Below are 57671 nucleotides of genomic sequence, written 5' to 3' on the forward strand. Positions count from 1 at the left end.
AGGGTTTATTTGAGATGCTTATTTTTAAGAGTATGCTTTTATTTTAGGAATGTTTTGATCCGATGAGTCGAAAGCTCAGGTTGTGCTCACTCTTAAGTTGATGGGCATGGGGCCATCATATCACTTGTGAATATGTCGTCTCTTGTTCACATTTTCCTTTTTATGATGCGAATAGCTTTTTCTTTACGCGAATGTACGCAGAACGCTCCTACGCTCTTGCAATAAAAGCAAAAACAGATTATCCAGGTGGCATGTATTTAAGTATTGATGATCCAAAGCGCTCCTTACGCTATATAACAAACAATGGAGAAAAATTAATTTTGATTGGCGGAGAGAGTCATAAAACAGGACAAGGAATAAATACGATGCTTCATTATGAAGCACTCTATTCTTTTGCTGAAGCAACTTTTGGAATAGACGAAGTTCCTTATAGATGGTCAGCACAAGATTTAATCACTCTAGATAAGCTTCCTTATATCGGACATATTAACGAAAGAAATCCAAATATATTTGTTGCAACTGGATATCGCAAATGGGGAATGACAACTGGAACTGCTGCCGCTCACCTACTGAAGGACTCCATCCTAAAAGTTCACAGTCCCTATAAAGAACTGTATGCACCATCACGCTTCCATGCAAATCCAGATATAAAAACGTTCCTCTCCCAAAACATTGATGTTGCGAAACATTTAATTGAAGGAAAGATTGAAACCGCATTACGTAAGCCAGAAGATCTCGAAGTTGGTGAAGGATCTGTCGTACATGTTAACGGTAAACGAGCAGGTGCTTATAAAGACAAAGAAGGAAAATTACATATCGTCGATACAACTTGTACACATCTCGGCTGTGAAGTTGAATGGAATAATGGTGATTGTACTTGGGATTGCCCTTGCCACGGTTCTCGTTTTTCTATTGAGGGGGACGTTATTGAAGGCCCAGCAGATCAACCGTTAAAACGAGTTGATAATGAGTAAACAAATAAAGAAGTTCAACAAAATTACTGTTGAACTTCTTTATTTGTTATAAACCCTTTTCAGATAAAATTCGACACAAGGAGGAAAATATTAACATTAAATAAAATAATATATTCATCTACAAATTAAAAGGGGTGAATATTATGCAACCTTCAGCTCCACCTCATCTAGAATCTACAGAAACTATCTTTCCAAGCTCTATTACAAAACTTGTTGTTTTTATTTGTTGGCTAGCCATTTTAGCTGATGGATATGATTTAGGTATTTACGGTGCCGTTCTACCAAAGCTCCTAGAAGACAAAAGCTGGGCGCTATCACCAGCGCATGCTGGTACAATTGCAAGCTATGCTTTATTTGGGATGTTTATTGGAGCTATTCTAGTTGGAACGATTACAGATCTAATTGGGCGTAAATGGACGCTTATATGCTGTTTAGCACTTTTTTCTATCACAATGGGTTTAGCGGCTATCGCTCCTTCTCCTGAGTTATTTGGATTATCTCGATTTGTAGGAGGAATCGGATTAGGCGGTGTTATCCCAACAGCTTCAGCACTTACTGTTGAATATTCACCAAAAAAAAGGCAATCTTTTATTTATGCTCTTATGTTTACTGGCTATCCTTTAGGTATCGTGTTAGGTGCTATTTTGTCCATGCTTATGTTAGCAGATTTCGGATGGAGAATTATGTTTGGTATCGGAATGATTCCACTACTCCTCATTCCTTTCATTATTCGCTATTTACCCGAGTCCATTCAATTTTTATTATCACGTAATCGCCAAGAAGAAGTGAACCAAATTCTTAATCGTTTTCAAATTGAATTTCATGTAAAAGATAAAACTCATCAAGACCCATCTACTATACGAAAGAAAAATGGATTTTTTACTTTATTCTCAAAAGAATACATAAAAGCAACGCTACTTTTTTGGATCACTTATATAATGGGAATGTTTTTAATATATGGTTTAAACACTTGGTTACCACAGATGATGCGCCAGGCAGGATATCCTCTTGGGTCTAGTCTGTCATTTCTACTTATGCTAAATATTACCGCAGCTATCGGCGCATTATTCGCTGGAGCAATTGCTGATCGTATAGGAGCAAAAATTGTTATTAGCATCTCTTATCTTATGGCAGCCATATGTATCGGACTATTAACAATCAAACCATCTGTTACAATCATTTATCTTTTAATTGGCCTTGCTGGTATTGGATCAGTCGGTATTACTCAAATATTAAATGCATATGTAACACAATACTTCCCATCACATATCCGAGCTACCTCCTTAGGCTGGGGACTGGGGCTTGGCCGAGTTGGTGCAATTGCTGGTCCTATTCTCGTCGGTATTATTATGACAATGCAATATGACTTAGCATGGAATTTTTACTTATTCTCCTTTGCAGGTCTTATCGCAGCTATATCTGTTTTCTTCATTCCTACAAAATAAAAAGAGCACAAACTTACTTGTGCTCTTTTTCATATGCTTCAAACAGCATGTCTCGAAATAATGTATTTAAAATCTCAATATCGATCCCTGATCCCTTTTCAATTCCTTTTACATATTGCCCATAGTAATGAATTTGTTCTTCTAAAAATTGATTTAGCACCTTAATTTTCAATCCAACATCTAATTCAGTACCTGCTTTTTTCTTTATTAACAACTTTTCAATCTCATCTAATACACTACGTTCTAATGGTAATTCTGTAATCAATCGATCAAATTCTACAGGTGGTAAAGTTGCTTTCTCTTCTAGCCACTTACAAGCTAAAATAGGGCGTAATACATAAAAGTACTTTTTCAACTTTACATTCTCACCTTGCAAAAATTCACGATAATTTTTCCACGCCATATGTAAATAATGATATATCGTTGCTTTTGGATCAAAATTCTTCTCACTCATCTGTTGAAGTAGTTCTGGAAAATTAGAGTTTTTCGAATAAAAAATTGGTGATCGAATCCACTCAAGTAAAGCTGGGTTCGACTTCGCGAATAGTTGCAACGCCTTTTTAATATCCCAACCACTTATATCTAAATCATCACTAATTGGATATTCAATTACATCTCGTTTGTCATGAATTGATAAATACCATTCTACCGGATGTATATAAACAAACCTAACATCATAATCGCTATCTTTCGATGGAAACCCCCAAGCACGACTCCCTGATTCCACCGCAAATAAAATTTTTACATCATTCTCTTTTTCAATTCTTTCTAACTCCAACTCGATTTTCTCTCTCATTTCATAACATCTCCATTTTTTGATTATTTCCCTGGAAATTCGACAATACACTATTAATTTTACTACATACTAAAAAAACTGTCAGAAATTACTGACAGCCTAATGAAACGTCTATTGTTGCTTTTCAATTACAGTAGCAGCAATTCGTTCGAACTCTTTTTGAATCTCCTCTTTATATGCATCTACTATTGAAAAATCCATAGCAGCAATATAAATTCGTTCTAATTTATCACGAATCGATTTTGCTTTCGCTAAGAAAGACATCGCCTCATTCATTTTTGCTTTATATTGAATGGAAACATCACGAATTTCCTTCGCATATTTCTCATCCGTCCCTGGCGTAACAATAAGGGCATACATATCAATAATTTCATCACCCTCGCGACTTGGAAAATATTCATGTGGTGCGGTGCTATCAAAAATTGCAAAACCTAATTCTCTTACGATAACCATATCAAGACTATTCGGGTCAAATCCGCAATGATATACTTCAACTTCAAACCCTTTTTCTTCAGCTGCCTTAGCTAACTTTTTGAGCATCGTCGATTTTCCAGAGCCTGGGCGCCCTTTTATAAAATAACGATGTGGTAACCCTTCTGTTAAATTAGGAACAAAATCAACTGCTCCTTTCGGTGTAGCAGCTCCTAAAAAACGATGTTTTACAAGCGATTGTCTCCCGCTTTTATCTGCAAATAATTTCTGGATTAGCTGATTGGTTAGTTCATTTGCTTTATTAAAATCTATATTATCAATATATATCTTCTCCCACTCATCATGTATAACCAATGCCTCTTTAAAACGTGCGTAAGCAGACTGAAAAGCTTTGCTTGCTTCTGAAACAAATCTTTCAATTTCTAACTTCTGCTTTCTTAGTTTATCTGAGTCCCAAGCAATTCCTAAATTTATATACTCTTCAACAACTCCTGGCATTTTTGGCTCAATAACATGCGGCGATGTCCCATCAACAATTCCTACTTTTAATTGTGGGATAATTACACCATCAACCGATTTATTATCAGAAGAACAATGTAAAAATTCAATATCATATCCTTTTTCAATCCATTCACGACCTATTGCCTTTATTAAAGAAGATTTTCCCGTTCCTGGGCCACCCTTTAAGATAAATAATCTGTCTAATCCTTTTAAATTCTCTTCGTATAAATTGTGAAATCCCCTAGCTGTATTACCACCAGCATAATAATTTAATACATTTCCTGTCACTGCACTCACTCCTTCGCAGCATTCTATTTACATAAGCTACAATATGCGAGCAGCTTTATTTGGGTGAATACCTATTTTGTATTGCACGCAAAAAGGAAATGAATTACAATTTAACTATCAGAAAGTTCCGATTTTAAAAACTGAATACTTCTTTATCAAGAGAGGCAGAGGGACCGGCCCTTTGAAGCCCAGCAACCTCAGTTTATACAAACTGAATAGGTGCTAATTCCTGCAAAATGCAATGCATTTTGGAAGATAAAACTCAACTAGCATGTAAGGCTCATCTTTCTTGATACTGAAGGATGAGCTTTTTATTATTTGAAAAACATATATTGGAGGTATGTAAAATGAAAGTAATTGATTTATCACAAACATTTGAAAATAATATGTCTCAATTTCCTGGAACACCTAAAATACAACTAGAAGCTGTTACAAGTGTTGAAGAATCAGGATATCAAGTTACAGATTTTCATTCTGTCGTTCATGTTGGCACGCATTGTGATGCTCCTGCGCATTTTATTTCAGGCGCAACGACCATCGATCAATTACCGCTGGATCAATTTGTAGGTGAAGCTGTTCTTATAGATGTAACACATATTCAAGAGCGAAAATTACCTAAGACAGTATTGCATAATACTGACATAAAAGAAGGTGATATTGTTATTTTTCATTCTAATCTATCCACAAAATGGAATACAGAAGCTTATGAGAAGGAAGCATTTTATCTTTCTGAAGAATTAGCTAAAGAACTAGTGCGATTAAAAGTAAAATCTATCGGTTTAGATTTCATTTCTCCTGATGAAGTCACAACAGAAACATCACCGATTCATCACATATTACTAGGGAATGATATTTACTTAATTGAAAACTTAACAAATCTAGATGCTATCGAAGCAAAACGTTTCTTTTTCTCAGCAGCACCTTTAAAAATTAAAAATAGTAACGGTGCTTTCGCAAGAGCATTTGCTGTTATTTTTTAAACACAGCCTATAAAAAAAGCAAAGGCCACTACTGGTCTTTGCTTCTATATTTTCTATTTAAATTAAGAAAGAATTGTTCCACACGAGGACGCACCCAAGCTAAACAATCTATCTCTTTCTTCTTTGTGCAAGCTATCTCTTCTCCATCTACCATTTCAACAAGTTCTAGTTCTAACAGTTGCCTCGTGAATGCTAACATATTCACTTCTTCGGATGGATACTCTTCTTTTAATTTCTCCTCAATTTCCCCCAATAAAAAACCGTCACGCATCATTGCCAATGCATCAATCCAAAGTGGCGGCATTTCATATTTTTCTCCTGTAATTGTATCTTTTACAATATAATTCTTTTGCTCTTTTCGAAATTGAATCGTGTGTAAACATACAGTCGAATTTAATGTTAATTCCATCATACCACCTCTTTCATAATATCTGCATAGAAAAAAGGATGCGTGTGCACCCCTTCTTATCTTTTCATAACACTACTGAACCGCTACATGAGCAATCAATCTCATGTCGATATTTTCCTCCATTATAAACGAAGTATTTTATAAAAAAAACCCTTCTTGAAACATTTTATAAAATGTTTATATTTACACAACAAGAACACTTTTCTGAAAAATCTTTTCTCCCAATACATTAAAAGGTCGGCAAAAAAATTTCTACTTTCGTTCCTACTCCTACACTACTTTGGATCGTGATACTCCCTTGATGTTCCTTAATAATTTTATATGTAATCATTAATCCAAGTCCTGTACCAGTCTCCTTTGTTGTGTAAAACGCCTTGCCGATTTTTTCTAACTTCTCATTCTCTATACCAAATCCTTGGTCTTCAACAGAAATACACAAATGTCCTTGCGTTTTTTGATATGCACGGATATGAATTTCTCCACCCTCTGGCATTGATTCTATTCCATTTTTAATGATATTTAATAACACTTGTTTTAATTGCTTATCATCACCGTTTATAGCCGGTAAATTCCCATCTACTTGTAAATGACATTTAACTCTATATTGCGTTGCATAACTTTCCATTAGATGCACAACATATAGAAGGATGTCTCGTATATTACACCTTTCATAATTTGTTGGCTTTGGTTTTCCTAACAACATCAATTCACTAACAAATCCATTGACTCTTTCAATTTCTTGTAGCATAATGTCGTAGCTCATCGTATCAGTTGGGTTTCTTTCTTTTTGCATTTGCGTAAACCCTTTTAACGCTGTTAACGGATTTCGAATTTCATGGGCAATTGTTGTAGACATAGTCCCAATCACAGCTAAATTTTCCGTCTCTTTCATATTGTTCATCATTTCAACCACTGTTCTTACATAAGATTGAAATCGTTTTAATAAAGAATGTGAAATAATGAAATAAAATACACATAAAACAAGTGGAATTATCACTTTTAAATCTTGTAATAGCAATGTGAAAAATACGTACTTTCCAATTACACTAAAGGACACTAAATAAAAGTATTTTTTATTCACGAAAACTGGGGCAAATAAAATTAATAACATTTCTACCATACTGCCATGTTCAAAAGGTCTATCCGTTCGCAAATAAATCATTAAATTATTCATAAGATTGATAAACATGTACCCAAATAAAAATAAATATTTTACAGAATATACATACCCTCTTTTTTGAAGATATATAGAAATAGGAAATAATGCTATTACAAATATAGGCACACCTATCCCAAGACTACCTTCTGGCCAACCTACCGCTGTTCCACTAATATTCATAGCAGGATATACAAAATAATATATAGCGTCATATAAAAAGAATATAATATAAAATAATAATATAAATACCTTTAAGGCTCTTCTTTCTTCATAAATCAAGCTCTTGTATTTATTCATATAAAAACTCCCCTTGATCGATACAAAAAACTTTCATTGTTATCTCCTTAAAGTATAAGTATGAAATTGCTTTCAGGGCAATATTTAACCTTATAATAATGAAAGGAAGGAGATCTCTCCTTCCTTTTGGTAACAACTTACATCCATCTTACCCTGTCATGTAACAATCCATCCGTAAAATTATTATGCCCCATTACAAAATCCTTCATATATAAATTTAAATACTCACCGTACTTACTTTCTGTATTTAATAACAACTCCTCGACGTAATAAGCACCTTGTTCGAATTGATCTAAAAGTAAACTGGACAAGCCCGCATAAATCCCGCACCCTACCTGAAAATACGTTGCATTCGTTTTATATTTACGAAAAACTTGGCTACTATTCATCACATTATACATATATGTCTCACTATTTTCATAAACGAGTAACACACCGACCAAGTCCTCTCCAGCAACCTCTTCTTCCGCTGGATTAAACACTTTACGATTCCAGTTCCATAAATCTTCTACTTGATCTAAGTTCTGTCTAATTATATTTGTTGTATACTCATTAATTCGATAAAGAAAACCAACTTCCATATTGAAGTTTTTCCCTAAAATTAATACTTCCTCATGTGGCATTAAACAACCATAGAATTCTTTTTCTCCTAACTTCACTTTATACTCTGAAGAATATACATCTTCATAAAAGTAAAGAGGACGATGATGACTCATATACATCGGATAACTCCAGATTGCTTCATCTAAAAATCGCTCTACTGCCCATGAAGCATAAAGTGTATGTGGCTTTATAAGTGCTGTATCATTCAAAAATGATGTGTCATGTTCTACAATATAACATGCTCTTGGCCTTTCATTTGGTCGTTCCTTCATAAGCTCAACAACCATCCATTGAACAACACCTGGATTCATACCTGAACCTATAATCGCTTTTGTATTTGTAAATTTCTCTTTCTCCTTCTCAAACCTTGTATATCTTTCCGTAAGCTGAAAACCGATTAAGCTATCGTCCTGATCTACTGCCTCATTTTCCAAGGCTGAATTAATATAACAAATTCCTAGTTCATTACAGCAGCTTAATACTCTAATTGTATCTGCCCCTGAAACATCAATCACAACACTCGTTCTTTTTTCTTTTAAATGTTTTTTAAATTCCACTACATTTTGAAGGTTTATTTCATATAAATATAATTGATCTTTCAAATTCGAAAACAACTCATCGTAATAATTCCTATCTTTTTGTTTTATATCCACCAAATGAAATTTAGCATTCTTTAATACTTCATAAATTGGATCTTTTTCATTTGCTATCGCTTGATTTAAAATTGCTAAAACTGCTTTTGCTGCTCCACCAGCACTACCAAGCAATGTAATTGATAACGAATTCGGAAACTGCTCCACAAACAAAACCCCTTTAATAAATTAGTTGAGCAGCTCCTCCTCAAAAAATAAATTGAATATATAATAAGATAGCTCGTACACAATGTTTATAAGTTAGTGCAAAGTTACCTTTTAAAAAATCACACTATACTATGCTTATATTCAATTCATTTTCCCCTCATCTCCAAATTAAACTAAAACAAATAGGCTCGACCTTTTCTTCTGCATATAAAAGAAAAAGCCAGCCCTTTCAACTAGCTTACGGACAATGGACAGATTTTACATGTTGAATATTTACATACATTTTCGCATCGCGTGCTTTTGATATTTCAATATGACCTTCATCAATTTTCGCCATTTTTCCAATTTTATTGGACTCCTCACCTAAATCGAACACCATAATTTTCCCAGCCATTTTAATAAGCTGTTCTTCAAACGTTCGAGCTAACGTAATATTTAACGGATTCACGGGGAGTTCATTTTTATTGAGGGCATAAGGCACTTGATTTTCTTTATACGGAATTAACCATTTCAAGTGTTTTAAAGATATATATACAGTTTTATAAACTGGACTATAAAAAACAATATAATCGTTCATCACACTTGTAACATAACCATGTATTGGAGCATTTCCGGCTACATAAATTTCCGTAAAAATCCCTTTAGATGTACTTAATACTTTCCTCAAAGAAATTGAAGGAGACTCTCTCTTAATTACAGAATCCACATCTGGTTTTGAGATTTCTTCATCATTTGATCTTAAAAACTTATAATATTGTACATGATATAAAGATATATATACGTAGTCTTGTCCATTGTAAAGAACAACGATATCATTTCCTACATCAATTAATACACCTTTAAATCTTTTTTCACCGATTAATTTAACATATATATTTTCTCCAATACTTTTGTTTAACTCATTCATCTATATCCTCCTTCCTACGAATTTCTTCTTATCTGTCTTCCATTTCTAAAAAAATAATCAGGGCAAAGTTCTGTTTTAATAGTAAGTAATTCCTTTTCATACTATCGAAATAAGAAATTGTTCTTCTCTTTCCCTCATAATGCCCCTCTTATTTATTAAACATTATTCATCTTCATTCTTTTTACATTTAACTACTTGACTCACACTCTTAATATGAGACTTAATTACATAAATAACTTCATCGCCGTTTACTAGTGTAATACAGCCATGGTGTACCTCACTTAATAAACCTTCCACACACTCTGGACCGCCACGATTAATTTTTACCCACTTATACTTCAAGTCTTTTAATATATCTAAAAAAGTATCCTCATCAGAGCAGAAACATGAACTATAGCAATCGCCACATTTACTTTCTTTCACTTTCTTCACTAGACTCTTCACATGTTTCAACTGATAATATACTAATTCACCATGAGGTAACTGTAACGTTAGATAATCTTTTCCTAACGATACGAGCTCACCAACTCGACTTTCTGGTCCACGAAGGTTTACTTTTACAGTCTCACCAACTAAACATTTAATTTGGTCACAGCATAATACATTCTCCAATTTCGTATCCCCCTTTCTTATTATCTTCCTCTACTTGATTGTCTTTGTGCACGAGCACGACCTGAATTATCGCTACTTTCCTTACTATCGTCGCTCTCATCGCTCTCTCCGCATGCTAAAGCATTATAGTTAACACTTTTAATATGCTTTATTGCAATTAATATAATTTCTTCTTTTACGATTAATGTTACGAAGTCACAAGAAACATCTTGCAAAATGCCTTCCACTTTCTCTGGACCGCCGCGATTAATTTTCACCCAGCAATATTTGAAACTTTCAAGTAGTGCTTCAAAATCTTCTGCACAGGCGCAATCTTCCCACTCACAATCACTTGATCCACATTCTTTCGCATTTTTTGTAATACTTTTTAGATGTTTAAGTTGATAGTAATAAAGCTCACCTTTTTCATTCTTCAATACGAAGTAGTCCTGACATACTGATATTATTGTTCCTTTTTGAGATTCTGGACCACCCCTGTTTACTCTCACAAAAGATCCAATTAAGTCTTTCAGAAAATCACAATGAAATAAACTCACGAGAAAACCCCTTCCATTAATTTATAAGCTTTTGCACTGATAGTATATGTATCTGTACAGGTTACGTTCTCTATGTTTGTCCTAGCTAGAAAAAAATATGCTTTTAACATGGTAGACTACTACCTATCAAAATTTGAAGAAAGGCTAAGAACTCCTTATGTTTTTGATATCTTCAAACAAAAAATCCCTTATGAAGATACATTTCTGCATATCTTCATAAGGGATTTCCCATAGTTTAATCTTCGTCTTTAACATCCATATCTTCTGGAATTGGTTCGTTCAATATTTCTTCCACTAATTGCTTATATTTCTCCATTTGTTCTAAATGCGTATTGAATTGTTCTTTATTTACTAAATATTGCTCTCCATCGAATAGCGCACGAATTTTCTTTTGCTGAATTAACTCTTCAATATACGATTTTGGTAAATTCAAATACTCCGCAGTCTCTTCTATTGTTATATACAATGCGTTCATTCCTTTATTATTTTTTCATCTATACTGTATCTTACTTTACTTTATTTTTGTAAACAAATAAAAAAGATTTTGTAAATGCAGTTCAAAAAGCAGGTAGATGCATTCCATATATTGTATAGTATTATATAGTAAGAATTTTTTAAATATAGAATGGTATTACCCATTTACACAAAGGAGAGTTAACATATGGCTACTCGTCACATCATTACAATGTTAGAAAAAACACTACAAGTTGAAACAGAAAACACAATTTCTCATTTGAATGTATCTTTATCTGATCGTTTTCTTTCTCAAAGCACAGCAATACATGAAAACAATTGTTATCATACAATTGGTGAATGGTACAAAAATCATTTCTTATTCCAACAAGATGATTTCCTTTGGGCTAAATATGCCTTCTATGACGCATATTGTGAAGCCATCCAAAAACAAGGTCATCTTACAAAACGCGTCCGTCAAATATTAGAATCATTGGCTCGAAAACACGGAAAACAGTATATTGCTTCTATACTAAATATGCCATTTCCTAATAAACGCGCTAAAGGGACAGCGTAATTTAGCCATGTTCTGTTTAAGCAAAACATAGCTAAATTGTTTTCTAGGATGCTTTACCAATAAAATGTTCATATCATATGAACTGATGAAACCGGTGTCATTATAATGATAGAAAATATAGTAAACAGGAAAACCCCCACGTACATCTCTCATTCACTTGAATAGAGAAATACGTGGGGGTATACTTGTTCCTTATTATTTCATCATCTGCTTAATCAGTTCGCGATTTCTCTTCTTAAATACTTCATTATGAGAAGAAACCATTCCGTACTCACTTGCATCTGGTTGGATAAATTGTTTTGCTTTATTCACAGCATTTCCAGCATCTTGGAATGCACCTGCAATTAAGTGTAGTTTCCCTTCGTGCTTTAAAATATCTCCAGCAGCATATAATCCATCTACTGAAGACTCACTATTTGCATTACCTGCAATATAACAATTATCTATAATTGCAACGTCTAACTCACTATTTTCTAATAATGTAATGTCGCGTTCATATCCATGATTAATAATAACTTCATCAATAGGTAAATGAGAAACCTCACCTGTTTCATGATTTGTTAATTCTACATATTCAATCGCTTCATGATTATCACCGGCAATTAATTTTGTAATCGATGTATTAAAGAAACACTCCGCTGAGCTGTTCATAAGTTGTTTTACTTGTGCTTCATGACCAGATAATTCTTCTTTTCTATAAGTTACATACACTTTTTTCGCAATTGGTTCCAATTCATTTGCCCAATCAACAGCAGAATTGCCTCCACCGGAAATAATAACTGTTTTACCTTTAAAACGCTTTAAAGATTTAACTGTATAATTTAAATTCGATACTTCAAATCGCTCAGCACCTTCAATAGATAACTTTTGCGGTTTCAATATACCACTTCCTGTTGCGACGATAACTGTTTTTGAAAAGTGTTCTTCGCCAGTACTTGTTTTTAATGTAAAAGTACCATCTTGATTACGAATAATCGATTCTACTTTTGTATCTAATACAACTTCCGGCTTAAATGTTAACCCTTGCTGTACAAGTTGTTCAATTAACTTATCACCTGTAACTGGCAATAGTCCTCCTACATCCCAAATCATTTTTTCCGGATACACATGTATTTTTCCACCTAAATGTGGTTGAAATTCTATTATTTTCGTTCTCATTTCTCTGAGTCCACTATAAAAAGCTGAATAAAGCCCTGCAGGTCCTCCGCCTATCACGGTTACATCAAACAATTCTTCTCGATTCATTCGTGCTCACTCCTCAGCTATTAATCGTTGATTATCATTCTCAATAAAATATAACCTGTTTCCGCAAAATTTACAATCAAAATTACTATTGACAATACACCTATATAAAATTATATTATTTAAAGAATCAATAGTGATAATCATTATCATTTTGTTAATAATTAGCAAATTTGAGATTACATCTTCTTTCATTAATATGGTTATTACTATATTATAAAATCTCATATTCAAGATTTTTAATAAATTATTTTGCATTACCACTACTATTTCAAAAAGATTGCAGTTAAACAAATTATTGTATACACATATCATCTATGTTAAAGGAGAAAGACGATGAAAAAGTTATTTATTTCACTAACAGTCCTTTTCGTTCTTGTTATGAGCGCTTGTAGCAATAGCTCTACAGACAAAAAGAACGATGCAAAAGGTAGCAAATCAGAAACAACTACATACCAATCTGAAGATGGTAAAAAAGTAGAAGTTCCTGCAAATCCAAAACGCGTTGTTGTATTATCATCATTCGCTGGTAACGTAATGTCATTAGGTGTAAATCTTGTTGGGGTAGATTCATGGTCTAAACAAAACCCACGTTTTGATAGCAAACTTAAAGATGTTGCTGAAGTATCTGATGAAAATGTTGAAAAAATCGCTGAACTAAATCCAGATTTAATCATCGGTTTATCAAATGTTAAAAATGTCGATAAGTTAAAGAAAATCGCGCCTACTGTAACATACACTTACGGAAAAGTTGATTACTTAACACAGCATTTAGAAATCGGTAAGTTATTAAATAAAGAAAAAGAAGCAAAAACTTGGGTTGATGACTTCAAGAAACGTGCACAAGAAGCTGGTAAAGAAATTAAAGCAAAAATCGGTGAAGATGCAACAGTTTCTGTTGTAGAAAACTTCAACAAACAGCTTTATGTATACGGCGAGAACTGGGGCCGCGGAACAGAAATCCTGTACCAAGAAATGAAATTAAAAATGCCTGAAAAAGTAAAAGAAAAAACATTAAAAGAAGGTTACTACGCATTATCTACTGAGGTATTACCTGAATTTGCTGGTGATTACTTAATCGTAAGTAAAAACAAAGATACTGATAACTCATTCCAAGAGACAGAATCATATAAAAACATCCCAGCAGTAAAAAATAATCGCGTATATGAAGCAAACATGATGGAATTCTATTTCAATGATCCACTTACATTAGATTTCCAACTAGACTTCTTCAAGAAGAGCTTTCTTGGTAAATAATACAAACATGAGGAATTCTTAATTTAAGAATTCCTCTTCCTTTATTCTATGAACAGAAAAGATGTGAAACGAATGACAAAAGATCATGACAATCCACGTTCTATAGCTTTTACATACAAACTAATTTTAAGCTTAATTGCATTCTTTCTTATTTTTATGGTTGCAATGGTATTAGGTGCTGCAGATACTTCGATAAAAGATGTATGGTTAGCACTCACTTCCTCCGCTAAAGGAGACAAAATATCTATTATTCGAGAAATACGTTTACCACGTGAAGTTGCTGCTATTTTTGTAGGAGCTGGATTAGCCGTTTCTGGGGCAATTATGCAAGGATTAACACGAAATCCACTTGCGGATCCTGGATTATTAGGGCTATCTGGTGGAGCAAATGCTGCGCTTGCACTGACACTTGCTTTCAACCCTTCCATCAGCTATCTTTACTTAACATTAGCTTGCTTTATCGGTGCGGCAATTGGCGCAATTATGGTATTTGGAATTGGTATGGTGAAAAAAGGCGGCCTTTCTCCTCTTCGAATTGTATTAGCAGGCGCTGCAGTTTCAGCATTTCTACTCGCAATTTCAGAAGGAATCGGCATTTACTTTAAAATTTCACAAGATGTATCACTTTGGACTGCTGGGGGCGTAATTGGAACAACTTGGAGCCAATTAAAAATTATTATTCCAGTCATTTCAATTAGTATCTTTATCGCTATCTTACTAGCAAAAAAATTGACAGTTCTTAGTTTCAGTGAGGAAGTGGCTATTGGACTAGGTCAAAAAATTATTGTTATTAAAACTATTTTATTTATCATTATTATCTTACTTGCAGGTGCATCTGTAGCGCTTGTTGGAAATATGGCATTTATCGGCTTAATGGTACCTCACATGGTACGCCCAATTGTCGGTCCAGATTACCGATTTGTTATACCGATGTCAGCAATTGCTGGAGCTTCCTTTATGCTACTTGCAGATACAATCGGACGTACTATTAACGCTCCATACGAAACACCAGTTGCGGCAATTGTTGCGATTGTAGGGTTACCATTCTTCCTATTCATTGTACGTAAAGGAGGAAAAACATTCTCATGATGCAATCTATTTTAAGAAAACAGCGTCTCATTATACTCGCTTTACTTATAGTAATCATCACAACCATTGTAGTTGGAATGGGACTTGGTTCAGCGTCTTTATCTTATGATCGACTACTCCCAACATTAATGGGGCAAGGGACTTTTAAAGAGGAGTTTGTTTTATACTCTTTAAGACTACCTAGAATTGTCATTACATTATTAGCTGGTATGGCTCTCGCCTTATCAGGGGCTATTCTGCAAGGAATTACCCGAAATGATTTAGCTGAACCTGGTATTCTTGGTATTAACTCTGGGGCCGGTGTTGCTGTCGCTATTTTCTTTTTATACTTTCCAATAGATGTAGGTTCATTTCTTTACTTACTACCTGTAGTTGGATTTATCGGAGCATTTCTGACAGCTGTTCTAATTTACGTATTTTCATATAGTAAATCAACTGGACTTCAACCAATCCGATTAACATTAACCGGTATCGGTTTTGCATTTGCACTATCTGGAACGATGATTGTCCTTATTTCATCCGCGGATCGTATGAAAGTAGACTTTATTTCAAAATGGATTGCCGGAAATATTTGGGGAGATGACTGGATCTTCGTTTTAGCAATGCTCCCATGGTTAATCGTATTCATTCCGTTTATTTTCTATAAAGCAAATCGATTAAACATTTTAGCATTAAACGAACCAGTCGCAATTGGCGTTGGAATTGAAATTGAAAAAGAACGCAGGTACTTATTAGTTGCAGCCGTTGCACTTGCAGCTGCAGCTGTTTCCGTAACAGGAGGAATTAGCTTTATCGGATTAATGGCTCCTCATATTGCGAAATCTTTAGTAGGTCCAAGACATCAAATTTTCATGCCTATCGCCCTTTTAATCGGCGGATGGCTATTATTATTAGCAGATACAATCGGACGAAATATCGTTGATCCTAATGGCATTCCAGCAGGTATTGTCGTTGCTTTAATTGGGGCTCCTTACTTTATGTATTTGTTGCTTAAAAAAGCGTAAAAGACACCCTCAAGATCTTTTCTTGAGGGTGTCTTTGTTTCATTCTACTGCTGCCCATACCCTTCAAACTTCTTCGCCAAATTCTCCATCTCATCTTCTGGCAATAGCTTTGGTTCCCCAATGCTTTTCGTTTGATAATAAATTTGAGCACAAAACTCAATCTCTTCTGCAACAGTAAACGCCATTTTTATATTATTTGCACCAGCAATTAAACCGTGATTTGCAAGTAGCACAGCTCGGCGATCAATCATGCCTTCAAAAGCAGCATCCGCTAATTGCTTCGTACCAAATGTTTCATACGGCGCACAGCGGACATTCGGGCCTGCAAAAGCAATTAAATATGACACAGCCGGAAGCTCCCATCCTAATGACGCAATCGTCTTCGCGTAAGGAGAATGTGTATGCACAAGCGCATTTATATCTTCACGCTTCCTATAGTAAATAAGGTGCATATCTAATTCACTTGATGGTTTTCTCTCTCCTTCTACTACTTCACCATCTAGGTTTAATATAACTACATCTTCAGGCTTTGTTTCATAATACTCTAAACCACTTGGGCTAATCGCAACAAGACCTTGTTCACGATTAAAGATACTAATATTACCACCCGTCCCCTTTGTTAAACCACTAGAAATCATTTTCTTTCCATACGCTACAATTTCTTCTCTTTCTTTTTGTAATAACATATACATCCCCCTAAGTATGAAGCTTATGATGACTGACTTTTACATTTATCTACTTATTGAAATAGCTTTTTTAAATTCTCCGTAAACGGTGCCTTTACAATCCCTTTTTCTGTAACAATCGCTGTTACATTTTCATGTGGAGTAACATCAAATGCTGGATTATATACTTTACTTTCTTTCGGAGCAGAATATTGTCCGAAGCGATTAATCACTTCCGAAGCATCTCTTTCCTCGATGGGAATTTCTTTTCCTGTCGGTGTTTTTAAGTCGATTGTCGGTGTTGGCGCTGCTACATAAAACGGAATGTTGTAGTACTTAGCTAAAATAGATACGCCTAATGTGCCAATTTTATTTGCTATATCACCGTTCGCTGCCACACGATCGCATCCAACGATTACTGCATCAATCTTCCCTTGTGACATGACCATAGCTGCCATATTATCCGTAATAACAGTAACATCAATTCCCGCTCGCTGTAGTTCTAATGCCGTTAACGTTGACCCTTGTAATCTTGGACGTGTTTCATCCGAAAAGATTTTTAAGTCCCATCCTTTTTCTTTCGCTAAGTACATTGGAGCCGTCGCAGTACCATACTTAGTCGTCGCTAACGCACCAGCATTACAATGTGTTAATACTCCCATTCCATCATGGAATAATGTTAATGCATGTTCTCCAATTTGACGGTTAATTTCTTCATCTTCTCTATGAATCTCTTTTGCCTCTTCTAGTAATCTATTTTTCAGCTGTGAGATTGATAAATGAATATTATCTGTCGCTACACTTTCCATTCTTTCAAGTGCCCAAAATAAATTTACGGCAGTCGGTCTTGATGTCGCCAAGTATGTACATACCTTTCTTACTTCATCCATAAATCCTTCTTCCGTACCTTCAGCAAATTCCTTTATCCCTAAATACACTCCATAAGCTGCTGAAACACCAATCGCTGGTGCACCTCGTACTTTCATTACTTGAATGGCATCCCACACACTTTCAGCTGTTTTAAAAGATTCATAAACAATTTCATTCGGTAATAACGTTTGATCTAACAAAACTAAAGCATCATCTTTCCACTGAATTGGTATTAATTGCTCTTCCATCATATTCTCCCCTTACTCCGCGTAGTGCATTGACTGTTCTTTTAACGTTTCTACAAAACTTGTACCCGTTCTATATTGATTCGCTCGTAAAATAAAACTCTTCGCTACTTTAAGACAAATTCGCTCCGCTCTAGCACGTGCTTCCTCATTCTCAATACAAGTAATATCTTTTACTTTCGCTAATCCAACAATACGGCGGATTAATTCAAGACCTGTCACTGCAGCTGTATCCTCTAATACAGATTGTAAATAGGCTTCGTTAAAGCCTTCTTCCTTCGCCATAATCTCGGTCACATGAATATCCCAAGCATCTAAAAACTTCTTCTTAAATAAATCAATTACCTCTACCATCGTAGTTTGTAACCAATCCATATACGTATCTTTCTCAGCTCCAGGTAGCATCGTTGCATCTGCATTCACCCAAGCAAACATTAAATTCGCCATTACATTCCCGACGTCATATCCCATAGGTCCATAAAAAGCAAACTCAGGATCAATAACCTTTGTAGAATCATCTCTTACAAAAACAGAACCAGTATGTAAATCACCATGAATAAGCGCCTGTGCATTCGTCATAAAAGAAAATTTACGTTTCGCTACTTCCATACGAAGCTCTTTATCACTATAAATATGCTCCCTAATCCATCCCTCATTTAAAGGAAATAACTCATTACGCTTATTATGATTTGTAAATGGTTCTGAATATACGAGGTCCTCTGTAATCTCACATAATTCAGGATTTATATAATTCTTCACAAGTTCCTTCTTCTCTTTATGATTCATTACAACATCCGATGTTAATAAAAGTGTATTTACCATAAAAGTAGTTAAGTCGTCAGCAAGCCGCGGAAATATTTGATGATTTATAAGTGCTGTACGTAATATTGTGTGATTCGATAAATCTTCCATTACGCAACAGTTCATCACACTATCAAATAAATACACCTTAGGAACAAGTCCAGGTGCTAACTCATCCTCTAACTGCAAAACATCTGATTCTATGCGAATACGATTCGTCGACAACTTAAACTCATCTGAAATGCGAGCCGTATCCCCAGCTTGCTTTACGATGACAGACATGTTCTCTTTTTCATCCCAAACGCGGAACACATAATTTAAATTGCCATCACCTATTTCTTTACACTGTAACCCCTTTGCATGTTCAAACTTAGATAATTTCTCTTTCACATATGCAATCACATCTTTAGCTTCCATTAAAAAATACTTTGTGAACTTAGACATGGTTTCCCCTCCACACCAATTGTAAGCGTTTTCTAAAAGCTATAAAAAATAATAGGTTGAATTTTTTCATCCTATAAATATGTATTCTTCTTTTTGAAAGGTATATCTAGGTTTTATTATATCTCTTTAGCACTTTGAGTCAATATTTCTAACTATCATCGTAATATACTTCCTAATTATATATTTGAGATGACAAAAATTGTTCAAAAAGATTTCGATTCATTTTATTTATCGCACAATTCTTTGTAAAATAGAAATAAGCAGTTCCTTTTCAAATACATAACTTCTAAGAAATATTTCCTTCCTAAGAATTTACACTTACACCATATCTCTAACATACACACTACTCTTTCAAACAATCATTGAAAATTTATAAACTTAAAGTTACCTTTCCATTCTCTGTTAGCCTTAATTGAGAATAAATATTAATTAAATCGGTATAAAGTTGGTTTATTCTCTTGACAAAATAACCACTTCTATATGATAATTAATATCGAATTAGAATTATTATAGTTAATTAAAAAATATATTTTATGAGCACACTATTTTTTGATGCTCAAAACCAACATTTAGGAGGAATTTTAATATGTTATTAATCGGCACAGAAGTAAAACCGTTTAAAGCTAATGCTTACCATAATGGAGAATTTATCCAAGTTACTGACGAAAGTTTAAAAGGAAAATGGAGTGTAGTTTGTTTCTACCCAGCTGACTTCACATTCGTTTGCCCAACTGAACTTGAAGACTTACAAAACCAATACGCAACTCTAAAAGACTTAGGCGTTGAAGTATACTCTGTATCTACAGACACTCACTTCACTCACAAAGCATGGCATGATAGCTCAGAAACTATCGGCAAAATCGAGTACATCATGATTGGTGACCCAACTCGCACAATCACTACAAACTTCAACGTTTTAATGGAAGAAGAAGGTCTTGCTGCTCGTGGTACATTCATCATCGATCCAGACGGCGTTATCCAATCTATGGAAATCAATGCTGACGGTATCGGCCGTGACGCAAGCATTCTTGTTAACAAAATTAAAGCTGCTCAATACGTACGTAACAACCCAGGTGAAGTTTGCCCAGCTAAATGGCAAGAGGGTTCTGCAACACTTAAACCAAGCCTTGACCTTGTAGGCAAAATCTAAGGAGTTCGATCAAAATGATACTAGATGCAGATATAAAAACACAACTATCCCAATACCTTCAATTAATGGAGAACGATATTTTACTTAAGGTAAGCACAGGAGACGATAACGTATCTAAAGATATGTTAGCTCTAGTAGACGAATTAGCTACTATGTCATCTAAGATTACAGTAGAAAAAGTTGAATTAGAGAGAACACCAAGCTTTAGCGTAAACCGCCCTGGTGAAAACACTGGTGTCGTATTCGCTGGTATTCCATTAGGACACGAATTTACATCATTAGTGTTAGCTTTACTACAAGTAAGTGGACGCGCTCCAAAAGTTGAACAAAAATTAATCGATCAAATTAAAAACATTCAAGGCGAATATCATTTTGAATCTTATATCAGCCTAAGTTGTCATAACTGTCCTGATGTTGTACAAGCTCTTAACGTAATGAGCGTTCTTAACCCTGGTATTACACATACTATGATTGATGGCGCTGCATTCAAAGAGGAAGTAGAAAGCAAAGACATTATGGCAGTACCAACTGTTTACCTAAACGGCGAATCTTTCGGAAGCGGTCGTATGACACTTGAAGAAATTTTAGCTAAAATGGGTAACGGTCCAGATGCATCAGAGCTTTCTGATAAAGATCCATACGATGTTCTTGTTGTTGGTGGCGGCCCTGCTGGTGCAAGTGCAGCAATTTACGCAGCACGTAAAGGCATCCGCACTGGTATCGTTGCTGAGCGCTTCGGTGGTCAAGTAATGGATACTATGGGCATTGAGAACTTCATCAGCGTGAAAAAGACTGAAGGTCCTAAGCTAGTAGCAAGCCTTGAAGAGCACGTAAAAGAATACGACATCGATGTAATGAATCTACAACGTGCGAAACGTTTAGAGAAAAAAGAACTTATTGAAGTGGAACTTGAAAACGGCGCTATTCTGAAAAGTAAGAGCGTAATCGTTTCTACAGGTGCTCGCTGGCGTAATGTTGGCGTACCAGGTGAAGCTGAGTTCAAAAATAAAGGTGTAGCATATTGCCCACACTGTGACGGTCCATTATTCACTGGAAAAGACGTAGCAGTTATCGGTGGAGGTAACTCTGGTATTGAAGCAGCTATCGACTTAGCAGGTATCGTTAAGCACGTAACTGTTCTTGAATTCATGCCAGAATTAAAAGCTGATGCTGTATTACAAGAGCGTCTTAACAGCTTACCAAACGTAACTGTTCTGAAAAACGTTCAAACGAAAGAAATCACTGGTACTGATAAAGTAAACGGTATTTCTTACATCGATCGTGAAACTGAAGAAGTTCATCACGTTGAGTTACAAGGTGTATTCGTACAAATCGGTCTTGTGCCAAACACAGACTGGTTAGGCGAAACAGTTGAACGCGTTCGCGGTGAAATCGTAACAGACAAGCACGGCGCTACAAACGTACCAGGAGTGTTTGCTGCAGGTGACTGTACAAATAATCCGTACAAACAAATCATCATCTCTATGGGTTCAGGTGCAAACGCAGCTTTAGGTGCATTTGATTACTTAATCCGTAACTAATAAAAAAACAGGTGCCTTGGCACCTGTTTTTTTATTACCCTAATGTATAAACTAAAAACCTCTCATTCCCATTCTTCTCATAAGCACCTGACAATCTAACTTCTTTCTTCAGCTCAAACGCAGTCTGATTTTCTAAGAAGAAAATATAGTCCTCAGAAGGATAATATAAAATAATATCTACTTCTCTCCCCGTTTCTTCTACTGAAAGCAAAATGTTATTTACTACATTCATAAACACTTGCACAGAAAACGGATTAAAGAAATAAAACCTATTATCATGTGGATCAATCTCATATTCCTGCGCTAAACAACATTGGAATTGAATTTTCCCCTTACTGTTTCGTGCCTTTCGTGCATAACGATCTCGATTATCCATCGCTTCTTTATAAAACTCTTCATTCATTTCAATTCCAACTGCTGAAGCACCACATTTATGATGCATATAAAAGTTTAATCGCCCTTTTCCGCACCCAAAGTCTACAATTCGGTCGCTACTTCGTATTTCATATTGATTCAATAACTCATCTAACCCACTATACGGTGTCGGTTCATAGCGATGATAATGCATAGACTTGTTAAACCCTTTTTGCTCACCGACTGTTTTTATATGTAAAACTGCATCGTAATATTGTTCGTTCATTCGTCTTCTCCTATTAAAAAATGGTACTTATTATTATACACCATGTACTGGAGGCTCATTTTTCATCAAATTAATAGGTACGTGAAATTATATTAACGATTTTCTTAATATATCTATCGTAACTTCAAATATATCAACGATTTTCTCAATATATCTATCATAACTCAAAATATATCAACGGTTTTTCAAATATATCGATTTACCGACAATTCACGACAAAAAAACAGGAGCTCTCTAGCCCCTGTCTTCTAACACTTTCAATACAGTTTGTTTCAATATTTCTACCCCATCCATAATACAACTATGATCAAACCTCATATACGGATGGTGTAATCCAGGTTGTAGGTCTGCTCCTAGTCCAAGCATGACAGCTTTTAAAAGTGGCCTTTTCACTGTATAGTAATGGAAATCATCGCTTCCTGTCGTATAGAGAGGCCCTGTGCATCTCTCTTCCCCATACACTTCGAGAATACCTTTACGCATAAAGCGCTCTGCTTCTTCGGAAACCTCTGCTCCTGGTGCAAGATCCATCCATTCGTATGAAGTTTTTGATCCCATCGATGCAGCTGATTCTATTACATGCTCAATCTTTTTCTTTAATTCTTCTAATAGTATATTACTCTCTGCTCTTACATCTAAACTGAAATGACCATTTCCCGGAATAATATTTAAATTATCACCACCAGCTTGGCATCTCGTCATTTTTACTGAATAAGAACTTTGCGGTGGCAGCCAAATATTTTTCAAACCGATATTAATCATGGAAATGACATCAATTGCATTCACACCTTGATGTGGTCTTGCCCCGTGTGCATCCTCCCCATGAATCATACCCTCTAAAAATCCTGCTGCTCCATGACGAATAGATGGGGCTGCTTGTTTCAAAGATAGTTCTTCAATTGGTCTTAGGTGGACGCCAAATAAGAAATCAGCATCATCTACAGCACCTTTCTCCACCATCTTCAAAGCACCATTCCCCTTCTCTTCTGCTGGCTGAAAAATAAATCTAACCGTACCACTTTTCCATCTCATATTTTTCAATTGTAAAATAAGTCCCATTACAATGGTCATATGAGCATCATGGCCACATGAATGGTTCGCTTTAAATTCTCCATTTACTTCTTGCCAAAGTGCATCCATATCAGCACGAATCGCAATAACTGGATTCCCGCCTCCAATCTCAGCAATTACACCTGGACAATCATCAAATGTTCTATATGAAATTCCTTCTTCTTTTAAAAAGTCAGTAATATACGCTGTCGTTTCATATTCTTTCCAACTTACTTCAGGGTTTTCGTGTAAATGCTGAAAAATCTCCGTTAAGCGCTCTTGTAGTTCTAATGTTTTCAACGTTCCAGTCTCCTTCCCACATTACAAACGATTCGGGTTAATTATACTTATGAAAAACAGATGTTTTTATGAACATATTGAATTTTAAGAAAAAAGTCAATTATTTATTTTTAAATACTTAAAAAGCTTACTCTGCACTTATATTACAAACTAAACAAACAACTAGAACATTCCTTATTTTCTGTTTTTTATGTTGACGCTTACATAAACTTTTAGTTATCATAACCTAATAAACGTCTATTTTACGACAATTCTAAAAATACAAACAAACATACGTAACAAGGAGGAACTTTATGAAAAAAGAAATACCTTTTGGAATAGCGATTATCCCTATTATCATTACCGTTGCAGTTATGATGGTTACAATTGTTGTATTAAAACAAACCCCTCACGTTCCACTTATTATTGGTACAACCGTTGCTTCTATTGTCGCTTGGCGTTACGGTTACAAATGGAATGATCTTGAAGAAGCAATGTATAAAGGGATTCGTCTTGCATTACCCGCTATCGTCATTATTATTCTTGTTGGCTTAACAATTGGTGCTTGGATTGGCGGTGGAATCGTCGCAACGATGATTTATTACGGTTTAAAACTTTTAATTCCATCACTATTTTTAGTTTCCATTACCGTCATTTGTTCTATCGTAGCATTAGCAATTGGTAGCTCTTGGTCTACAATGGGCACAATTGGTGTTGCTGGAATGGGAATTGGCCTAAGTATGGGAATTCCAGCCCCAATGGTTGCTGGTGCCATTATTTCAGGCTCTTATTTTGGCGATAAAATGTCACCGCTTTCAGATACAACTAACTTAGCCGCAGGATTAACAAATACAGATTTATTCGCACACATTCGTCATATGTTATTTACTACAGTTCCAGGTTTAATTATTACTCTTATCGTCTACGCGGTCTTAGGAAGAAGCTTCGGCGCTAACAATATTGATGCGAAGAGTATCGATCAAACGTTACAAGTATTGCAACAAAACTTTGTTATCTCGCCTTTTCTACTCATTATACCCGTAGTCGTTATGGTATTGGTCGCTAAAAAAGTCCCTGCTATACCAGCGATTCTCGTCGGTATTATTTTAGGATTCTTATCACAAGTCTTTATTCAAGGTGGTTCTGTCTCAGCATCTGTCGGTGCACTCCAAGCTGGATTTGTTATAGACACTGGAAACAAGCTAGTAGACGAACTATTTAACCGCGGTGGCTTAGATTCGATGATGAATACAGTCTCTATGACAATTGTCGCTATGACTTTCGGAGGAGTATTAGAACATACAGGTATTCTTCGCTCAATTGTAAATCAAATTTTAAAGTTAGCGAAATCAGCAAAAGGGCTTATCGCTTCTACTATCGCATCTTGTTTTGCAACAAACCTTACTTGCTCTGAACAATATATTTCAATTGTTGTCCCTTCAAGAATGTACGCAAATGCATACACAGAAAAAGGACTACATTCAAAAAACTTATCCAGAGCATTAGAAGATGGCGGAACATTAACTTCTGTCTTCGTTCCTTGGAATACGTGCGGTGTATTTATTCTCGCTACACTTGGCGTAGGTGCATTTGAATATGCCCCTTATGCTATTTTGAATTTCATCGTACCTATTATCTCAATCATTTATGGTATAACAGGCTTCACAATTGTAAAACTATCAGACATTGAAAAAGCAGAACTACTAAAGAAACAAAAAGCTCAACTAGAAGCTTAAAAATAGCGGTAAATTCAGTTCATATAGTGCGCGAGGTCGCCCTTGTTGATAGGGCATTTCCTCGCCGCAAATATGAGCATACCCGTAATCAACTAATTTCTTTAACAACCTTTCTGTCGATCTTCGAGTCACTTGTAAATACTCAGAAAGGTCAGCTGCTGTAAACTTCAATGACGGGTGCGATTGACTAAATTGAATGATTTTTGACAAGTTGGCCGGACTAAGCTTCGTTTCCTTCGCTATTTTCATTAGTTCCGGATTATCATTTTTCAAACTTTGTACTCTCTGTTCTTTCGGGAACGGACCAAACAAATCTTTATCACTTGTTAGTATATAAAAACAACGATCTATTGGATTGTTCTTTGCAAAACTTTGAGCAATTTTTGCATTTTGCTCCGCTTCTTTCACGGTTTTCCCATAACCAAATCCAATAGCTATCGTTCCTTCTACGCTCGCAAACAAGTTATCTATCGCATTTGTTTTAATAATTGATTCGATATCACCACGAGTTGTATACAAAATGCATGTCATTTCATCCACTTGTTTAAATGAACCACGTAGTTCTTTTGAAATGACATCTAGTTTTTCAAGCAAACTCGTTCGTAATTCTAAGGAAGAAATAATACAAGCACCAACAGTAGCTGAATAGCTTTTTGCTAACTCAGCTTTTATTTTTGCATCTTTTAGCCCATGTATAATGGATTGTGTTGGATCAATCATACGCTCTGAAGGAACACCTATTTTTTGAAGCTCGTCGTAAACAGCGTGAATACTAGTTAAAGCTAAATGAGCCTCTCCAGATTGATATTTAGCTACATGAAAATCGATAACTCTATTTATCTCATCTTTACTCCACAGCATATTTTCATAATCCAACACTTGCGGGCTTTCTTTTATACCGATATCATGGAACACATTTGTAATAAAAGAGCGGTCTACTAAATCGATGGAAATGTTATGTGGTTGAATACTTTGATGATACATGATAGAAAGAATTGAAGATGCGACAGTTGTCTCGTCTTGCTGTAAGTATATACTTGGAATTCGTAATTGTTCTCTTATTTCTTTTGCCATATAATAAGGTAAAGCACCTGAGAAAAAGATGACATCACAAGGCTTTAAACACTTTAATAGTTCAGAAGATTCCGCCGGATGAAGGTAAATATATGGATCAATTTCTATTCCTTCTAATTTTTGAGCAATGGGAAAAAGGTTGTCCATAAATTCCTTTGAACCGACAACTGCAATTTTTATCATCATTTTCTCTAACTCCTTATCATTAATTAACGACTATTTAACGTCAACTATATCAAATGTATAAAACTATTGTAAACAGGAAGGGGTTTCTATTCAATGAAAATTACAGCTATTCATCTTTACGCAATTCGTTTACCGCTTCGCGATCCGTTTGTTATTAGTTACGGTTCTTATTCTGATATGCCTTCTATTATCGTCAAAATGGAAACAGATGAAGGAACTATCGGTTATGGTGAAGGCGTTGCTGACGATCACGTTACAGGCGAATCATGGGAAAGTACTTTCCATACTTTAAAACATACACTCGCTCCCGCACTCATCGGATGCAATCCAATGAATATCGAGAAAATACACGATATGATGGACAATACAATTTACGGTGTTCCAACAGCGAAAGCCGCAATTGATATTGCTTGTTTTGATATAATGGGCAAAAAATTAAATCAACCTGTATATCAATTAATTGGCGGACGCTACCATGAAGACTTTCCTGTCACTCACGTCTTAAGTATCGCCGAACCTAAAGCCATGGCTGAAGAAGCTGCTTCCATGATTCAAAAAGGTTACCAATCTTTCAAAATGAAAGTCGGTACAAATGTACTAGAAGATGTAAAAAGAATTGAAGCGGTACGTGAACGTGTAGGAATTGATATTGCGATTCGTGTTGATGTAAACCAAGGTTGGAAAAATAGCGCCAACACATTAATGGCACTTCGTTCATTAGGTCATTTAAACATCGACTGGATTGAACAGCCTGTCATTGCAGACGATATTGACGCAATGGCTCACATTCGTTCGAAAACAGACCTTCCGCTTATGATTGATGAAGGATTAAAAGGTTCTCGTGAAATGCGCCAAATCATTAAATTAGACGCGGCTGATAAAGTAAATATAAAACTAATGAAATGCGGCGGCATATATCCCGCTGTAAAACTCGCTCATCAAGCAGAAATGGCCGGCATTGAATGCCAAGTGGGATCAATGGTCGAATCATCTGTTGCCTCTTCCGCAGGATTCCATGTCGCTTTCTCAAAGAAAATCATTACGAGCGTTGAACTTACAGGTCCATTAAAGTTCACGAAAGACATCGGAAACTTACATTACGATGTACCATTTATTCGCTTAAACGAAAAGCCAGGACTTGGCATTGAAATAAACGAAGATACACTACAAGAACTAACCGTATTTCAAGACGTTGTACGCTAAAGGAGGACTAACGCATGACAGTTCTATACAAAGGATCATTAAAACAAAATAACGATCCATTTCATGTTACATTACTATCCAAAGAGCACATCGAACAAATTTCATTACTACAGAACGTTGTAGTTGAAGCACTAGAAGATAAAAGCCGTTTACAACCACTTTCACAAGAAGAATTTCAATACATTCTAGAAGGAAATGGCATGATGATCGGTGCTTTTATCGAAAACGAACTCATCGCATTTCGTGCCCTACTCGTCCCTCCTATCGACGATGAACATTTAGGGCTTGATATTGGTCTATCAGAAAGTGAACTGCACCGCGTCATCTATCAAGAAATCTCAAACGTTCATCCGAACTACCGAGGAAATGGTATGCAAAAAATATTAGCAAACGTCATCATGGACGAATTGCAAAAAGAAGATAGCAAATATGATTATGTATGCTGCACCGTTGCTCCTTTTAACATCCCGAGTTTGAAGGATAAGTTTGCGCAAGGGATGGCGATTGCTGCGCTAAAGGAGAAGTATGGTGGTAGTCTGCGGTATGTTTTTGTGAAGAAATTGCGCGGAGATAAAGAAAGCGATTGGACGGATATTCAAAGTATTCTAATGAGTGATGCTAGTGGACAGCAGGCTTTGCTTTCGGAGGGGTATCTTGGGTATGAGATGGAGAAAACAGCAGATACTTTCATTGTGAAGTTTGGGCGATAATCTATATACTCGAAAAGAGGAGATGTCCCTTGTGACATCTCCTCTTTTCGATTTGTTGAACAATCCTGTGGTAAATGAAATTATATCAACGATTTTTCGAATATATCTATCATAACTTACAATATATCAACGATTTTTAAAATATATCTATCAAAACTCACAATATATCAACGATTTTTAAAATATATCTATCAAAACTCACAATATATCAACGATTTTTAAAATATATCTATCAAAACTCACAATATATCAACGATTCGACAAGAAATATCGATTTACAGACAAAAATCGATATTCCTTCCTAAACCGTCATCTTCCAACTAGATAACGCTAACCAATTCTCCATTTCTTTATAATCAGGCATTATCTTCCCGACAAGACGCCAAAAAGATCGATCATGATTTAAATGAACCATATGACACATTTCATGAACAACTACATAGTCAATTACTCGCTGTGGTGCCATTGCTAGCTTCCAATTGAATGTTAGTTGTAAATTCGAATCGCAAGTACCCCAAGTACGACTACTATCTGTAATACGAATAGAACGTGGTTTTGTTTTAAAGTTACTTTGATGCGCTTTAATACTCTTCTCTACTAAAGATTTACACCGCTTATAGTAAAATCGTTTTAAAGCTTGTTGTATTTTCTCATCCTTAAGCTCTTTCACATAAATATGTAACTTATCCCCTTCAAAAATCGCATTGTCTTGCTCAATGCTTGCATCTTGGGAAATCTGTATCGGATACGTATTCCCTAAATACAAAAAGCCCTCTCCTTGATCATAATCCTTTTCCTGTGGTCCATGCGCTCGCTCCGCCATTTCCTTACGTGTTGTCTGAATCCAATCCCACTTCTCCTCTAGCAACTGGACTAAGTATTCAACAGGTGTTCCTTTCGGAGCCTGCACTTCCACATTTCCATACGAATCCACAAAAAGACGCACGGACTTTTTCTTCTTATAAGTTATATGAAAATTAATTGTCTCACCTAAATATGTATGTACCATTTCATCACCTAGCATAGTATTTTTACAAATAAAAAAGAGTAGGATACGAACGTCCTACTCTACCTATTATATCATTTACTGCTTTAGCAAGCTTATTACCCTCTATACTTTACACCTAATCCCTTAATGAAATTCCTTGCGTATCTATCGCCGCACTCTTTGTAATTTTTATGGCCTTTCTTTCTTAATAGAGCGCCTAACTCTCCTTTTGTTACCGTAACGCCTACGCTATCTAATATATCAAGTACATCCTCACTCGTTAAAGATAGTGCGATTTTCATTTTCTTTAGAAGAAGGTTATTGGCACTCTCCTTGCTCTGTACAGGTGCAGGCTGCCCTGGTCTCGGATCTTGCTTTCCTCTTTTTAAAGTAATAAATCCATTTAAAAATGCCTCTAACATCATCATATCGCATGTTTTTACGTACTCATCTTCAACTACCTCATCATTTTCAGCTTCATGCTGAGGAGCTCTCTTTATTTTTGTAAGCATATCAACTACGTCTTCTTTCTTTACTTCCATCCCGCCAAGTTTAAAGATTTCTACCATATCTATATCTTTTATATCTAAAGCGTATCTTACTCTTTTTAATATATCGTTATTGCTCATTGCCATTGTGTTTCCTCCTGAAATGTTGATTATTTATTCAGCGGTTAAAGTTTATGCTATAACCTACTTTAAATTATCATGTTTAATCTAACCTTTTAGTTATTGTCCGCTAAATTAATACTTTAACATTTTAAAGATATGTTTTATAGTCTTACCCGAACTTTTCTCTATCATTGTATCTACAGCGCTCTTACATGTTTTTTATATGCCTATAAAAAGATTTCTCTCTTAACATTAACTAAAAGAAAAAAAACAGTGTTTTGATTTCTCAAATACACTGTTCTTTTCCAGCTCTACGCTTATTTTCAACTCACTCATGTCATGCACTACATATGAAATGATTTAACTGCTTAAAAGTTAAACCGTCTCACCATTCTGTGCCTCACCAACACTAGCCTCAAACTTATCAAGCAATCCACGCACCTCATCAGTCGATTTCGTACTCATCAATTGATTTCTCAATTCAGCAGCTCCAGGGAAGCCTTTTACATAAATTTTGAAGAAGCGGTGAAGCCCTGTGATTGAGCGTGGCAGTACTTCTGCATATTGATCTTGAAGATCAAGTTGTAGTCTTAAAAGATCTAGGTGCTCTTTACTGCTATGCTCTCTTGGCTCTTTTTCAAAAGCAAATGGATTTTTGAAGATGCCTCGTCCGATCATTACGCCATCAATGCCGTATTTTTCAGCAAGTTCCAGCCCCATTTTACGATCAAGGATGTCTCCATTGATTGTTATTAACGTATTTGGTGCGATACGGTCACGTAATTTTTTTATTTCCGGAATTAGTTCCCAATGCGCATCTACTTGGCTCATTTCCTCTCTTGTACGTAAGTGAATAGAAAGGTTTGCAATATCTTGTTTGAAAATGTGCGTTAACCAATCTTCCCACTCGCTTAACTCTTTAAAGCCAAGTCTTGTTTTTACGCTGACAGGTAGTCCACCCGCTTTTGCTGCTTGGATAAGTTCTGCTGCAACGTCTGGACGTAGAATAAGGCCACTACCTTTTCCTCTTGATGCAACGTTCGGAACTGGGCAACCCATGTTAATATCGATACCTTTAAATCCTAGCTCTGCCATACCAATACTCATTTGACGGAAGTATTCGGGATTGTCTCCCCAAATATGTGCCACCATCGGCTGTTCGTCTTCTGTAAAAATTAAACGGCCACGTACACTTTTCATACCTTCTGGATGACAATAGCTATCCGAGTTTGTAAACTCTGTGAAGAATACGTCCGGACGACCTGCTTCACTTACTACGTGACGGAAAACAACGTCTGTCACATCTTCCATTGGTGCAAGTACGAAAAATGGGCGTGGTAATTCACGCCAAAAATTATCTATCATTTTAAATTCAAATCCTCTCACTATGAATGCAATTTCAAAATCTCAATTTATAATTTGTGAAAATCAGCAATATTTATTTTAACTAAAATCGCTTATGAATGGTATTTTTGTAAACCAAAAAGCAGATGGTATAGATTTTCCTATATCAACTGCTTTCCTATTATACCAACTTAAGCCAAGCCACACACTCCACATGCGTCGTATGCGGGAACATATCAACAGGTTGTACTTCCTGTGTTTTATATCCGCCTTCTTCTAGTACTTTTAAATCACGTGCTAATGTTGCTGGGTTACACGATACGTATACGACGCGGTTTGGCTTCATGTCGATGATTGTGTTTAGTAATGCTTCGTCACAGCCTTTACGCGGTGGGTCTACGACCATTGTGTCGGCGATTACGCCTTCTTTGTACCATTTAGGAATGACTACTTCTGCTTCTCCTACGCCAAATTCAGCGTTTGTCATGTTGTTTAGTGCTGCGTTTCGGTTTGCGTCTTCAATTGCTTCTGGGACGATTTCAACGCCGTACACTTTTTTCGCTTTTTGCGCTAGGAATAACGAGATTGATCCGATTCCGCAATAGGCATCGATTACTGTTTCGTTACCATTTAATTTTGCGTATTCTAACGTTTTATCGTATAGCACTTTCGTTTGTTCTGGATTTACTTGATAGAATGAACGTGCTGAAATCGCAAATTTAATGTCACCGATAAAGTCATAAATATATTCTGATCCGTATAATACTGTCGTTTTGTCTCCGAAAATTACGTTTGTACGCTTCGTATTTACGTTTTGAACGATTGATTTTACTTCTGGGAATTTCGCTGCAATTTCTTCAATAATTGCTTTTTTGTTCGGCAATTCTGCTGTACGCGTAATGAAGACAAGCATAATTTCCCCTGTTACTTGTCCGTAACGAGCCATTACGTGACGAAGTGTTCCTTTGTTACGCTCTTCGTTGTACGCAGTGATACCGTGCTTTTCACAAATACGTTTTACTTCTTGGATTAATGTATCGTTTTCTTCTGCCTGAATTAAGCATGATTCCATATTAATGATGTCATGCGTTCCTTGGCGATAAAAACCAGCTACAAGTCCGCCTTCACGTTCTCCGATTGGTACTTGTGCTTTATTACGGTATACCCACGGATTCTTCATGCCAAGTACAGGATGAACAGGAACATCAGCTAGTCCTCCGATACGCTGCATAACGTCACGTACTTGTTTTTCTTTCGCTTGTAATTGTCCTTCATAAGTTAAGTGCTGAAGCTGACAACCGCCGCACTGATTATATACTGGGCATTCAGCATCTTTACGATATGGGCTTTCTGTATGAAGCTTCATTAAACGGCCAAATGCGAAGTTTTTCTTCACTTTAATAATTTTAATTTGCGCTTCTTCACCTGGTAATCCGTTTTTAACGAAAATAGGATAGCCCTTTACTTTCGCAACACCGGCACCATCATGTGTTAAATCTTCAAATACTACATCTATAAACTCGTTTTTCTCAACTGGTGGCGTCATTTTAGTACTCATTTTCCGACCTCTCTTTTTCATAACACTGCGTTACATTTTATCATACTTATATGGTCTTTTTCTATTGGAAGAAAAAAAGCTATTGACGATACTTCTCTGTTAATGTTACGCTACTACTAATTTAATACGGACGATGTTACCTCATATATACTTGATAATATGGATCGAGAGTTTCTACCCGGCAACCTTAAATTGCTGGACTATGGGGAAAACTAATGAATATTAGCCTATGCGCAAAAAAGGACTCATATTGATTAGCTTTCTCTCATAGATGAAAGTGAATCCATATGGGTCTTTTTTTATTTTTATTTTTCTAAAAGGTCAGACATCTTACGTATGACATAAAACCTCGTTCTTTTATTTTTAGTAATATAACGAGCGTTTTATGTACAAACTTTATACGAACTTCTGAAAGGGGCAACTACATGCAATATGTAATGAGCATTATCGGTATTCTTGCCGTGTTAGGTTTATGTTTTGCTTTGTCAAACAACAAAAGTAAAATCAACTTCCGTGCAATTGCAATTATGATTGGTTTCCAAATTTTAATCGGTTGGTTTATGTTTGCTACAAAGATTGGTCAACAAATCATTATTTTCATTAGTAAAGTTTTCAACAAACTAATTAAACTTGGTACGACAGGTGTCGATTTTCTCTTTAATGGAATTCACAGAGATTTTGTCTTTTTCTTAAACGTATTATTAATTATCGTATTTTTCTCAGCACTACTTTCAATCTTTAGTTATTTAGGTGTTTTACCATTCATCGTTCGCGTTGTCGGCGGTGCTATTTCAAAAATTACTGGTTTACCACGTGTTGAGTCATTCCACGCAGTAAACTCTGTATTCTTCGGTTCAAGTGAAGCGTTAATCGTTATTAAAAACGATTTACAGCATTTCAATAAAAACCGTATGTTTATCATTTGTTGTTCTGCGATGAGCTCCGTTTCTGCTTCTGTTACAGCATCATACGTAATGATGTTAGATGCAAAATACGTACTGGCAGCTCTTCCGCTAAACTTATTCTCAAGCTTAATCGTTTGTTCGTTATTAACACCAGTTGATACGAAGAAAGAAGATGAAGTGATTCAGAAATTTGATAGAACTCTATTCGGAGACAGCTTTATCGGCGCAATGATTAACGGTGCGCTTGATGGTTTAAAAGTAGCTGGTATCGTTGCCGCATTAATGATCGCCTTTATCGGTGTGATGGAAGTTGTAAACTACGTAATTAGTGCAGCTTCAGGCGCAATGGGACATGCTGTTACTTTACAACAAATCTTCGGTTACGTACTTTCTCCATTCGCATTCTTAATGGGTATTCCAACTCAAGATATTATCCCAGCTGGTGGTATTATGGGTACGAAGATTGTTTTAAATGAGTTTGTAGCAATCCTTGATTTAAAAGACACAGCTACAACATTAGCTCCACGTACAGTTGGAATCGTTACAGTATTCTTAATTAGCTTCGCAAGTATTAGCCAAATTGGTGCAATCGTTGGTACAATCCGTGCCCTTTCTGAAAAGCAAGGAAGCGTTGTTTCTAAATTTGGTTGGAAAATGCTATTTGCATCAACACTTGCTTCTATTTTATCTGCGACAATCGCTGGATTGTTTATTTAATAAAAAAACACCTTACTTTAACAAGTAAGGTGTTTTTTTTGATTCTTTATGAAACCGAGTGAAATTCAACTGCTTCTTCTGTATTGATAATCCTATCTTTATATATACCTTTTATTGAAATGTAAATGATAGATTTGTTTATGTTTTTTAACTTTCCTAATGAAAAATGATAAAGTAATCCATCGCTTTTTAAAGTCCACATCTTCCCACTCCATGGACCAGTAGCTTTTTGTTCATCCGACGCCTTTATTTCACCTTCATATTCGCATTCTCCTAAAGGAGTTTTAATTATATTCTTCTCTGTATCAATTCGAATATTTTTAATTAGCTTCAAATTTTCATCAGAGAGAATTTGAATTTCATGATCTTTCTGTTTAAAAAAGAGTTTTCCGTCTTTGGTATTTACATATTCTGCATTATTCATTTTATCTATCATAAAATCATATTCTTCTTTTGTAATACCTAAGTTTTGATGATAAGGAAACGTTTTTTTCGGTATAATTTCTTCTTCGGCATACTTCAAATACCAATCTAAATTATTTGTAATACTATCGCTCATTTTATTTCCTATTTTCTCTAATTTCTCTTTTATCTCATAAGGAAATTCTAGTGTCATAATATCCGCCGTCACTTCCGCATTCATAAGATGCGATGGAATATACTCTTCCACGCTATTCGCTTTACTCACTTCACTTTGACAACCAACTATAAATAGCGATATGAAAAAGATATATATTATTTTTTTATATTTCATTTCTATTCTCCACTCCATACATTATTCTTACTTAGTTTTATAGCGGTTTTCATTATAGTATAAAATCTTTATATTTTAATTAAATACATATCCTTATGCAAAATTGCATATTAATATGTCTTCTTCTTACTTTAAAATTAGCTTAAATAACTTTCCAAATTATACAAATAACAAGTGTTAAATGTTATAATTTGTAAAAAAACATTGGAGGATATTATGAAAGCTCACGCCCTTTTCGATTTCTTACATTTACTAGTCTTAACGCTGAAAAGCTATTATGTATGGGGAATGCCTATCTATGTCTTCATTATTCCTCTTATCTTTGTAGTCGGTTATATTATTATTAATTCTAATAAGAAACAAAAAAATACATCTATTCAAAGTCACTAATCTATTACCTTAATAGCCTCCTAAAAATCATATTCCCCTCATTTTCTTCAAATGATATGATGAACAAGGGTATATCCCCACCACTCTTATAGCGGTGGGGATTTTAATGTCAATATGCAACATACTACACAATAGAAGGTGATTTTTATGAGAAAATACGCAGCAATTGCTTTATGTACGTCTGCCATTCTAGCAGGCTGCAATACTAGCAATGTAAGCCAAGAACCTAAAAAAGAGAAAAAGGTTCAAGAAGTAGCTATACAAAAAGAGACTCTACAAGAACAAGGTAAAATTTCTTATACTCCCATCACACACGAATCTACAAACACAAGTATTCATATTACAGACTTAAAAGATTCTTTAAATGAAGTACAATATAAAATTTGGCGCACAGCTGATGGAAAGGAACGTGCTAAATCTTTTTCTTCTAAAGAAAAGGAGAAACAATTTACAATTCCTTTTGACATAAAAGAATTTGAAGGAAAACGCGGTGAGTTCCAAATTGAAGCAACAGGAATGAAAGAAGATGGGAAAACAATCCCGCTTACGAAATCTACTATTACTTTCGAACAAAAGGTTCCTGTTCTTATGTATCACGCAATCGATGATTATCATGGTCAAGGTATTAAAGACTTATTCGTATCACCAGCTAACTTTGAAGCACAAATGAAACATTTAAAAGACAATGGTTATACGCTTTTAACGTTTGAACGCTGGGGCGATATAAATAAAGTAAATAAGCCGATTTTCGTTACATTTGATGACGGTATGAAAAATAATATGAATGCATTTCGCGTTTTACAAAAGCTAAAAGATGATACTTTTAAACCGGCAGCAACAGAATATATGATTGTTGATAACGTTGATGTAGAAGGAGCATTGTCTACTTCTGAAATAAAAGAAATGGTTGATTCCGGCATTTTCTCGGTGCAATCTCATACTGCAACACATGCAGACTTACCGAAAATTACAAACTATGAGGAAGAGTTAAAAGGTTCAAAAGAAAAACTAGAAAAAATAACAGGTAAGCCTGTTATCGCGATTGCTTATCCATTCGGTCATGTAGATGATAAGGTTGTTACAGAAACGAAGAAGTATTATCAATTTGCGACGACGACAAAGCCTGGGCAATTCATTACGAAGGGTGAACCTGATGAATTGTTAAAGATGAAGCGCGTTCGTATACACCATACAACGACTGTAGAGCAGTTTGCTTCTTCAATTAAGTAAATATAAGGGCTCAATACATTTTGAGCTCTCTTTTTACTTTATATTTATATATATTTTTAGAATTTTCTTGTATTATATATAGTAAGAAATCTTTCAAATTAAAGGAGATTATACATATGTCATTTGAACAAACGTTAGAGAAATATGCTGCTCTTGCAGTTAATGTTGGTGTTAATATTCAACCTGGACAAACTTTATCAATTAGTGCACCTCTTGAAGCTGTACAATTTGTACGCCTCGTTACAGAAAAAGCATATAAATCTGGTGCAAAACACGTATATGTAGATTGGAATGATGAGACGTTAACACGCTTAAAGTTCGATCTAGCTCCTGAAGAAGCTTTCGCTGAATTTCCATCTTGGAAAGCACATGCTCGTGAAGAATTAGCAAAAGAAGGCGCTGCATTTATGTCTATCTATGCAGAAAACCCTGATTTATTAAAAGGTGTAGAAGCATCGCGTATTGCAACAGCTCATAAAGTAGCTGGAGAAGCAATGAAAGTATACCGTGATTACGTACAAGCAGATAAAGTAAGCTGGTGTGTCATTTCTGTTCCTACGAAAGAATGGGCTGCGAAAGTATTCCCTGACGTAGCGCCAGAAGAACAAGAAGCAAAGTTATGGGATGCTATTTTCAAAGCTACTCGTGCTGATTTAGAAAATCCTGTAGAAGCATGGAAAGAACATGATGAAACATTACATACAAAAGTGGATTACTTAAACGAAAAGCATTATAAAGCTCTTCACTATACAGGTCCTGGAACAGATTTAACAATCGAGCTTCCAGAAAAACATGTATGGGCTGGTGCTGGTAGCTTAAATGAAAAGAACGTACCATTTATGGCTAATATTCCAACTGAAGAAGTATTTACAATGCCACTTAAAACAGGTGTAAACGGCCAAGTTTCTAGTACAAAACCGTTAGTATTTGCAGGTAATATTATCGATAATTTCACGTTAACATTTGAAAACGGGCGTATCGTAGACTATAAAGCTGAAGCTGGTGAAGAAGCTTTAAAACATTTAGTAGAAACAGATGAAGGTTCTCACTTCTTAGGAGAAGTAGCTTTAGTACCTCATGACTCACCAATTTCAAACACAAATGTTTTATTCTACAATACACTATTTGACGAAAATGCATCTTGCCACCTTGCAATCGGAAATGCTTATGCATTTAACTTAGTTGGCGGAAAAACAATGTCTAAAGAAGAACTTGCTGAAAACGGCGCAAACGCTAGTATCACACACAACGACTTCATGATTGGGTCAGCTGAGCTTGATATTGACGGTATTACTGCTGATGGCAGACATGAGCCTATCTTCCGTAAAGGTAACTGGGCGTTTTAAATTTATTACCATAAAGAAACACATTGGATAATCCAATGTGTTTCTTTATTTATTTGGTTTCAATTCAAATTTTATCGTTCTATTTTCATGCGTAAACTCCGGTCTATACGTAGCGATATACGTATTTTCTTTCGCTACGTCAAATAGCATGATATCTTGAATTTTTTCATCTGGTGCTAACTTTTTACTAATAAAGCTATCAGGGTTATTATATTCTTTAAATCTTGTACCTTTCTTATCGGTAATCTCAAATTCATAAAATGCAAAAGGTATTTCCTTTTTACTATTATTTTCTACTTTGAAAATAATCCCCAAAATCTCCTCTTTCTTTTTATTCTCATCATAATCCGGATATCCTAATTTAACTGAATCGATAGTTACTTGCAAACCATCTACGTCTACTGTCTCCCCTATTTTATACACTTTATCTTGAACATCTTCTTGTTTACTTTCATTACTATCTTTAGTCTCAGTGCAAGCACTTAAACTAAAAGCTATGCCAAAAATTAAAACAATTTGACTTACCTTTTTTAACATACTCTTTCCTCCACATAAGACAATATTTCATATGTATCATAACAAAACGCTTTACTCTTTCTTGTCATATTTTGTCGTATTAATTGCTAACTGCACAAATAGAAAAAAGCTATCTTCTACAAAAGATAGCTTTCATGATGCCGATGAAACCTTAAGTCCAATGACACCCAAAACAATAAAAAGAATACAAAATGCTTGAAATAAACTAATATGCTCTTTAAAAAAGTACACACTAATGATTGTAATAAGTAATGTTCCAACGCCAGACCAAATAGCATAAGCAATACTTAAATGGATCTTTTTCACAACGATGGCGAACACGCTGAAACAAATTCCATAAAACACGAAAATCAGTACACTTGGAACGAGCTTTGTTAAACCATTTGATAGTTTCATCGCAATTGTTCCAGCTACTTCAAAAATAATTGTAACAAGTAATAATAGCCAATATACCATACTAGAATCTCCTTCTCTGTTACCTTATAGAGATTCTAGTATACTACTTATAGTCCCAATGAAATATATTTAATTTCTAAATATTCCTCGATGCCGAAATGTCCTCCTTCACGACCGATACCACTTTCTTTAAATCCACCAAATGGTGCTTGTGCAACTGATGGAAGACCATCGTTTAGACCGATAATACCGTACTCTAACGCTTCACTAATTTGGAATGCTTGGCTAATGTCTTTCGTGAAAATATACGCAGCTAAACCGTATGGTGTATTGTTTGCACGCTCGATTACTTCATCAACTGTTTTAAATTTCGCAACTGGTGCCACTGGCCCAAATGTTTCTTCATTCATACAAAGCATCGTATCATTTGCCAACCCAATTACAGTCGGTTGAATGAAATGTCCCTCTAACTCTACGACCTTTTGACCACCATATAAAACTGTTCCACCTTTTTGAATAGCATCTTCAATATGTTCTTGTACTTTTGAAACTGCATTCTCATCAATAAGTGGCCCGACAGTCGTTCCGTCACCGAAACCGTCTCCTACTTTCAACTGCCCTACTGCCTTTTGGAACTTCTCTACAAATACTTCGTATACTTCTTCTTGAACGAATACTCGGTTTGTACATATACACGTTTGTCCTGCATTACGGAATTTCGAACCAATCACCGCTTCTACTGCTTTATCTAAATCTGCATCATTCATTACGATAAACGGAGCGTGTCCCCCTAACTCAAGCGAAACTTTTTTCATCGTTTGCGCCGCACTAGCCATTAACTCTTTCCCGATTTCCGTTGACCCTGTAAAGGACACTTTTCGAACGCGACCATCTTCCATCCATGTATCAGCAATTGCTTTTGCACTACCTGTTACGATATTGATTACGCCCTTTGGAATATCTGCTTCATGGGCTAATTCAGCTAATTTCAATGCAGTTAATGGCGTTTGACTTGCCGGTTTCACAACGGCTGTACAGCCTGCTGCAAGCGCTGGGGCTACCTTTCTCGTAATCATAGCAGCTGGGAAGTTCCAAGGTGTAATAGCTGCCATAACGCCAACTGGTTGCTTCATAACTAAAATGCGCTTATTCGGATGAGCAGCAGGAATCATTTCACCATATACGCGTTTCCCCTCTTCTGCATACCATTCAACAAAACTGTTTGCATAATTTACTTCACCAAGCGCTTCTGCAAACGGCTTTCCTTGTTCCTTCGTCATAATCGCTGCGATCTCTTCTTTATTTTCATCAATAAGCGTAAACCACTTTTTTAACTTCGTGGCACGATCTGCTGCCGTTAACTTAGACCACGTTTTAAAAGCTTCATGTGCAGCATCAACAGCTTGCTTTGCCTCTGTTACTCCGCCTTTTGGTACAGTTGCAAATATTTCCTTCGTCGCAGGATTATTTACTTCAATTTGTTCTTGTAGTGTAATCCACTCACCATTTATATACATCGCCTTTTTATCTATACTTACGAAAGTCGCCTTTTTATCCAATGTTTTCTTCCTCCTCTATGAACTTCTTAATTTTTCTAGTAGCAGCAGATTGACTAATTTGCAAAAACTCAGCCACTTTATAACTTGATCCATACGTTTTATACGCTTTAAGAATTATATTTCTCTCTACCTCTTCCAGCATTTTATAAAGGCTTTGCCCCGATTGTTCAACTGCAGCCTCTTGCATAGAGAGTGGCAAATCCTCTACCGTTACAACATCATCAACAGTAATAACAATTCTCTCAATTACATTCTCTATTTCTCTATTGTTCCCTTCCCACTGATATCCAACAAACATTTGTAACGTACTCGGCGCTAGTTTCACATCACGTCCGTACTTTTTATTAAAGTGCTGCAAGTAATGATAAATAAGCGGCAAAATATCTTCTGTTCTTTCCCTAAGCGGGGGAATTGCAATTGGAATGACATTCAAACGATAGTATAAATCTTTCCGAAATGTTCCTTGTTTCACCATCTCGCTTAAATCTCTATTTGTTGCCGCCACAATTCGAACATCCACTTTTTTTAATTCTCTTCCGCCTATAGGACGAAATGTTTTTTCTTGCAATACTTGCAAAAGCTTCGCTTGAATTTCAAGCGGCATTTCACCGATTTCATCTAAAAAAAGAGTTCCTTTATGCGCGGATTCTAATAGTCCCTTTTTCCCTTCACGATTCGCACCTGTAAAAGATCCACCTGAATATCCAAAAAGCTCCGATTCAATTAAATTAGTTGGCAATGCCGCACAATTAATTTCATAGAAACTTTCATACTTACGGTGACTCACTTCATGTAAATGGCGTACTAATCGACTTTTTCCTACTCCAGTCTCGCCTAAAACGAGAACAGTACTATCCACTACAGATACTTTTTTGATTGTATCGACTATTTTTTGCATAGCTAGACTTTTAAAAATAAGTCCTTCATGCTCATATGTTTCTCTTAATTCTTTTTTATATGTTTTTAGCTGATTATCCATTTCCTCTACCTTTTGACGTAATTGATAGAGTTCAGTAAGGTCGCGAGAATAACTAATCACTCTTCTTAAATTTCCCTCATCATCAAAAACAGGCCTTGTACGAACGTGTAAATACTCTCCTGATTTTGTAGTTTGAACGAGTTCAATTGGCCTCTTTTTTTCAATCACTTCTAATGTCGCTGATGGATAAAAGATTCCATCCTTTTGTAGTTCTTTTACATGCTTACCAACTAACTCTTCTGCAGCTAGTTGGTAGTGCCTTTCACATGTACTATTTACACGTACAACGATCCCTTGCTCATCTGTAACAAAAATTTCGTCAAACGCATATTCAAATACATCTTTTAAATCCATTAACACTCGTTCCTTTTCTGCAACCATCCTAGCCACCCCTAACTTCAAATCCATCGATCCACTTCACTACCTTTATTATAAAGTGAATTTTCTGCATTTAACATAGAGTCAGCTAGAATGTTTGCTATTTATACTTCAGTTTTTAAACGCGAGCGATGTTTGTTTGCTCATAGCAAGCTTGCAACGATTCTTCAATTATTGTTAAACCTTCTTCAAGTTGCTCATCTGTAATAACTAAAGGCATTAACACACGGATAACATTTCCATATGTCCCTGCTGATAATAACAGTAACCCACGCTTATTTGCTTCTGCACATAGATTAGCCGTTAACGTTTTGTCAGGTGCTTTCGTCTTACGATCTTGAACGACCTCAAATGCACACATTGCGCCTAACCCACGCACATCACCGATGCAATGATATTTATTTTTCATCTCTTCGAATCGGTTCATTACGACTTTTCCTAATTCTATCGCTCTATCATTTAATTTCTCATTTTCTATTACATCGAGAACAGCTAATGCAGCCGCACATCCTAATGGACTTCCTGCATACGTTCCACCAAGTTCACCTGGTGCAGACTCATTCATAATTTCTTTACGTCCAATGACACCACTTATCGGTACACCAGCACCTAATGATTTAGACACTGTAATTAAATCTGGAACGACATCATAGTGATCAATTGCAAAATATTTTCCTGTACGACTAAAGCCTGTTTGTATTTCATCCGCTACAAATAAGATGCCGTTCTCTGAACAAATGCGGCGTACTTCTTGAACAAATTTCTTACTTGGGACGATAAATCCACCTTCCCCTTGAACAGGTTCCATTACAACAGCTGCAATTGTTTCTGGTGCTACTTCCGATATGAAGAAGTTCTTAAACTCTTCAATAATAAAATCATCATACTGCTCTTCCGTTAATCCCTCTGGGCGACGGTATTCGTATGGAAATGGCGCTTTATATACTTCTGGAGCAAAGGGACCAAACCCAAATTTATATGGCTTCACTTTACTTGTCATCGTCATTGTCATTAATGTACGCCCGTGGAAACCTTTAGAAAATGCGATAATACCAGGTCTCTTCGTATATTTACGAGCGATTTTCACCGCGTTCTCAACTGCTTCTGCACCACTATTTAAAAACAGGACTTGCTTATCGAAACTTCCTGGTGCCAATGCCGCAAGCTTTTCTGCTAATTCAATATATGGCTCATACATCATGACGTTAAATCCAGTATGAATGTATTGATCGACTTGTTTATGGAGCGCTTCTTTAACCGTTGGATGACAATGCCCTACGTTAATTGTCCCGATTGCTCCTGCAAAATCAATGTACTGATTGCCATCAACATCTGTTACAAGAGCACCATTGGCAGATTGTACAAACGTTGGGATGCCGTTACTTACTCCTTTTGGTACTATATTTTGACGGCGTTCTAATAAAGATGCCGCTTTCGGTCCTGGAATTTGTTCATTTACTTTAGCAAATTTTTTTGTGTTCATTGCGTACCCCATCCTTTTCTTTACATTGTTTTCTCTTTTTATTGCAAAATATATGCCAACTTTCTTTTCTAGCATTTATCCTATATTCTTTGTATCCAGGCATAAAAAATAAGTCTATAAAGACTCATTAAGAGTCTTTATAGACTTATTTTCCTTACACATTAGACTTTTCTTTCTCCCAGAAAAACTCACCCGATTGAGAAATAAACTCTCCAACAGAATCTAACACTAAATCAGCAAGTGGTTCTAATGTTGGACGGTCTCCTGTACCAGATAGCACCCCAATTGCATAGCAATCGCCATTTTTAGCTAAATGTAAATCAGTTGGCGTATCTCCAACAACCGCAACCTCACATGATTCTAAATTAAATTTCTCACAAAACACTTCTATAATCTTTTTATCTGGTTTTTGCGCAGGGAATGTATCCGAGGCTATAATATAATCAAAAAAGTTCTCCAACTTATATTGTTTTAAAAATAATTCTGTTGGTGCGAAATCATCCGCCGTGACAACCCCTAATATAAATCCTTTATCTTTTAATGCCTGTAACACTTTCGGTAAGTCTGCTGTCATTTTCATATGCGAACGATGCTCATACATAAGGGAAAATAACTTCTCACTTACCCACTGATGCATCTCTTCTTCTCTAGCAGACTCAATATAATTACAAAGCCCCTTCGCTACATCAAGGCTTGTTCCAGCAGCTATTGCACTCCTTGGATTAACAAATGCTCCCTCTACACCAATCTCTTCTAATAAGGTCTGCCGCATTGTACTTGGTAAATGATATAAACTTATACATTCAGCTACAAGTTCTTCAGCTACTTTTATCCATATTGAATGAAAATCCATTAATGTCCCATCTTTATCAAATAATATCGCCTTTACCTTCTCCATAGCACCCTACCTCTCATTTCTTATCTCTTCCAGTGTATCAATAAAGTATGGATGTAAAATAAAAGAATTGTAAAAATACCATAAAAATCAAACTAACTCCCAATTTACAATTCATTTTAACAAAGTAAAAAAGGATGCCTTTACAGGGCATCCTCTTGATGTTCAGGAACAAATAGTTCTAAACAATGATATATATTTTCGAATTCCATCGGTGCATCTCCACCATACTCACCATCTAAATTAATCATTAGTTTATCTGGTGAATGTACTTTAATTCGGTTCGCTTGTGTATATAACACTTTTGGATTATTAATATGTTCACCACGTTGTGCTTGTGTTGCTGCTTTAATTAAATCAGCGATAGAACCTTTTTTCAGTACTAATAGGTCAAATAACCCATCGTTAATAGATGCATACGGTGCTACCTTTTCAAATCCACCTACTGAACGAGTATTCGTAATTAAAAACATCGTAATTTCTTCTTGTAGTAACTTTCCATCATACTCAATTTCAACATATGTCGGATGCAATGATGGTAACATCTCGATACCTTTTAGGTAATAAGCAAGCTGCCCTAATACTGTCTTTAACTTACTCGGTACTTCGTATGTTAATTCTGTAATACGACCGCCACCAGCGATGTTAATAAAATATGTATCGTTCGCTCTACCAAGGTCTAATGGCACTGTTTTTCCTTCGCAAATAATATCTGCTGCCTCTTCAATAGAACGAGGTACACCAATTGCACGTGCAAAGTCATTTGTCGTTCCAACTGGAATAATTCCAAATTTCGGACGGAATTCATGCCCAACTAAACCGTTTACTACTTCATTTAATGTACCGTCTCCACCAGCTGCAATAACAACATCAAACTTACGATCCGCAGCTTGCCTCGCCGCCACAGTAGCGTCTCCAGGACCCGTTGTCGCATGACAAGATGTCTCATAGCCAGCTTGTTCTAATTTTTGTAATACTTCTGGTAAGCTCTTCTTAAATAGCTCACGCCCAGAAGTAGGATTATAAATAATTCTTGCTCGCTTCATCATTTATTAGCACAGGAAATTTCTTTATGTATCGAAAAAGAACATACTGAACTTCTATTCAGTATTCCCATGCCTACCTCCTCTCATCTTGCTATCCTTCTTTTATCCCGCTCAAACAGGCAGTAAGAACCCGATTCGTGTAGTCCATCAAAAGTAAATATTCATTTCAATGGTTTTTTATTTGACTCCAAAATTTATCCCGCTATTTGCGGGCAGTAAATGCCCGATTGGTGAGGGCTAATAATCAGCTTTGGATGAACCTCCCACTGATTAAAGTTTCACTTTATTTCTATCCATTCTTCCATAAAAATTTACATATAACGAATAATAACTATCTATTATTTCATGAGATGAAAAAAACCTCTATGTTTAGATTTATCATTATTCCCACCTTTTTGCAACTATCATACCATAGTTGCTATACAAACATTTTTCCACTTTTGACAGTTAATCAAACGTTTGTTTAAACGATTTTGTCTCATTTAAACAAACGTTTGATTAACCTAGAAAAACACCCATGTACGGGTGTTTTTCTGCTTAATCTTTAAAAGTCATTACTATTATCGCTTATTAATCTCTTCAAGTAAGATTTTGTTAACAAGCGGTGGATTTGCTTGTCCTTTTGTAGCTTTCATAATTTGACCAACTAAGAAGCCAATTGCACGGTCTTTACCGTTTTTAAAGTCTTCGATAGATTGCTCATTATTATCAAGAATTTCTGTTACAACTTTACGAAGTGTACCCTCGTCAGAAATTTGAACAAGACCTTTCGCTTTAACGATTTCTTCTGGGTCTCCACCTTTTTCAATTAATTCATTAAATACTTTCTTCGCGATTTTAGAAGAAATTGTACCTTTTTCAATTAATTGAACCATTTTAGATAAACCAGCAGGCGTTAATGCAACGTCTTTTAATTCTTTTTGTTGTTTGTTTAAGTATGCAAGTACTTCACCCATTAACCAGTTCGATGTTAATTTCGCATCAGCACCGTCTGCAACAGTTGCTTCAAAGAAATCAGACATCTCTTTCGTTAATGTTAACACGTGTGCATCATAAGCTGGTAAGCCTAGTTCTGCAACGTAGCGAGCTTTACGTGCATCTGGAAGTTCTGGAATAGAAGCTCGAACTGCTTCTTTCCACTCATCATCAATGTAAAGTTCAACTAAGTCTGGCTCCGGGAAGTAACGGTAATCGTCAGATCCTTCTTTCACACGCATTAAGATTGTTTTCTTCGTTGCTTCATCATAACGACGTGTTTCTTGTTGGATGATACCACCAGATAACAGTTCTTTTTCTTGGCGCACTTGCTCATGCTCAAGACCTTTTTGTACGTAAGTGAATGAGTTTAAGTTTTTCAGTTCCGCTTTTGTACCGAACTTCTCTTGTCCAACTGGACGAAGAGAAATGTTCGCATCACAACGTAAGGAACCTTCTTCCATCTTACAATCAGATACACCAGTGTATTGAATGATTGATTTTAACTTCTCTAAGTATGCATATGCTTCTTCTGGCGTACGCATATCTGGCTCAGATACGATCTCGATTAAAGGCATACCTTGACGGTTGTAGTCTACTAATGAACCATCAGCTGTATGCGTTGATTTACCAGCATCTTCTTCTAAATGAAGACGTGTAATACCGATACGTTTCTTTTTACCGTCTACTTCGATTTCAATCCAACCATTTTCACCAATTGGCTTATCAAATTGAGAGATTTGGTAAGCTTTCGGGTTATCTGGATAGAAATAGTTTTTACGGTCAAACTTCGTTTCCGTTGCGATTTCACAGTTTAATGCCATTGCAGCTTTCATCGCAAAGTTAACTGCTTCTTTATTTAAAGTAGGAAGTACCCCTGGGTATCCTAAGTCAATTACACTTGTTTGTGTATTTGGCTCCGCTCCGAATTCTGTTGGACTCGCAGAGAAAATTTTCGAATTTGTTTTTAACTCAACGTGAACTTCTAAACCAATAATTGTTTCTAAATTCATCTATGCTCGCCTCCTTACAGACTTGCTTTTTTTGTATGATAGTCTGTTGCTTGCTCAAACGCATGTGCAACGCGGTAAATTGTCGCTTCATCGAAGTGTTTACCAATGATTTGTAGACCAAGTGGCATGTTGTTAGCACCGAATCCACATGGAACTGAAATCGCTGGAACACCCGCTAAGTTTACTGGGATTGTTAAAATGTCATTTGCATACATTGTCATTGGATCGTCAACTTTTTCTCCCACTTTAAATGCCGGAGTTGGTGTTGTTGGTCCAATAATAACATCATAGTTAGCAAATACGTTTTCAAAGTCGTTCTTAATTAATGTACGTACTTGTTGTGCTTTTTTGTAATATGCATCATAGTAACCAGAGCTAAGAGCAAATGTACCAAGCATAATACGACGTTTAACTTCATCACCGAAACCTTCACTACGTGTGTTTTTGTAAAGATCTAATAAGTTATTTACATTATCAGAACGAACACCGTAACGCACGCCATCAAAGCGTGAAAGGTTAGCAGATGCTTCAGAAGAAGATAGTAAGTAATACGTTGCTAGAGCGTATTTAGAGTGTGGAAGAGATACTTCCTCCCAAGTTGCGCCCATACCTTCTAATACTTTTAAAGCAGCTAGTACTGACTCACGAGCTTCTTCGCCAACACCTTCGCCTAAGTATTCTTTCGGTACAGCAATGCGTAAACCTTTAACATCGCCTGTTAAACCAGCTAAATAGTTTCCAACTTCAACATTTGCAGAAGTTGCATCCATGCGGTCAATACCTGAAATAGCTTGTAATAAGTATGCATTGTCTTCTACTGTACGTGTAATCGGTCCGATTTGGTCAAGTGAAGATGCGAATGCTACTAATCCGTAACGAGATACGCGTCCGTAAGTTGGTTTTAAACCTACAACACCGCAATATGCAGCTGGCTGACGGATAGAACCACCCGTATCAGAACCTAGAGAGAATAGTACTTCTCCTGCTGCTACAGCTGCTGCAGAACCACCACTAGATCCGCCTGGAACGTAATCTAAGTTCCATGGGTTTTTCGTAGCGTAGAATCCTGAGTTTTCATTTGAAGAACCCATTGCGAACTCGTCCATGTTTAATTTACCGATTGTAATTGTGTCAGCAGCTTTTAGCTTTTGCACAACTGTCGCATCATAAATTGGATCGAAGTTTGCTAACATTTTGCTCGCACAAGTTGTACGAAGACCGTTAGTTACAATGTTATCTTTTACACCAATTGGCATACCGAATAATAAACCATTATCTTCAGCGCCGATTTTTGCATCTAATTCTTTCGCTTTTGCGCGTGCATTTTCTTCATCTAATTTAAGAAAAGCTTTTACGTTATCTTCAACATCCGCAATACGTTTGTAAGATTCTTCTACTAAATCCGTAACGGAAATTTCTTTGTTGTTTAACTTCTTATGTAACTCTGATACTGAATGATCAAATAATGACATCGAAATTCCCCTCCTCTATTCTAATACTGCTGGAACACGGATTTGATTATCTTTGTGATCCGGTGCATTTTTTAATACTTCTTCAACTGGTAAACCTTTTTCTGGTACATCTTCACGCATAACATTTTTCATAGTTAATACATGAGTTGTTGGTTTTACATCTGTTGTATCTAATTCATTTAACTGTTCTGCAAATGTAACAATTGCATCTAGTTGTTTTTGAAATTTTTCTGCTTCTTGATCAGTAATTGCAAGACGTGCTAAATGTGCTACGTGCTTTACATTCTCAACGGAAATTCTTGACACGGCTAGGCCACCTCCATAATATATCGTTCAATCTACAATACTATTGATGATACCAAATTTTCAGTACTTCAAGCAAGTCAACACAGAGTACTTACGCCATTTTTACATAAAAAAAGAAAGGCAAATGCCTTTCTTTACAATTTACTCTTTATCTAACGGTTTATTTTTTGGAAATCTCTCGTTATCTTCTTCATTATCACGAATTGTTTTTTGTAATACAAAACAAGACATCGTTAAAAATAATGTTCCAATTAAATAGTATCCTTTTACACTAAGCGTTTCATCTAACGTATAAATCCCAATTAGCATACCTGAAAGCGCACAAACAAATGAAGTCCATGCTAAAAATGTGAACGCTTGCGTATTACGTCTTCTCATCGTTCTCCCCCTCGTTAGCTGTATACCCATTATAGATAAGTATATTTACCATGATGGATCTTTATGTAAATTCTAGTTTTATATTTATAAATCTATCATAAAAGAATACTATTTTAAAGAAAGTTTTCTGTCTAATCTGAAAAAACAATTAAAATCATTGACAATTTTTTCTATTCTACATAAAATAAAAATAAATATTACGAACCTCGAAATATACGGGAGTGGAATTAATTGTTGCAATATGAACATTTTTTAGACTTACTGCTAGATAACGCCAAGAAACTTTTCTATCCTGAAGAATGGGTAAGCCTAGATTTAACACTTTCTAAAACAGAAGTATTTTGTTTACTTTGGATGGAACGAAATACAGATATTACAATGACGAAAATTGCTGACCTTCTTGATATACCGATGAGTACAACGACGGGCGTTGTAAATCGCCTTGTAAAAAAGGGATATATTGAGCGCTACCGTGATGAAAACGACCGACGTATTGTATTAATTCGGTTAACAGAAAACGGCGTAATGCTCGTTCAAGAAGTAAAACAAAATGCAGCCCACTACTTTAGCTTAGTGACAGAAGCATTGTCAGAAGAAGAAAAAGCATTCTTACTACAAATCTTCCAAAAGATTATGAATCACATTGCTACGTCACAGCAAAAAACAGAAGAAAAAGTTTCTACACCTAAAATGAAAAACATTCCGATTGAATAAAACCCTATCTGGGTTTTTATTCAATCATTTACTTCGACACTCGTAATATTCGATATTCGAAACAAAGGAGATATGAATGATGAGAATTATTTTGTATACAGGTAAAGGCGGCGTAGGAAAAACTAGCATTTCAGCAGCAACAGCAATTCAAAGCGCAAAACAAGGATTAAAAACTTTAGTCATGAGTACAGATCCCGCTCATAGTTTAGGAGATTCATTTGGTATAAAGCTATCTTCTGAGCCATTAGAAATTCGTGAAAATTTGTGGGCACAAGAAATTAATACGATTTATGAGATGGAAAAAGGATGGGGAAAATTACAGAAATATATTACACTACTCTTCACTTCCAAAGCAGCCGATGATATTACAACAGAAGAATTAACGATGTTTCCTGGTATGGAAGATTTAATTAGCTTACCTCGCGTACTCGATTATTATAAACAAAACACATATGATGTTATCATTATTGATTGTGCTCCAACAGGAGAAACATTAGCAATGCTAAGCTTTCCAGACATGCTCGGCTGGTGGATGGAAAAATTGTTTCCTATTAAAAGAAAAGTTTTAAAAGTCGTTCGTCCTGTAGCTCAACCACTCCTTGGTGTCCCTCTTCCAACCGATGATATTATGGACGAATTAACAAATACACTTGAACAGCTCGGAGAAATGAGAGATATTTTATCAAACCGAGAAGTAACAAGTATCCGCATCGTTGTAAATCCTGAAAAAATGGTCATTAAAGAAGCTCAGCGTAGCTTTACTTATTTAAATTTATACGATTATAACGTAGATGCCATTATGATTAATCGCGTCATCCCTAACACTGTCACCGATCCTTATTTTCAGGCATGGAAAGATACACAGAAGAAATATAAAACATTAATTCAAGATAGTTTTGATCCACTTCCTATTTACGAAGCTCCAATGTTTGAACAAGAAGTTGTTGGTTTACCTATGTTAGAGCGTGTAGGAGATGCTTTATTTAAAACTGATCATTGTCCTACTGAAGTGAAATTTAACGGCCGCACACAATATGTAAGAAAAGATGGCGATGATTATATTTTCATTCTTTCTATTCCCTTCTCAAACAAAAGTGAACTTTCATTAAATCAAAAAGGTGATGAGCTAATTATTCGAGCTGGCTCTGTGAAACGAAATATTACATTGCCAAAAACGTTAACACACCTTTCTATTCAAGGGGCAAAATTTGAAGAAGATATACTAAACATTCGGTTTGGAGGTGTAGTGCATGCATGAGGAACTACTACGAAGGGTAATTCGTACAAAAGTAAAAGTCGGGATGCATATATTAGAAGAGCTACCTAATCCAATCCAGCAATCAGCTAAGCAAATATTAAATATTTTGCAAGAGGAGCTAGCTGCTTATCCGAAAGAACGAGATCATCATGAAGTTAATTTAAAAAATATCATAATTGAATAACTATCTCTGTATAGAGGGCCTTTTTTAGGCTTTCTATACTTTATTGGAGTGATGTAAGTTGATGAAAAAGCATTCCACTACTATACTCTGGATCATTCCCTTATTATTTTTCATTCATAACCTTGAAGAAGCTTTCCAAATGCCACAATATCTTGCTAATCAATTTTCAATCCGTCTTATAACTAGCCAACAATTTTTCATTGCCATTTCCGTATTAACAATCTTTGTATTACTTATCGTCTTTCTATATCAACTTAACTTCTTGTCTTCTATATGCTGGATTATTTTTATACAAGGGGCCATCTTCTTTAACTCTGTTCAACATATTATTTTGTTTTTCATTTATCGCTCCTATAACCCCGGCGTAATATCAGCATTTTTCATTACTCTCTTTTCTATTTTCTTTTTTTTATCCAAAAAACACTTAATTCATCAAAAGCAATTCGTAATTACACTCCTTTTCAGCTTATTTTCTTATCCCATTATAATTTGGATTACCTTACTGTTCGCTAGCTATTTTCATTTATAAAAAAAGACCAGGAAAACTCCTGGTCCATTACTCTACTTAACAAACATTGGATTCTACGTTATACAAAATTGGAAGGTACAGAATTAGGGTTTGTTTGTTAAGTTTATATGTTGAACGAACTAACAGCGGAGGGGTTCCTTCTGTTAGTCCATTAAACCCAATAATTATTTTACGATTTTTTCAAGCTCCTCAAGTGAAAGATCTACTGAAATTGAACCATCATTTGTTTCTTTCTTAATTGCATCTGTTACTTCTTTTGAATGGTATAATTCAATTACTTTTTTCAGTGTTGGATCATCTTTATCTTTCGTACGAGCTGCGAAAATATTAATATAAGGCTTCGCATTTTCATTCTTTGGATCTTCTAAGAAAATAGGATCCTTCGCTGGATCTAATCCAGCTTGACCAGCAACACCGTTATTAATAACTGATGCCGCTACATCTTTTAACACACGAGGTGTTTGCTGTGCGATAACCGGTGTAATTTTTAATTTCTTCGGATTTTCAGCAATACCACTTGGATCTCCAAATAGACCAAAATCCTTTTTCAGCTTTAATAATCCAGCTGCATCAAGAAGTTTTAATGCACGTGCTTGGTTCGTTGGATCGTTTGGAATTGCAATTTCTGAACCATCTGGGATTTCATTTGATTTCTTATATTTTTCAGAGTATAAACCCATTGGTGCAATTTGTGTTGTACCAACAGCTGTAATATCTAACTTATGTTCCTTTTTAAATTGCTCTAAGAACGCAATATGCTGGAATGAGTTTAGTTCAATATCTCCATCAGCTAACGCTTTATTTGGCGTTGTGTAATCAGAGAACTCAATCAGTTTAACTTTAATCCCTTCTTTTTCAGCTTTTCCCTTTACAATTTCCCAAGCGTTTCCATCCGTTCCAGTTACACCAATGCGAACTGTTTTCTCTTTTGCTCCTGCACCCGTGTCTCCACTTGAGCAGCCGCTTAATGCTGAGACTCCTACAATCGCTGATAATGCAAATGCTAAAATTTTCTTCATTTTCTTTTCCTCTCTTCCTTTTTATGATCTGCGTAACAAGACTTTCGCAAAGTAATTTCCTAAATTTTGAGCTATCTGTACGAGAATAATAAGTAACACGACCGTTACGAACATAACTGATGTATCAAAACGTTGATAACCATATGTCATTGCTAAATCACCAAGACCGCCACCACCGACAAGCCCAGCAACTGCAGAAAATTCAATTAAACTAACTGTCATAAATGTGACACCTAAGATTAATGGCGCTAACGCTTCTGGTACAAGGATTTCAAAAACGATTCTAATTGGCGAGGCGCCCATTGCTTGTGCTGCCTCAATTACTCCTTTCGGAACGGAAACAAGGTTTGTTTCAACCATTCTAGCAATACCAATTGATGCGACTAACGTCATCGGGAAAATTGCCGCTGCTGTTCCAATCGTCGTTCCGATAACACTTCTCGTTAGTGGACTTAAAGCTACTAAAAAGATAATGAATGGTACCGGACGAATTGTATTAATTATGATGTTAAGAATAGAAAAGACCCATTTATTTTCTAAAAAGTTTCCTTTTCTCGTTATATATAAAAGTAAACCTAGAGGTATACCAAGAATTGTAGCTAATATAAGGGTTACAATTACCATTAAGAGGGTATCCCCCGTCGCATCTAGTATGCGCGGCCAAAATATACTCCAATCAACTCGCATGAGCTTCTACCTCCTTCAGCTGCACTTGCAGTCTTAGATGTTGTAATGCTTTTTGAATTTCCCTCTGCTCCCCTTGCAACTCTACAAGAAGATTTCCAAATAGCACATTTTGAAGTTCAATAATATTTCCGTACAGTACATTTACATCGACGTTATAGTTTTTTGCGATATATGATAGTACCGGCTGTCCTGTCTCCTCACCAGTAAATGTTAGACGATAAATTTGACCACCATTTTGAATTTTCGCTAGAACACTTTCCGGTAAATGATCATTAATGACAGAACGTACAAAGTTTTGAGTCGTCTTTGTTTTTGGTTGCGTGAAAACATCAAACAGTTTTCCTTCTTCAATAACTTTTCCCTTCTCCATTACAGCTACACGGTGACAAATTTCTTTCACAACATGCATTTCATGTGTAATAAGAAGAATTGTTAAATTGTATTCTCTATTTACTTTCTTTAATAAGTTTAGAATTTCTGTCGTTGTTTCTGGATCTAAGGCTGATGTTGCCTCATCACATATAAGAATATCTGGCGATGTCGCAAGTGCTCTAGCAATGCCTACACGTTGCTTTTGTCCACCTGATAGCTGCTCTGGGTAATAGTTTGCTTTATCTTCTAACCCTACAAACTTCAGCAGTTCATTTACTCTTTCTTTTATCTCATTCTTTGGTACTTTCGCTAACTTTAATGGATAAGCAATATTTCCAAATACTGTTCTTGAATTAAATAAATTAAAACTTTGAAAGATCATTCCGATTCTTTGTCTTAGTTTACGTAATTCTTTCGTCGATAATGATGTAATATCTTTATCATCTATTGAAATCGTTCCTGCCGTCGGTCTCTCTAACATATTTACTAGGCGTAATAACGTACTCTTTCCAGCGCCACTAAAACCGATAATGCCAAAAATTTCGCCTTTCTCAACTGATAATGTTACATCCTCTACCGCATGAACAGATTGCCCAGCTGATTCATACACTTTACTTACATTGTTAAAAGAAATCATTTTTTCCCCTCCTATATGCTGTAAAAACTTGAAGTAGAGCTTTCGAGGTAAAATAAAAAGTGCTCTCCTTCTTATCAACCATAAAGATAAGAAGGAGAGCACTTATATGTACTCGTTCACATCTTCTCATCTTCCAAGCCTTTATATGGCTTGCTGGAGTTAGCACGGTATTAAAAAAACCCGTTGCTGAGGTATCGTAGGGCCAGTCCCTCCACCTCTCTGGATAAGAATGTATCGATTTAATTGTCGTTTAATTAATTCTCATTATAGAACTCAGAATAATAAGGGTCAATACATTTTTTAGAAAAACATTAATTATTCCTTTATTAAAATTTTCAGATGAAAATTCATGAGAAAATAGTAACTTTCAAGGTTATTTAAAATTCTTCTTCCTCATATTTTTAAACAGGAGAATCCTCTCTACGAATTGAATAAATTTATTTGAATATGAAACTCGGAGGAAGATAAATATATGAAAACAGCTCTTTTACTCGTCGATATTCAAAACGATTATTTTCCAAATGGAAAGATGGAATTGCGTAATCCAGTAGAAGCAAGCGAATATGCTAATCAGTTATTACAACACTTTAGAACAAACAGCGAACCTATTCTTCATATCCAACACGTAGCTATAAAAGATGACGCTACTTTTTTCCTACCTAATACAGAAGGTGTACATATTCACGAAAGCGTACGTCCACTTAGAGAAGAAACAGTTATAGTCAAACATTATCCAAATAGCTTCCGAGAAACTAATCTTCTAGAGCAATTAAAACGTTTAAATATTGAACATGTCGTTGTATGTGGGATGATGACTCATATGTGTATCGATGCTACAGTAAGGGCTGCATTCGATTTTGGCTTTCAATGTACCGTTATACATGATGCTTGTGCTACAAAAGACCTGTCTTTTAAGAACGCTACTATACCAGCTGTTTACATTCACAATACAATTTTAGCTAGTTTAAATGGCGTATATGCAAATGTAATAAGCACGCAAGAATTTTTAGCTACATAAAAAAACACTCCTTTCAGTGAGCAAAACCGAAAGGAGTGTTCCTTGTCGAACCATAGATTTTCTTTCAAATTGTATTATACAGGAAATTCTCAAAATGAATACTAAAAAATATGACTAATAAGTCAACTTTTCTCATCATTTTATTTCTGTTCACATGTTTATCCCGCTATTAATAGGTTTTAGCTCATTCCCTTCGAACGATGGTAATATATAGGATTTCAATTTTAAAAGGAGCTCTTCACATTCTGTGAAGAGCTCCTCTACTATTTCTTATAAAGTTTCAGAAGTAGTTTTTGCTTGCATGTGAAGTGCTAAGTAATCAGGTCCACCAGCTTTAGAGTCTGTACCAGACATGTTAAAGCCACCGAATGGTTGGTAACCTACGATTGCACCAGTACATCCACGGTTGAAGTATAAGTTACCAACGTGGAAGTCTTCGCGTGCTTTTTCAATATGGTCACGGTTGTTAGTAATAACAGCACCTGTTAAACCGTATTCCGTATTATTTGCAATTGCAAGTGCATGATCGAAGTCTTTCGCTTTACAGAATGCTACTACTGGTCCGAAGATTTCTTCTTTCATTAAGCGAGCATCTTCTGCAACGTCAGCAACGATTGTTGGTTGGATGAACCAACCTTTAGAATCGTCTCCTTCGCCACCTGCTAAGATTCTACCTTCTTCTTTACCAATTGCAACATAGCTCATTACTTTATCGAATGCAGCTTGGTCATTAACAGGACCCATGTTTGTACCTAATACTGCTGGGTTAGCAACTGTTAATTCTTTTGTTAATTCAACAGCACGATTTAATACATGATCATATACATCTTCATGGATTACTGCACGAGAACATGCAGAACATTTTTGTCCTGAGAATCCGAATGCTGATGCAACGATAGACTTAGCTGCTAATTCAAGATCTGCTTCTTTATCAACAACGATTGTATCTTTACCGCCCATTTCAGCGATAACGCGTTTTAACCAAATTTGTCCTGGGTTTACTTTCGCTGCACGCTCATAGATGCGGATACCTACATC

55 protein-coding genes, 2 pseudogenes and 3 riboswitches (1 of these 60 running past the window's edge) are annotated in these 57671 nt (G+C 35.8%); of the genes and pseudogenes, 21 read left to right on the forward strand and 36 right to left on the reverse strand.

Features of this window, described 5'->3' with window-relative positions:
• Nucleotides 1-110: 110 nt before the first annotated feature.
• Nucleotides 111-974, forward strand: a pseudogene (locus tag MR168_RS08675) (FAD-dependent oxidoreductase); the annotation flags it as partial.
• A gap of 143 nt (nt 975-1117) precedes the next feature.
• Complete coding sequence (locus MR168_RS08680; protein ID WP_033695443.1) at nt 1118-2419, forward strand: MFS transporter; 1302 nt, start codon at nt 1118-1120, stop codon at nt 2417-2419.
• 13 nt (nt 2420-2432) lie between these two features.
• Here the strand turns inward: MR168_RS08680 and MR168_RS08685 are convergent, their stop codons facing one another.
• Both MR168_RS08685 and MR168_RS08690 read right to left on the reverse strand, forming a co-directional pair.
• Nucleotides 2433-3215, reverse strand: coding sequence for a nucleotidyltransferase domain-containing protein (locus MR168_RS08685; protein ID WP_086412249.1), 783 nt, complete (start codon nt 3213-3215; stop codon nt 2433-2435).
• Nucleotides 3216-3326: 111 nt separating this feature from the next.
• Entirely contained in the window at nt 3327-4436 is a 1110-nt protein-coding gene (locus MR168_RS08690; RefSeq protein ID WP_006926177.1) for a PRK06851 family protein, read from the reverse strand.
• Nucleotides 4437-4585: 149 nt separating this feature from the next.
• Nucleotides 4586-4698: riboswitch (SAM riboswitch) on the forward strand.
• Between the two features lie 85 nt (nt 4699-4783).
• Here MR168_RS08690 and MR168_RS08695 point away from each other — a divergent pair.
• Nucleotides 4784-5416, forward strand: a complete 633-nt coding sequence (locus MR168_RS08695) for a cyclase family protein (RefSeq protein WP_086412250.1) — start codon at nt 4784-4786, stop codon at nt 5414-5416.
• 28 nt (nt 5417-5444) lie between these two features.
• On the opposite strand, the gene MR168_RS08700 is transcribed toward MR168_RS08695, so the two are convergent.
• From MR168_RS08700 to MR168_RS08730, 7 genes are all read right to left on the reverse strand, one after another.
• Complete coding sequence (locus MR168_RS08700; RefSeq protein ID WP_000424116.1) at nt 5445-5825, reverse strand: hypothetical protein; 381 nt, start codon at nt 5823-5825, stop codon at nt 5445-5447.
• A gap of 229 nt (nt 5826-6054) precedes the next feature.
• On the reverse strand, nt 6055-7281 hold the full coding sequence (locus tag MR168_RS08705; protein ID WP_086412251.1) for an ATP-binding protein: 1227 nt from the start codon (nt 7279-7281) through the stop codon (nt 6055-6057).
• Between the two features lie 137 nt (nt 7282-7418).
• The gene (locus MR168_RS08710) at nt 7419-8684 is read right to left on the reverse strand and encodes a hypothetical protein (RefSeq protein ID WP_000434716.1); all 1266 of its coding nucleotides are present in this window, start codon (nt 8682-8684) and stop codon (nt 7419-7421) included.
• 238 nt (nt 8685-8922) lie between these two features.
• The gene (locus tag MR168_RS08715; RefSeq protein ID WP_001004284.1) at nt 8923-9591 is read right to left on the reverse strand and encodes an LSm family protein; all 669 of its coding nucleotides are present in this window, start codon (nt 9589-9591) and stop codon (nt 8923-8925) included.
• 162 nt (nt 9592-9753) lie between these two features.
• Nucleotides 9754-10203 carry a spore coat protein B gene (locus MR168_RS08720; RefSeq protein ID WP_000432509.1) on the reverse strand — a complete coding sequence of 150 codons (450 nt, stop codon included), beginning with the start codon at nt 10201-10203 and terminating at the stop codon, nt 9754-9756.
• Nucleotides 10204-10223: 20 nt separating this feature from the next.
• Nucleotides 10224-10739 carry a spore coat protein B gene (locus MR168_RS08725; protein ID WP_000051525.1) on the reverse strand — a complete coding sequence of 172 codons (516 nt, stop codon included), beginning with the start codon at nt 10737-10739 and terminating at the stop codon, nt 10224-10226.
• A 235-nt stretch (nt 10740-10974) separates the two neighbouring features.
• Nucleotides 10975-11214, reverse strand: coding sequence for a helix-turn-helix domain-containing protein (locus tag MR168_RS08730; protein ID WP_002025240.1), 240 nt, complete (start codon nt 11212-11214; stop codon nt 10975-10977).
• Nucleotides 11215-11400: 186 nt separating this feature from the next.
• Between MR168_RS08730 and MR168_RS08735 the strand changes: the two genes are divergently transcribed.
• Entirely contained in the window at nt 11401-11769 is a 369-nt protein-coding gene (locus MR168_RS08735) for a hypothetical protein (protein ID WP_000235476.1), read from the forward strand.
• A gap of 195 nt (nt 11770-11964) precedes the next feature.
• On the opposite strand, the gene MR168_RS08740 is transcribed toward MR168_RS08735, so the two are convergent.
• Nucleotides 11965-13014 (reverse strand): NAD(P)/FAD-dependent oxidoreductase, encoded by a 1050-nt coding sequence (locus MR168_RS08740; protein ID WP_086412253.1) that lies wholly within the window; start codon nt 13012-13014, stop codon nt 11965-11967.
• 333 nt (nt 13015-13347) lie between these two features.
• Here MR168_RS08740 and MR168_RS08745 point away from each other — a divergent pair, with 333 nt between their 5' ends.
• From MR168_RS08745 to MR168_RS08755, 3 genes are read left to right on the forward strand one after another with little or no spacing between them, the layout of a single operon-like run.
• A complete protein-coding gene (locus MR168_RS08745; protein ID WP_242291237.1) occupies nt 13348-14268 on the forward strand; it encodes an iron-hydroxamate ABC transporter substrate-binding protein in 921 nt (306 codons plus the stop codon).
• A gap of 48 nt (nt 14269-14316) precedes the next feature.
• Nucleotides 14317-15357, forward strand: a complete 1041-nt coding sequence (locus MR168_RS08750) for a FecCD family ABC transporter permease (RefSeq protein ID WP_002025239.1) — start codon at nt 14317-14319, stop codon at nt 15355-15357.
• Nucleotides 15354-16361: a FecCD family ABC transporter permease gene (locus tag MR168_RS08755; RefSeq protein ID WP_000983753.1), complete on the forward strand. Its 1008-nt coding sequence runs from the start codon at nt 15354-15356 to the stop codon at nt 16359-16361. The genes MR168_RS08750 and MR168_RS08755 overlap by 4 nt, the downstream gene beginning before the upstream one ends.
• 44 nt (nt 16362-16405) lie before the next feature.
• On the opposite strand, the gene MR168_RS08760 is transcribed toward MR168_RS08755, so the two are convergent.
• From MR168_RS08760 to mtnK, 3 genes are read right to left on the reverse strand one after another with little or no spacing between them, the layout of a single operon-like run.
• A complete protein-coding gene (locus MR168_RS08760) occupies nt 16406-17047 on the reverse strand; it encodes an L-fuculose-phosphate aldolase (RefSeq protein ID WP_000926554.1) in 642 nt (213 codons plus the stop codon).
• A 53-nt stretch (nt 17048-17100) separates the two neighbouring features.
• Nucleotides 17101-18147 carry an S-methyl-5-thioribose-1-phosphate isomerase gene (gene mtnA, locus MR168_RS08765; RefSeq protein ID WP_086385321.1) on the reverse strand — a complete coding sequence of 349 codons (1047 nt, stop codon included), beginning with the start codon at nt 18145-18147 and terminating at the stop codon, nt 17101-17103.
• Between the two features lie 9 nt (nt 18148-18156).
• The gene (gene mtnK / locus MR168_RS08770; protein ID WP_086412255.1) at nt 18157-19386 is read right to left on the reverse strand and encodes an S-methyl-5-thioribose kinase; all 1230 of its coding nucleotides are present in this window, start codon (nt 19384-19386) and stop codon (nt 18157-18159) included.
• Nucleotides 19387-19972: 586 nt separating this feature from the next.
• Here mtnK and ahpC point away from each other — a divergent pair.
• Both ahpC and ahpF read left to right on the forward strand, forming a co-directional pair.
• Nucleotides 19973-20536 (forward strand): alkyl hydroperoxide reductase subunit C, encoded by a 564-nt coding sequence (ahpC, locus tag MR168_RS08775; protein WP_000924420.1) that lies wholly within the window; start codon nt 19973-19975, stop codon nt 20534-20536.
• 14 nt (nt 20537-20550) lie between these two features.
• The gene (ahpF, locus tag MR168_RS08780; protein ID WP_086412256.1) at nt 20551-22077 is read left to right on the forward strand and encodes an alkyl hydroperoxide reductase subunit F; all 1527 of its coding nucleotides are present in this window, start codon (nt 20551-20553) and stop codon (nt 22075-22077) included.
• 34 nt (nt 22078-22111) lie between these two features.
• Here ahpF and MR168_RS08785 read toward each other — a convergent pair whose 3' ends face one another.
• Both MR168_RS08785 and MR168_RS08790 read right to left on the reverse strand, forming a co-directional pair.
• On the reverse strand, nt 22112-22717 hold the full coding sequence (locus tag MR168_RS08785; protein WP_001005627.1) for an SAM-dependent methyltransferase: 606 nt from the start codon (nt 22715-22717) through the stop codon (nt 22112-22114).
• Nucleotides 22718-22951: 234 nt separating this feature from the next.
• Nucleotides 22952-24067, reverse strand: coding sequence for a M20 peptidase aminoacylase family protein (locus MR168_RS08790; protein WP_242291238.1), 1116 nt, complete (start codon nt 24065-24067; stop codon nt 22952-22954).
• 293 nt (nt 24068-24360) lie between these two features.
• On the opposite strand from MR168_RS08790, the gene nhaC reads away from it, so the two are divergent.
• On the forward strand, nt 24361-25782 hold the full coding sequence (gene nhaC, locus MR168_RS08795; RefSeq protein WP_086412257.1) for a Na+/H+ antiporter NhaC: 1422 nt from the start codon (nt 24361-24363) through the stop codon (nt 25780-25782).
• On the opposite strand, the gene MR168_RS08800 is transcribed toward nhaC, so the two are convergent.
• Nucleotides 25771-27042, reverse strand: coding sequence for a hypothetical protein (locus MR168_RS08800; RefSeq protein ID WP_000972797.1), 1272 nt, complete (start codon nt 27040-27042; stop codon nt 25771-25773). The genes nhaC and MR168_RS08800 overlap by 12 nt on opposite strands.
• A 93-nt stretch (nt 27043-27135) precedes the next feature.
• Here MR168_RS08800 and MR168_RS08805 point away from each other — a divergent pair, with 93 nt between their 5' ends.
• Together MR168_RS08805 and MR168_RS08810 are read left to right on the forward strand one after the other, a co-directional pair.
• A complete protein-coding gene (locus MR168_RS08805) occupies nt 27136-28245 on the forward strand; it encodes a mandelate racemase/muconate lactonizing enzyme family protein (RefSeq protein ID WP_086412258.1) in 1110 nt (369 codons plus the stop codon).
• A gap of 14 nt (nt 28246-28259) precedes the next feature.
• Nucleotides 28260-28955, forward strand: a complete 696-nt coding sequence (locus tag MR168_RS08810) for a GNAT family N-acetyltransferase (protein ID WP_086412259.1) — start codon at nt 28260-28262, stop codon at nt 28953-28955.
• A gap of 301 nt (nt 28956-29256) precedes the next feature.
• On the opposite strand, the gene MR168_RS08815 is transcribed toward MR168_RS08810, so the two are convergent.
• The 4 genes from MR168_RS08815 to rlmD form a co-directional block, all read right to left on the reverse strand.
• Nucleotides 29257-29964 carry a M48 family metallopeptidase gene (locus MR168_RS08815; RefSeq protein WP_078438914.1) on the reverse strand — a complete coding sequence of 236 codons (708 nt, stop codon included), beginning with the start codon at nt 29962-29964 and terminating at the stop codon, nt 29257-29259.
• A 95-nt stretch (nt 29965-30059) separates the two neighbouring features.
• On the reverse strand, nt 30060-30578 hold the full coding sequence (locus MR168_RS08820) for a YehS family protein (RefSeq protein ID WP_242291239.1): 519 nt from the start codon (nt 30576-30578) through the stop codon (nt 30060-30062).
• A 351-nt stretch (nt 30579-30929) separates the two neighbouring features.
• Nucleotides 30930-31919: a tRNA dihydrouridine synthase gene (locus MR168_RS08825; RefSeq protein WP_000566710.1), complete on the reverse strand. Its 990-nt coding sequence runs from the start codon at nt 31917-31919 to the stop codon at nt 30930-30932.
• A gap of 160 nt (nt 31920-32079) precedes the next feature.
• Nucleotides 32080-33456 carry a 23S rRNA (uracil(1939)-C(5))-methyltransferase RlmD gene (gene rlmD, locus MR168_RS08830; protein WP_000105019.1) on the reverse strand — a complete coding sequence of 459 codons (1377 nt, stop codon included), beginning with the start codon at nt 33454-33456 and terminating at the stop codon, nt 32080-32082.
• Between the two features lie 121 nt (nt 33457-33577).
• Nucleotides 33578-33679, forward strand: a riboswitch (purine riboswitch).
• 202 nt (nt 33680-33881) lie between these two features.
• Here rlmD and MR168_RS08835 point away from each other — a divergent pair.
• Complete coding sequence (locus tag MR168_RS08835) at nt 33882-35078, forward strand: NupC/NupG family nucleoside CNT transporter (RefSeq protein ID WP_001200491.1); 1197 nt, start codon at nt 33882-33884, stop codon at nt 35076-35078.
• 46 nt (nt 35079-35124) lie between these two features.
• On the opposite strand, the gene MR168_RS08840 is transcribed toward MR168_RS08835, so the two are convergent.
• Complete coding sequence (locus MR168_RS08840) at nt 35125-35832, reverse strand: hypothetical protein (protein WP_000875597.1); 708 nt, start codon at nt 35830-35832, stop codon at nt 35125-35127.
• A 216-nt stretch (nt 35833-36048) separates the two neighbouring features.
• Between MR168_RS08840 and MR168_RS08845 the strand changes: the two genes are divergently transcribed.
• The 3 genes from MR168_RS08845 (at nt 36049) to MR168_RS08855 (ending at nt 38798) form a co-directional block, all read left to right on the forward strand.
• On the forward strand, nt 36049-36222 hold the full coding sequence (locus tag MR168_RS08845) for a hypothetical protein (protein ID WP_000643595.1): 174 nt from the start codon (nt 36049-36051) through the stop codon (nt 36220-36222).
• Nucleotides 36223-36369: 147 nt separating this feature from the next.
• Nucleotides 36370-37452 (forward strand): polysaccharide deacetylase family protein, encoded by a 1083-nt coding sequence (locus MR168_RS08850; RefSeq protein WP_001233735.1) that lies wholly within the window; start codon nt 36370-36372, stop codon nt 37450-37452.
• A 116-nt stretch (nt 37453-37568) separates the two neighbouring features.
• Nucleotides 37569-38798: an aminopeptidase gene (locus tag MR168_RS08855; protein ID WP_000007349.1), complete on the forward strand. Its 1230-nt coding sequence runs from the start codon at nt 37569-37571 to the stop codon at nt 38796-38798.
• 45 nt (nt 38799-38843) lie between these two features.
• On the opposite strand, the gene MR168_RS08860 is transcribed toward MR168_RS08855, so the two are convergent.
• From MR168_RS08860 to MR168_RS08910, 11 genes are all read right to left on the reverse strand, one after another.
• Nucleotides 38844-39335 carry a DUF4352 domain-containing protein gene (locus tag MR168_RS08860; protein ID WP_000915109.1) on the reverse strand — a complete coding sequence of 164 codons (492 nt, stop codon included), beginning with the start codon at nt 39333-39335 and terminating at the stop codon, nt 38844-38846.
• Between the two features lie 132 nt (nt 39336-39467).
• Entirely contained in the window at nt 39468-39791 is a 324-nt protein-coding gene (locus tag MR168_RS08865; RefSeq protein WP_000263262.1) for a DMT family transporter, read from the reverse strand.
• A 47-nt stretch (nt 39792-39838) separates the two neighbouring features.
• The gene (gene gabD / locus MR168_RS08870) at nt 39839-41290 is read right to left on the reverse strand and encodes an NADP-dependent succinate-semialdehyde dehydrogenase (protein ID WP_044306511.1); all 1452 of its coding nucleotides are present in this window, start codon (nt 41288-41290) and stop codon (nt 39839-39841) included.
• Nucleotides 41283-42650: a sigma-54 interaction domain-containing protein gene (locus tag MR168_RS08875; protein WP_016121506.1), complete on the reverse strand. Its 1368-nt coding sequence runs from the start codon at nt 42648-42650 to the stop codon at nt 41283-41285. Before MR168_RS08875 ends, gabD begins: the two co-directional genes overlap by 8 nt.
• A 115-nt stretch (nt 42651-42765) precedes the next feature.
• The gene (gene gabT / locus MR168_RS08880) at nt 42766-44130 is read right to left on the reverse strand and encodes a 4-aminobutyrate--2-oxoglutarate transaminase (RefSeq protein ID WP_001093019.1); all 1365 of its coding nucleotides are present in this window, start codon (nt 44128-44130) and stop codon (nt 42766-42768) included.
• Between the two features lie 154 nt (nt 44131-44284).
• Nucleotides 44285-45028 (reverse strand): HAD family hydrolase, encoded by a 744-nt coding sequence (locus tag MR168_RS08885; protein WP_000416672.1) that lies wholly within the window; start codon nt 45026-45028, stop codon nt 44285-44287.
• A gap of 140 nt (nt 45029-45168) precedes the next feature.
• Complete coding sequence (locus tag MR168_RS08890; RefSeq protein WP_000977679.1) at nt 45169-46074, reverse strand: diacylglycerol kinase; 906 nt, start codon at nt 46072-46074, stop codon at nt 45169-45171.
• A 557-nt stretch (nt 46075-46631) separates the two neighbouring features.
• Nucleotides 46632-48059: an Asp-tRNA(Asn)/Glu-tRNA(Gln) amidotransferase subunit GatB gene (gene gatB, locus MR168_RS08895; protein ID WP_001047685.1), complete on the reverse strand. Its 1428-nt coding sequence runs from the start codon at nt 48057-48059 to the stop codon at nt 46632-46634.
• A 14-nt stretch (nt 48060-48073) separates the two neighbouring features.
• A complete protein-coding gene (gatA, locus tag MR168_RS08900; protein WP_086412631.1) occupies nt 48074-49531 on the reverse strand; it encodes an Asp-tRNA(Asn)/Glu-tRNA(Gln) amidotransferase subunit GatA in 1458 nt (485 codons plus the stop codon).
• A gap of 15 nt (nt 49532-49546) precedes the next feature.
• Nucleotides 49547-49837, reverse strand: a complete 291-nt coding sequence (gene gatC, locus MR168_RS08905) for an Asp-tRNA(Asn)/Glu-tRNA(Gln) amidotransferase subunit GatC (RefSeq protein ID WP_000086999.1) — start codon at nt 49835-49837, stop codon at nt 49547-49549.
• A 141-nt stretch (nt 49838-49978) separates the two neighbouring features.
• On the reverse strand, nt 49979-50215 hold the full coding sequence (locus MR168_RS08910) for a YiaA/YiaB family inner membrane protein (RefSeq protein WP_001254393.1): 237 nt from the start codon (nt 50213-50215) through the stop codon (nt 49979-49981).
• A gap of 231 nt (nt 50216-50446) precedes the next feature.
• On the opposite strand from MR168_RS08910, the gene MR168_RS08915 reads away from it, so the two are divergent.
• From MR168_RS08915 to MR168_RS08930, 4 genes are all read left to right on the forward strand, one after another.
• Complete coding sequence (locus tag MR168_RS08915) at nt 50447-50929, forward strand: MarR family winged helix-turn-helix transcriptional regulator (RefSeq protein WP_000942482.1); 483 nt, start codon at nt 50447-50449, stop codon at nt 50927-50929.
• 76 nt (nt 50930-51005) lie between these two features.
• Nucleotides 51006-52187: an ArsA family ATPase gene (locus MR168_RS08920; protein ID WP_086412630.1), complete on the forward strand. Its 1182-nt coding sequence runs from the start codon at nt 51006-51008 to the stop codon at nt 52185-52187.
• Nucleotides 52180-52371 carry a DUF3926 domain-containing protein gene (locus tag MR168_RS08925; RefSeq protein WP_000544106.1) on the forward strand — a complete coding sequence of 64 codons (192 nt, stop codon included), beginning with the start codon at nt 52180-52182 and terminating at the stop codon, nt 52369-52371. The genes MR168_RS08920 and MR168_RS08925 overlap by 8 nt, the downstream gene beginning before the upstream one ends.
• Before the next feature lie 61 nt (nt 52372-52432).
• Nucleotides 52433-52900, forward strand: a complete 468-nt coding sequence (locus MR168_RS08930; RefSeq protein WP_140159423.1) for an HXXEE domain-containing protein — start codon at nt 52433-52435, stop codon at nt 52898-52900.
• A 164-nt stretch (nt 52901-53064) separates the two neighbouring features.
• On the opposite strand, the gene MR168_RS08935 is transcribed toward MR168_RS08930, so the two are convergent.
• Genes MR168_RS08935 through MR168_RS08945 form a run of 3 tightly spaced genes read right to left on the reverse strand, consistent with a single transcriptional unit; the run spans nt 53065 to nt 55615 of the window.
• Nucleotides 53065-53919 carry a MetQ/NlpA family ABC transporter substrate-binding protein gene (locus MR168_RS08935; protein ID WP_016121503.1) on the reverse strand — a complete coding sequence of 285 codons (855 nt, stop codon included), beginning with the start codon at nt 53917-53919 and terminating at the stop codon, nt 53065-53067.
• 21 nt (nt 53920-53940) lie between these two features.
• Nucleotides 53941-54606, reverse strand: coding sequence for a methionine ABC transporter permease (locus MR168_RS08940; protein WP_086412628.1), 666 nt, complete (start codon nt 54604-54606; stop codon nt 53941-53943).
• Entirely contained in the window at nt 54596-55615 is a 1020-nt protein-coding gene (locus MR168_RS08945; protein ID WP_000622969.1) for a methionine ABC transporter ATP-binding protein, read from the reverse strand. Before MR168_RS08945 ends, MR168_RS08940 begins: the two co-directional genes overlap by 11 nt.
• A gap of 123 nt (nt 55616-55738) precedes the next feature.
• A riboswitch (SAM riboswitch) is annotated at nt 55739-55845 on the reverse strand.
• A 242-nt stretch (nt 55846-56087) separates the two neighbouring features.
• Here MR168_RS08945 and MR168_RS08950 point away from each other — a divergent pair.
• Nucleotides 56088-56653: pseudogene (locus tag MR168_RS08950) on the forward strand (cysteine hydrolase family protein).
• Between the two features lie 250 nt (nt 56654-56903).
• Here MR168_RS08950 and pruA read toward each other — a convergent pair.
• Nucleotides 56904-57671 carry the 3' portion of an L-glutamate gamma-semialdehyde dehydrogenase gene (gene pruA, locus MR168_RS08955; RefSeq protein ID WP_000259555.1) on the reverse strand. It continues 780 nt past the right edge of the window, so 768 of the gene's 1548 nt are visible here — the last part of the coding sequence; its start codon lies beyond the right edge, outside the window; the stop codon is at nt 56904-56906.

The organism is Bacillus cereus group sp. BfR-BA-01356 (assembly GCF_022663635.1).
Lineage (GTDB): Bacteria > Bacillota > Bacilli > Bacillales > Bacillaceae_G > Bacillus_A > Bacillus_A cereus.

Excerpts from the sequence above, each read along its gene's own strand:
- mtnA (WP_086385321.1), bottom strand. The coding sequence starts at position 18,147 with ATGATGGAAGAGCAATTAATACCAATTCAGTGGAAAGATGATGCTTTA.
- MR168_RS08730 (WP_002025240.1), bottom strand. The coding sequence starts at position 11,214 with ATGAACGCATTGTATATAACAATAGAAGAGACTGCGGAGTATTTGAAT.
- MR168_RS08745 (WP_242291237.1), top strand. The coding sequence starts at position 13,348 with ATGAAAAAGTTATTTATTTCACTAACAGTCCTTTTCGTTCTTGTTATG.
- MR168_RS08785 (WP_001005627.1), bottom strand. The coding sequence starts at position 22,717 with ATGAACGAACAATATTACGATGCAGTTTTACATATAAAAACAGTCGGT.
- MR168_RS08850 (WP_001233735.1), top strand. The coding sequence starts at position 36,370 with ATGAGAAAATACGCAGCAATTGCTTTATGTACGTCTGCCATTCTAGCA.
- MR168_RS08925 (WP_000544106.1), top strand. The coding sequence starts at position 52,180 with ATGCATGAGGAACTACTACGAAGGGTAATTCGTACAAAAGTAAAAGTC.
- gatA (WP_086412631.1), bottom strand. The coding sequence starts at position 49,531 with ATGTCATTATTTGATCATTCAGTATCAGAGTTACATAAGAAGTTAAAC.
- gatB (WP_001047685.1), bottom strand. The coding sequence starts at position 48,059 with ATGAATTTAGAAACAATTATTGGTTTAGAAGTTCACGTTGAGTTAAAA.
- MR168_RS08705 (WP_086412251.1), bottom strand. The coding sequence starts at position 7,281 with ATGAATAAATACAAGAGCTTGATTTATGAAGAAAGAAGAGCCTTAAAG.
- MR168_RS08865 (WP_000263262.1), bottom strand. The coding sequence starts at position 39,791 with ATGGTATATTGGCTATTATTACTTGTTACAATTATTTTTGAAGTAGCT.
- MR168_RS08820 (WP_242291239.1), bottom strand. The coding sequence starts at position 30,578 with ATGGCAATGAGCAATAACGATATATTAAAAAGAGTAAGATACGCTTTA.
- MR168_RS08755 (WP_000983753.1), top strand. The coding sequence starts at position 15,354 with ATGATGCAATCTATTTTAAGAAAACAGCGTCTCATTATACTCGCTTTA.
- nhaC (WP_086412257.1), top strand. The coding sequence starts at position 24,361 with ATGAAAAAAGAAATACCTTTTGGAATAGCGATTATCCCTATTATCATT.
- MR168_RS08885 (WP_000416672.1), bottom strand. The coding sequence starts at position 45,028 with ATGGAGAAGGTAAAGGCGATATTATTTGATAAAGATGGGACATTAATG.
- MR168_RS08815 (WP_078438914.1), bottom strand. The coding sequence starts at position 29,964 with ATGGTACATACATATTTAGGTGAGACAATTAATTTTCATATAACTTAT.
- MR168_RS08700 (WP_000424116.1), bottom strand. The coding sequence starts at position 5,825 with ATGGAATTAACATTAAATTCGACTGTATGTTTACACACGATTCAATTT.
- rlmD (WP_000105019.1), bottom strand. The coding sequence starts at position 33,456 with ATGAGTACTAAAATGACGCCACCAGTTGAGAAAAACGAGTTTATAGAT.
- ahpC (WP_000924420.1), top strand. The coding sequence starts at position 19,973 with ATGTTATTAATCGGCACAGAAGTAAAACCGTTTAAAGCTAATGCTTAC.
- MR168_RS08800 (WP_000972797.1), bottom strand. The coding sequence starts at position 27,042 with ATGATGATAAAAATTGCAGTTGTCGGTTCAAAGGAATTTATGGACAAC.
- MR168_RS08740 (WP_086412253.1), bottom strand. The coding sequence starts at position 13,014 with ATGAATCGAGAAGAATTGTTTGATGTAACCGTGATAGGCGGAGGACCT.
- MR168_RS08680 (WP_033695443.1), top strand. The coding sequence starts at position 1,118 with ATGCAACCTTCAGCTCCACCTCATCTAGAATCTACAGAAACTATCTTT.
- MR168_RS08685 (WP_086412249.1), bottom strand. The coding sequence starts at position 3,215 with ATGAGAGAGAAAATCGAGTTGGAGTTAGAAAGAATTGAAAAAGAGAAT.
- MR168_RS08945 (WP_000622969.1), bottom strand. The coding sequence starts at position 55,615 with ATGATTTCTTTTAACAATGTAAGTAAAGTGTATGAATCAGCTGGGCAA.
- MR168_RS08930 (WP_140159423.1), top strand. The coding sequence starts at position 52,433 with ATGAAAAAGCATTCCACTACTATACTCTGGATCATTCCCTTATTATTT.
- MR168_RS08810 (WP_086412259.1), top strand. The coding sequence starts at position 28,260 with ATGACAGTTCTATACAAAGGATCATTAAAACAAAATAACGATCCATTT.
- MR168_RS08760 (WP_000926554.1), bottom strand. The coding sequence starts at position 17,047 with ATGTTATTACAAAAAGAAAGAGAAGAAATTGTAGCGTATGGAAAGAAA.
- MR168_RS08855 (WP_000007349.1), top strand. The coding sequence starts at position 37,569 with ATGTCATTTGAACAAACGTTAGAGAAATATGCTGCTCTTGCAGTTAAT.
- MR168_RS08840 (WP_000875597.1), bottom strand. The coding sequence starts at position 35,832 with ATGAAATATAAAAAAATAATATATATCTTTTTCATATCGCTATTTATA.
- ahpF (WP_086412256.1), top strand. The coding sequence starts at position 20,551 with ATGATACTAGATGCAGATATAAAAACACAACTATCCCAATACCTTCAA.
- MR168_RS08875 (WP_016121506.1), bottom strand. The coding sequence starts at position 42,650 with ATGGTTGCAGAAAAGGAACGAGTGTTAATGGATTTAAAAGATGTATTT.
- MR168_RS08920 (WP_086412630.1), top strand. The coding sequence starts at position 51,006 with ATGATGAGAATTATTTTGTATACAGGTAAAGGCGGCGTAGGAAAAACT.
- MR168_RS08835 (WP_001200491.1), top strand. The coding sequence starts at position 33,882 with ATGCAATATGTAATGAGCATTATCGGTATTCTTGCCGTGTTAGGTTTA.
- MR168_RS08735 (WP_000235476.1), top strand. The coding sequence starts at position 11,401 with ATGGCTACTCGTCACATCATTACAATGTTAGAAAAAACACTACAAGTT.
- MR168_RS08825 (WP_000566710.1), bottom strand. The coding sequence starts at position 31,919 with ATGATAGATAATTTTTGGCGTGAATTACCACGCCCATTTTTCGTACTT.
- MR168_RS08890 (WP_000977679.1), bottom strand. The coding sequence starts at position 46,074 with ATGATGAAGCGAGCAAGAATTATTTATAATCCTACTTCTGGGCGTGAG.
- MR168_RS08860 (WP_000915109.1), bottom strand. The coding sequence starts at position 39,335 with ATGTTAAAAAAGGTAAGTCAAATTGTTTTAATTTTTGGCATAGCTTTT.
- MR168_RS08715 (WP_001004284.1), bottom strand. The coding sequence starts at position 9,591 with ATGAATGAGTTAAACAAAAGTATTGGAGAAAATATATATGTTAAATTA.
- MR168_RS08695 (WP_086412250.1), top strand. The coding sequence starts at position 4,784 with ATGAAAGTAATTGATTTATCACAAACATTTGAAAATAATATGTCTCAA.
- MR168_RS08935 (WP_016121503.1), bottom strand. The coding sequence starts at position 53,919 with ATGAAGAAAATTTTAGCATTTGCATTATCAGCGATTGTAGGAGTCTCA.
- MR168_RS08845 (WP_000643595.1), top strand. The coding sequence starts at position 36,049 with ATGAAAGCTCACGCCCTTTTCGATTTCTTACATTTACTAGTCTTAACG.
- mtnK (WP_086412255.1), bottom strand. The coding sequence starts at position 19,386 with ATGTCTAAGTTCACAAAGTATTTTTTAATGGAAGCTAAAGATGTGATT.
- MR168_RS08910 (WP_001254393.1), bottom strand. The coding sequence starts at position 50,215 with ATGAGAAGACGTAATACGCAAGCGTTCACATTTTTAGCATGGACTTCA.
- MR168_RS08750 (WP_002025239.1), top strand. The coding sequence starts at position 14,317 with ATGAACAGAAAAGATGTGAAACGAATGACAAAAGATCATGACAATCCA.
- MR168_RS08940 (WP_086412628.1), bottom strand. The coding sequence starts at position 54,606 with ATGCGAGTTGATTGGAGTATATTTTGGCCGCGCATACTAGATGCGACG.
- MR168_RS08805 (WP_086412258.1), top strand. The coding sequence starts at position 27,136 with ATGAAAATTACAGCTATTCATCTTTACGCAATTCGTTTACCGCTTCGC.
- gabT (WP_001093019.1), bottom strand. The coding sequence starts at position 44,130 with ATGAACACAAAAAAATTTGCTAAAGTAAATGAACAAATTCCAGGACCG.